Raw genomic sequence first — 57,671 nt, 5'->3', positions numbered from 1 at the left:
TCGTGTCGTTCCTCGGCTCGCTGATGATGCTGATGTCGCTGCTCTATCTGTACAGCCAGACGCACAGCTTCGACCTCGCCGTGTGGCGCGACACGCCGATCGCGATGGTGCCGCAGGCGCTGATCTTCCTCGGCTTCCTCGCCGCGTTCGGCGTGAAGGTGCCGATGTGGCCGCTGCATACGTGGCTGCCCGACGTCCACCTCGACGGCCCGACCGGCGCCGCCGTGATGATCGGCATGCTGAAGATCGGCGGCTATGGTCTGCTGCGTTTCGCCTTGCCGATCGCACCGCAGGCAAGCCACTTCTTCGCGCCGATGATGATTACGCTGTCGCTCGTCGCCGTGATCTATTCGAGCCTGCTCGCACTCGTGCAAACCGATATGCGCCGCCTGCTCGCGTATTCGACGGTCGCGCACATGGGCCTCGTCACGCTCGGCCTGTTCGTCTTCAACCGCTTCGGCCAGTCGGGCGCGATCGTGCAGATGATCTCGTACGGCGTGGTGTCCGGCGCGATGCTGTTGTGCACCGGCATGCTCTACGATCGCACGAAGAGCGCGTCGATTGCCGAATACGGCGGCGTCGCCAACACGATGCCGCGCTTTGCCGCCTTCGTGATGCTGTTCTCGATGGCGAACATCGGCTTACCGGGCACCTCGGGTTTCGTCGGCGAATTCATGGTGCTGATGGGCGCGATCCGCTTCAACTTCTGGATCGGCGCGATCGCCGCGACCACGCTGATCCTGAGCGCGGCCTACACGCTGTGGATGTACAAGCGCGTGATCTTCGGCGCGATCGCCAACGCGCGCGTCGCGAAGCTGAAGGACCTCGGCAAGCGCGAGTTCGTGCTGCTCGGCGCGATGGGGCTGCTCGTGCTCGCGATCGGTCTCGATCCGAAGCCGTTCACCGATGCGATCGACCCGTCGGTCGGCACGCTGCTTGCGCAATCGGAACGCTCCGCACTTCCTTCGGATTCCGTACCGACGGACGGCGGCGAACATCTGCAAGCTGCGGCGCCCGAGCCGGTCGCCGCGACCGCGGTACATACCCCCGGTTAAAAGAACGAAGCGCAGGGCCGTTGCCGCATCCCTACCCGAGGATGCGGCAAACGCACATGCGCTCTTACGCATCGCAACAGATCCCTTAGGCACATGACACACGGCACGCGTGGCGCGATCGCTCGGACTCGCGCCGGGCCACAGGTATTGCCCGTGTTTTTTTCGAGGGACTTTGCGCTGCGTCAACGTTTTCGGTGCTTCGTTCCGGAGCACCGCAAATGACGCTCGCAAATAGGTGTGCGGCAACGTGTCACACAGCGTTACGGCGCAATAGATCGTTGCTAAATCGAGTGTTTATCGACACTCGGCGCGCCCCTATTATGCGAGCGCTTATTTATGGAGAGCCGTCGAATGACGTTCGTTGAAGTCGTAAAAAAGAGGCTGTGGATATGAAAGGGCGCGCTCTGCGAGGATCGGCAAGCTTTCTTTCCGCCGGTCTCATGTTGCTGCTTTCGGGTTGCAGCAACCTCGATATTCTGAATCCGAAGGGGAGTGTGGGCGTGGCGGAGCGCGATCTGATCGCGACTTCCACGTGGGCCATGCTGATCGTGGTGATTCCGGTCATCGCGCTGACGCTGCTGTTCGCATGGCGTTATCGCGCGTCGAACAGGAACGCCGAATACCGTCCGGGTTGGACTCATTCGACGGCTGTCGAAATCGCCGTCTGGACGATTCCGGCGCTGATCATTCTGTTCCTCGCCGTGTTGACGTGGAAGAGCACGCATGAGCTCGATCCGTATCGTCCGCTCGAGTCGCAGGTCAAGCCGATCAACGTCGAAGTCGTCGCGCTCGACTGGAAATGGCTGTTCATCTATCCGGACCTCGGCATCGCGTCGGTGAACCAGCTGGCGTTCCCGGTCGGCACGCCGGTCAACTTCCGTATCACGTCGGACACGGTGATGAACTCGTTCTTCATCCCGCAGCTGGGCGGCCAGATCTATGCGATGGCCGGCATGCAAACGCGCCTGCACCTGATTGCCGACCACGCCGGCGACTACGCGGGCCTCACCGCGAACTTCAGCGGCAAGGGCTTCTCGGACATGAAGTTCCGCGCGCTCGCGACGTCGCCTGAAGACTTCAACGCATGGGTCGCCAAGGTGCGCGCTTCCTCGGACCGCCTCGACATGGACCGCTATCACGCGGTGTCGGAGCCGAGCGAGAAGGACCCGGTGCGCTACTTCTCGACCGTCGATCCGAAGCTCTTCAACAACATCATTGCGCGATACAACAACGGCAACGTCCTCGACGACATGAAGGACGCCAACTGTGCGCCTAAGGGGTAACGCATGTTCGGAAAACTAACGCTCGATGCGATCCCGTATCACGAGCCAATCATCGTCACGGCAGGCGCCGGCATGGTGCTCGCCGCGCTGGCCGTGCTCGGCGCAATCACGTATCTCGGCAAATGGCGCTACCTGTGGAGCGAATGGCTGACGTCCGTCGATCATAAGAAGATCGGTGTGATGTATATCGTCATCGCCTTCATCATGCTGCTGCGCGGTTTCGCCGACGCGATCATGATGCGCATGCAGCTGGCACTGGCCTATCTGAGCCCGGGCTTTCTGCCGCCGCATCACTACGACCAGATCTTCACCGCGCACGGCGTCATCATGATCTTCTTCATGGCGATGACGTTCATGGTCGGCCTGATGAACCTCGTCGTGCCGCTGCAGATCGGCGCGCGCGACGTCGCGTTCCCGTTCATCAACTCGCTGAGCTTCTGGATGACGGCGGTCAGCGCGATCCTGATCAACGTCTCGCTCGTGATCGGCGAATTCGGCCAGACCGGCTGGCTCGCTTATCCGCCGCTGTCCGAATTGCAGTTCAGCCCCGGCGTCGGCGTCGACTATTACCTGTGGAGCCTGCAGCTCTCCGGTATCGGCACCTTGCTGACCGGCGTGAACTTCTTCGTGACGATCGTGAAGATGCGCGCGCCCGGCATGTCGTTCATGAAGATGCCGGTGTTCACGTGGACCGCGCTGTGCACGAACGTGCTGATCATGGCGTCGTTCCCGATCCTGACCGTCACGCTCGCGCTGCTCGGTCTCGACCGCTACCTCGGCATGCACTTCTTCACGAACGAAGCCGGCGGCAACGCGATGCTGTACCTGAACCTGATCTGGGCCTGGGGTCACCCCGAGGTGTACATCCTGATCCTGCCGGCGTTCGGTATCTTCTCGGAAGTCGTCGCGACCTTCGCGAAGAAGCCGCTGTTCGGCTACAAGACGATGGTATGGGCGACCTGCGCGATCATGGTGCTGTCGTTCCTCGTGTGGCTGCACCACTTCTTCACGATGGGTTCGGGCGCCGACGTCAACGCGTTCTTCGGTATCGCGACGATGGTGATTGCGATTCCGACCGGCGTTAAGGTGTTCAACTGGCTGTTCACGATCTACAAGGGCCGCCTGCAGTTCACGACGCCGATTCTGTGGACCCTCGGCTTCATGGTCACGTTCACGATCGGCGGCATGACCGGTGTGATGCTGGCGATTCCGGGTGCGGACTTCATGCTGCACAACAGCCTGTTCCTGATCGCTCACTTCCACAACGTGATTATCGGTGGCGTGCTGTTCGGCTATCTGGCCGGCTTCAACTACTGGTTCCCGAAGGCGTTCGGCTTCAAGCTCAACGAGAAGCTCGGCAAGGCCGCGTTCTGGTTCTGGCAGATCGGCTTCTGGGTCGCGTTCATGCCGCTCTACGTGCTCGGCTTCATGGGCATGACGCGCCGTCTGAATCACTACGACAACCCGGCATGGCATCCGTGGCTGATCGCCGCCGCGTTCGGCGCGGTGCTGATCGCGATCGGTATCGCCTGCCAGTTGCTGCAGTTGTTCGTCAGCATCCGCGATCGCAACCTGCCGCAAAACCGCGACCTCACGGGCGATCCGTGGGACGGTCATACGCTGGAATGGGCGACGAGCTCGCCGCCGCCGGCTTATAACTTCGCGCATATCCCGACGATCCGCTCGCTCGACGCGTTCAGCGAAATGAAGTCGCGCAAGGGCGTCCAGAAGGTGCCGGCGTATCGCGACATTCACATGCCGTCGAATACGTCCGCGGGTCTGCTGGTGGGTCTGTTCTCGCTGGTGCTCGGCTTTGCCGGCGTGTGGCACATCTGGTGGCTGGCGATCATCGGCTTTGTCGGCGCGATCGGCACCGTGATCATCTACAGCTTCCAGGACAACGAGGGCTATTACATTCCGGCCGACACTGTCGCGCTGATTGAAGAGAAACGTAACGGCGGCGGTGCCGCCGTGGCGGCCGGCGTCGGTGCAAACGCCGACAGGCAGGTCGCGCTGGAGGTGGACTGATGCTACAGAAGACTATCGCGGTTGAGCCGCAACTCGCGCCGGACCATGTGCCGTCGCACTCGGTGTTCGGCTTCTGGCTGTACCTGATGACCGACTGCATCATCTTCGCGGCGCTGTTCGCCGTGTTCGCGGTGATGAGCCACCAGTTCGCGGGCGGCCCGAGCGGCAAGGACCTGTTCGAGATTCCGGGCGTCGCGCTCGAAACGGCGATGCTGCTGCTCTCGAGCATCACGTACGGCTTCGCGATGCTCGGCGCGCACAAGAACCGCAAGGGCGCGCTGCTCGGCTGGCTCGCCGTGACGTTCCTGCTCGGCGTCGCGTTTCTGGTGCTGGAAATGCGCGAGTTCTCGCACCTGATTGCCGAAGGCGCGGGTCCGGGCCGCAGCGCGTTCCTGTCGTCGTTCTTCACGCTGGTCGGCACGCACGGCCTGCACGTGACGTTCGGCCTGATCTGGATGATCGTGCTGTCCATCCAGGTGATGCGTCATCGCGACCTGACCGAACGCGACATGATTCGCCTGACGTGCCTGAGCCTTTTCTGGCACTTCCTCGACGTCGTGTGGATCGGCGTCTTCACCTTTGTCTATCTTGCGAGCGTGATCTAATGGACCATAGTCATAACGCCCATGGCGCGCATTCGGACGGAGGCCACGGCAGCTTCGGCAGCTATACGACCGGCTTCGTGCTTTCCGTCATCCTGACCGTCGCGGCATTCGCGCTTGTCATGAACGGCACGCTGACGGGCCAGAGCGCACTGTTCGCAATCTCGGGCCTCGCGCTCGTGCAGATTCTCGTGCATCTGGTTTTCTTCCTGCATATGAACGCGTCGTCGTCGCAGCGCTGGAACGTGGTGGCGTTTGCGTTTACTGTGCTGACCGCGGTTATTGTGGTCGGCGGGACGTTGTGGGTGATGCATAACGTGAGTATGCATATGATGTCGCGGTGAGGTGGTAGAGCTCTGGCGTTAGCCGCGAAAAAAGCCCCGCAAGATTGCGATCTTGCGGGGCTTTTGTTTTGTCTGGCCGGTTTGCCTTACTGGACTCGTGACGCGCGCTTTTGCCGGAGGCGCCATGCGGTGTGGCGGATGGCATTGCGGGTCCAGCGAAAAGCCTTGAGAAGCGGTCGCAGCCGGTTGCCGCGTACTTTTTCCAAAGGCCGTGCCGCTCGCGGTGCCAGTTGTTCGACCACGGCTTCCGGTGTCGTGAAGAGACGCGTTTTCCAGTCGAAGTACAGCGGATAACGCAGCAGCACGCCCGCGCACAGCATATCGAGCGTCAACGTTCGATGACGCCACGGCAGCGGCGCGAGCGCGTCGTGGGTAAGTCCCCAGCCGGCGTAGAACGGCAGGCCGTACGTATGGACCGCTTTGCCGCGCAATAGCGCGTCGAAGCCCGCGAGCGACGACAGCGTGTGAACTTCATCCGCCACATTGACGAGGGACAGCAGGTCCGCTTCGGTGTCGACGACGTCTGCGAGCTGCTGTGCGTCGATCAGGCCCTGGCGATTTCCCGAGAGCACGTCCGGATGCGGTTTGTAGACGACGAATGCATCGGGACGCAATCGGCGTACTTCGCGTAGCAGCGCGTCGGCGGTGCCAATGGCGCGGGTGCCGAGGCGGATCGAGGCATCGTCGGCGACCTGGCCGGGGACCAGGATGATCGGTTTGCCGACCGGTGCGCTCCAGAGCGGGCGGCGTCGACCCAGGTTGTACTTCGTGACGCCGAGCTTGACGACGCGCTCGCGCAGAGCAGCGGCACGCGAGAGTTCGGCCGCGCTGAAATTCGTCTCGTTGAGCAGCACGCTGAGGTCGCTGGGCTGACTCGCGTCGAAATAGAGTCCACGACGATCGATCACCTGACTGCACGGCGCGATCATATCGGAGCCGAGACCCGTCGAATGAAAGAAGCCGTCTTCGATTCTGACGCGGCGAACTTCCGGTGCGAGACCCTCAGCGCTGCGTGCGCCCCACAGTACTGCGCATTCGTGTGTTTGTACGGATTGCGATTCTCGAGTCCAACGCAGCGTGGCATTACCTGCCGTGATGTACGGTGTCGCGAATGGGCGCTTCCACCATTGGAAGTGCAGTGCGGCCACATGGTGCAGGTCGGCGAATCGTTGCTGGACGGCATGCTGTAATTCGATGCTGTCGAGTAAATCGTCGAGCGTGCCGGGCGTGTGTGTGGCTGGATTCAGATAGCGGGTGAACTGGAGAAACACGACGTCAAATAATGTCGTGAGCGTGGGACGGGCGGTGCGGTCTGGAAAATGAAGAGCGTCGTCGGTCAAACCCCAACCCGCGTAATACGGTGCGCCGAATACGTGTACGGGTACGCCGGCCAGAAGTGCATGCATGCCTTCGGACGCGCCTAGCGTATAGACGTGATCGACGTGGGGCAGCGCGGCGCATAGCGATTCGTGTTCGGCGAAGCGGCGAATCGTCAACGGCTGTACGGGTTGAGACAATGCGGAAAGCCAGTGGCCGCGACCCGGATCGTTCGATTGTGCGATCCAGAATTCAGCTTGTGGATGCGTGCGAATCGCGGCTTGCAGCATGCGCTCGAAAGCTCTGGACGAGTGGCGCGTTACCGTTGCGCCCAGTCCTTGCGACTGCGAACGTTCGTCGATCAGTAGTATGCGCTCGCAGTTGCGTGGTTCCAGTAGTGCAATAGGGCAATGGAATTGCAAGTGACGCGTTGCCGGTGCACTACCGCGTGCGAACCGCCGCATCAGCCGTTGCAATTCCGGCGATGCCTCGGCGTTGCGATTCCGTTCGATTGTTTCCGTGAGTGCCTGATGGAGCGCGGTGACGAACGCGGCGGCGCTGGCATCGGTAACGGGTATCGAGAACCACGACAACAATGGCGTACCCGCCGGACCACGTGACCAGACTGGTCCCGGCCACGCTGCGTCGATTTGCCTGCGGAGTAGACGCGCGATGTGTAATACAAGGCGTCCATGCCAACGATCGATCCACGCATGCTCGACGCTTCGCCGGCGGAGTCCGCTCCACAGACGCAAACCACACGTAACACTTCGCAGATCAATGGCAGGGTTTGCAACTGCCTTTTCGCTGGCGACGACAGGGTGCTTCATTTAACGCAGCGTTTCCAGAAAGGCATCGACGCGTTCGAAATGCGCGGTCCACGTCGGTTCGCGAAATCGTTCGATGCGGATTAGCTGCGCGTCGCGCTCGGGGTTATTGGGTTGCGCGTAGGCCTGAATGCGGGATAGCCAGCCGGGGCCATCGAGCGGGTCCAGATAGTCGGGAATGTCGTCGGCGATTTCGTGAAAGACGGCGAGGTCGCTTGCGAGCACCGGTACTTTTAGCGAGAGCGCTTCAGCGAGCGGCATGCCGTAGCCTTCGACGAAGGAAGGGAATAGCAGTGCCTGGCAGTGCTGTAGATAGGCGTGTAGTTTCTCGTCGGAACAGTGAGCCTCTTCTATTAGGGCTCCTTTTAACGATTCGCAACGTTCCAGCATGTCAATGACGTTTTCGCATTCCCAGCCGCGTCGGCCAATTATTACGAGCTTGGGTGCCGCGGTGCCGAGCTGTTCGACCAGGCGGCGCCAGAGGTGAAGCATGAACCAGTGGTTTTTGCGCGGCTCGATGGTGCCGAGCATCACAAAGTAGGGCGCGGCAATGGGGCGCGGCGCTTGCGGACATGGGGTGACGCCCGACGCGAGGTGGGCGACGACCGTCGGTGGCAGCGAAAGATTGGCGCGTGCGGCTTCGGCTGTCATCGAGTCGAGCGTGGCTTGCGAATTCATGATTAGCCCGCTGGCGTGCCTCAACGTGGTGTGCATGCGATTGCGATGCGTAGCATCGACGCCGGGGCGACAGTATTCGGCGTGAGTCAACGGAATTAAATCGTGGACCATCAATACGGGGCGAATTTGACGTTTTGTCAAAGTTTTGTAATAACGACTGAATTCCATGCCGCTGTGACTGGTATGCAACAATATTCCGTTAAGTCTTGATTCCTGCAGGCGATTAAGGCACGCGCGCATGATGAGTGCGCGAATTGCGCTTCTGCTCCAGGTCGATGAAAGAAGTTGTGCAAACGTTTGCTGCGAGTCTCGCTCAGTCAGGACCGTGGAAAAGCCGCGCTCACTGAGAACGGCGCGGGCGTTCCGATGGTATCTCTCTATATAGGCGAGTCCGACGCGATCTATACCGGTGGGCAAGCGGCCTTCGTAAAGGCGTGTCAGGAGGCGCGTGACGTCTAGGAAAATGGTTGACACGTGTGGTGTTGCAGCAGATTTTTATCGATTGTCGTGCAGAACTTGTTTTTGCCCGTCAGAGTGTGGCTTTTTTTTTACAGTGAGCCATTTTACCCGAGTGCATGAGAGAATTCGGCGATGCGTTTTGTAACGACTTTGTAGAGAATTCGTTGGCTAATGGTTCTGTTGGTGCGAACATTGGCGCGAGTGACCCTGCAATGTCCAGCAGACTGCGCAATGGCCGTTGCGCACGCATGTTCAAGCCCCGTGCTTGAATTTCCGAGCGCAGTCTCCCGCCTAAAATATCGAACAGGCATACGACTGTGGATCTTGACCCATAACAAACAAGAAATGATGGAAGCAACTCATAAAGGTCTCCAGGCTTCGACGCCGCCCGTGAGTGCCAGAGGACACCGGGTTTTAATGAGGCAGCCGCGTCCACAGGTCATCTGGTTGACCGGTTTGTCTGGTGCAGGCAAGTCGACATTAGCCAATCTGCTCGATACAGAGTTGCGTGCTCGCGCATTTCACACCTTTATTCTCGACGGTGATCGCCTTCGGTTGGGCCTCAACAGCGATCTGGATTTTTCCGATGCCAGTCGTCACGAAAGCATCAGGAGAGCTTCAGAGGTCGCTCGATTGATGGTCGATGCGGGCGTCACCGTCATCGCTTCGCTTATCTCTCCTTTTCGGGCGGACAGGGATGCCGCGCGGGAATTGTTTGATGACGGCCAGTTTTTTGAAGTACACGTGGATGCGCCGCTCGCAGTCGTGGAAAGCAGGGACGTAAAGGGACTTTACAAGAAAGCTAGAGAAGGCTCCCTGCCTCTATTTACCGGGATTGGTTCGCCTTACGAGTCTCCACTCAATCCGGAGTTGCGGTTGAATACTGCGGAATTAGGGCCGAGCGAAGCTTTACAGCAGCTTTTGATGGTACTCGACGCTCGATAGCCTTCCGAAAGTCTGGCAGAATCTCTGTGGGATGGTATCGATTGGTTATGCTGTGTGCTGCGCCTGCCTCATGAGCGCTCAGGCGGCGTTTTCGCCTATGGTCGGCTGTTGCGCGTAAGAAGACGACAGCGAGACGACAGTGTCGCTAGAGGTCAAGCCATCCTGGACACAACTGCACTAGCGTAGTGTGACGGTATCGTCTATCCGTGACGTGACCGTGTCATCGCGTGTGCCGAATTGCGTTGTATTTTTCTCGTAACGTACGCTATTTCAAGTTGTTGCATGAGACAATTCGCGCCGGCCATATTCCATAATATTATTCAGACACATCCTAAATGTATCGTTTGCTGCGCAGTACTTTCGGGGTTGCATTTATCGGGGGCGTAGTTCTGCTGTCGGGGTGTTCCACTCTCCCAAGTTCCGGTCCTAGCCGGGCGCAGATTACTCGCGAGGCTGACTCCGCTGTTACCAGCGGAATTCAGATCGTTGACGTAACGGATGACGTCGCGCGAAAGCTATTTGCCGAGCGTAGCGTCGGTGATTTTGCCCGTTCGCTCGGTAATAGCACATCTTTCCAGCAGCAACTCGGTGTGGGCGATACGATCGAGGTGTCGATCTGGGAAGCTCCGCCGGCCACCTTGTTTGGCGCGGAGCAACTCGAATCAAAAGGCGGTGCGAGTAATGCTCGCGTAACGGTTCTGCCGGATCAAACCATCGACGGAAGCGGCAAAATCAGTGTGCCCTTCGCGGGCGAAGTGAAGGCTGCAGGCCGGACGCCGTTCGAATTGCAACGCGACATCGCTGCAAAACTCAAGAATATTGCGCACGACCCGCAGGTGTTGGTGAAGCTCTCGCACAATGCGACTTCTTACGTGACCGTCGTGGGCGATGTGGCAAGCAGCAACAGGATGGCATTGAGTGCTCGCGGTGAGCGCGTGCTCGATGCGCTGGCGGCTGCTGGGGGTGTGAAGCAGCCTGTCGATAAGATCACCCTGCAAATTACGCGAGGCGAAACGGTTGCATCGCTGCCGCTGGAAACGGTCATTCGCGATCCTCGGCAGAATGTGCCGCTGCATGCGGGCGACGTTGTCACGGCGCTCTTTCAGCCGCTCAGTTTCATGTCTCTCGGTGCCACGGGGAAAAATCAGGAAGTCAATTTCGAAGCGCAAGGCATTACGCTCGCGCAGGCCATGGCTCGATCGGGTGGTCTGGAAGATTCGCGTTCGGATGCCATGGGTGTGTTCGTTTTCCGTATGGAAAATGCAAACGCGCTTAACTGGCCGAACCAGCCTGTTCGCACTACGGCAGACGGCAAGGTGCCTGTTATCTATCGAGTCAATCTGAAAGACCCGAATTCGTTCTTTGTCGCCCAGAGCTTCATGATGGATAACAAGGACATACTGTATGTGTCCAATGCGCCGGTCGCGGAGCTGCAAAAATTTCTGAACGTGGTCTTTTCTGTCGCCTATCCAATCGTTTACGGCGTTCAGACGTTTAGATAAGAGTAATCGCCTTTTGTGCTGAAAAAACAAAGTTGCGTAGGGCCGGAATTTAGCAACTAAAAATTAATTGGTGACGTGAATTGAGCTTTAATATCATAAAACGCCTTGCGAAGGCGGACAGGTTGTTTCTGGGGGTTGTTGTCGTACCTGTCGCAATTTCAATTCTGTATTTCGGGCTGTTGGCAAGTGATGTGTACATATCGGAATCCAGCTTTGTTATTTATAGTCAGCAGACTCAACAGTCCACGGGATTGAGTTCGTTCTTGCAGACCGCGGGGCTGAGCAATTCTTCTTCAGGGGTATACGCGGTAAGGGACTACATTCTCTCGCGTGATGCATTGGCTACCCTGGAAAAGGATATTGACGTCAGAAAAATTTACACCAATCACGATGCCGATCTGTTCAACAGGTTCGGGGGGATGTTCTGGCCGGACCGGAGCAACGAAAAGTTGCTGGACTATTATCGTCATATGATTGGCGAGGACATCGATTCGACGTCCAACATTACTACACTCAGAACCAAAGCCTATACAGCGGAAGACGCACAGCGGATAAACAGCGAATTGCTGGCTCAAAGCCAGGAGTTGGTCAACCGGTTGAATGAAAGAGCGAACAAGGACGCCGTCCGGTTCTTTGAGCAAAGCGTGACCGATGCGAAGTCAAAGGCCCAGCAGGCATCGGTGAATCTAGCCGAATTCCGGAATAAGAGAGGCGTGTTTAGTCCGGAGCCGCAGGTCACTCTCAAGGCGCAGCTGATCAGTAAATTGCAGGACGATTTAATCGTCAACGAGACGAAGCTGCATCAGCTGGAGTCGATTTCACCGCAAAATCCTCAAATTGCGGCATTGAAAATCGAGAATGCAACTCTTCAAAACCAGATTCAGAAGCAAATGGGCGAAATTACCGGGGGTAATTCGTCACTGGCAAGCAATGCGGTCGAATACGAGAAGCTCTCGCTTGACAAGGACTTCGCCGAAAAAGAATTAGCGGTCTCTCTCAGTTCTTTGGAGCAGGCGCGGATTCAAGCACAGAAGCAGCAGATGTTTCTTGAGTCTATCTCAACGCCAAGTCTGCCGGATGAAGCATTGGAGCCAAGACGAATTCGAGGAGTTCTGTCGACCTTGATGGTTGGGCTTTTGCTCTGGGGTGTGTTTAGTGTGATTTTCGCGGGAATTCGAGAGCATAATGATAGGTGAGCGCGAATTCGATTTCCTGAGAAAGGCACGCATTCAAGGGCGGGTTATATGGGCCCTTACGATGCGCGAGGTGATTACCCGCTTTGGACGAGAGGGGCTGGGAGTATTCTGGCTGCTCGCCGAACCGGCAATGTTTATTGTCGGCGTGATGATTATTTTTAGTCACATCGAGAAAAAAACAGCCTTTCCGATTGCCGAATATTTATCTATCAGTTATCCCACTTTACTGTTCTGGCGGAATGGAACCGGACGCGTAATCAAGGCGCTGGAAGTGAATCGGGCACTCTTGCATCACCAGCCTATCCGGCCAATTGATATCATTTATTCCAGAATTTTGCTGGAATTCTCAGGATCGGCAGGCGCTTTTTTTATCCTGTATATGATCCTGATCCAGTTGAATATATGTCAATGGCCAGATGATATTTTTGCAATGGTCGGTGGCTATATGCTGATCATCTGGTTTTCGTTCTGTTTCGTATTGATTATGGCGGCACTTTCTGAGCTGAGTGAGTCGATCGAGAGGGTTTCCCATATCATTCTGTACCTCATGCTTCCATTTTCAGGTGTATTCATTCCACTGGCCACGCTGCCGTCAGAGTACCGGGAAATGCTTCTCTGGTTTCCGTTGATAGATGCGGTCGAGTATTTTCGGCACGGCTATTATGGCATGAGGATGGCAACGTATTACAACATCCCGTACACGATATTTGCAATTCTTGGCTTAATGTTGTTTGCGTACGGATTAACCCGTCTTTCTATCAGAAAAATCAGCTTGCATTAACAAGAGCGATGCTAGAACTAATTGATATAAGTAAGCACTATCCGGTACACCACGGGCGTGATCGTCGATTGGTTCTCGATAAAATCAATCTGACGGTTCGGCCCGGGCAGAAATGGGGAATACTGGGGCGAAATGGTGCGGGTAAATCGACGTTGATCCGTATTATGAGCGGCTCCGATCTGCCCAATTCCGGGGTACTGAGAAAGTCGATGACAGTTTCATGGCCGTTGGCTTTCGGAGACGCGTTTCAAGGGAGCTTGACGGGCAGGGATAACGCCCGGCTTATTTCCCGGGTGTACGGGATCGATCCTTTGAGAACCATCGAATACGTGAAGCAGTTCGCGGAACTCGGCGACTACCTCAATGAACCAGTAAAAACATATTCCGCGGGTATGCGGTCGCGGTTGGCATTCGCCATTTCGATGTCAATCGAATTCGACTGCTTCCTGATCGATGAGGCGATGGCGGTTGGGGATCACCGATTCGCAAAAAAATGTGACGTCGAGCTTTTCCAGAAGCGCGGCGATAGGGCCATGGTGATTGTCACGCACCAGACAGAATTGATCGAGCAGCATTGCGACCATGCCGCGCTATTGGAAAAAGGGCGGCTCAAGATGTTTGAAAATGTAAGTGACGCGATAACAGCATATAAAGAATTGTAAAATCATGGCTAAAAATATCTACGAACTTCTCGAGTGCACATCGGAAGAATTTCTAAACGGGGCGTACAAGTATATGTTCGGCCGCGAGATTGATCGCGAGGGACGGGAGCATTATCTCGCACAGCTAGTTTCAGGCGCGAATCGTGTCGACGTTCTTTACGATCTTTCCCGTTCGTCCGAAAATAATCTCGATCACGATACTCGCTCGAGGCTCGCCAGGATATTCAAGGCAAACGGTAATATCGGAATGCCGATGCTGCGGCCATTCCGACGTCGCCGGCTTGCTAATAGCCGAGCTAAAGAAAATCTGATTGGCATCTTGTCGGCCATACGTGCGCCTGGCGCTACTGCTTTACCAGCGAAAAGCGACCCGATAGCGACACCCAAAGCTGGCGCTGATCTCAATCATTCCACGCAGGAGCACAAGGCTCCGGTCGTGGTGCGCGCGAAAGAACCGCCGCCTAAAGCACCGGCGAGCACGCCGGTTTCACCGTCTATCAAATATCCGACTCCGGTTGATCTCGGCGCGGCACCGCTGATTTCCATCATCGTTGTGAACTACAACGGCGAAAGGCATCTGCGTGAGCTGGGCGAGTGTCTGGCAAAGCAGACCTATAAGAATTTCGAAGTCATTTTCGTCGACAATAATTCGTCGGATGAATCCATATCGGTAGCGAAAAAGGCGATATCCAAGATCAAGATCATCGCCAGTGAGAAGAATTTTGGATTTGCCGAAGCGAACAATATTGGTCAGGAAGCGGCGGCGGGTGAATTGCTGCTTCTCATGAACAATGACATCAGCTTCGGCCCCAGTTTGATCGAAGACCTTTTGCAGGGTTTCGGAGAGAGCAGCAAGAAAAATGTAGCGGCCATCATTCCAAAAATCCTGTTCTATAAGGATTTTGTGACTGTTAAGGTAACTTCCGATGATTCGTTCCGCTTGAACGAGAAGGAGTTATTCGGGCAATTGAGCGATTACAAAAAACTCATTCCCCTGACGAAGCTGCAAGACACTCATAAAGAACACCGCTTCATGGTGCCCGTTGGAACTGGCAAGCTGAAGATGACGTTGGCTTACGAACAGGCTTCGGATGCCGACATTAGTGTAACGATCTCTGATTCTGAGCAATCGAAGGTCCGCATCGAACTCAAGCCAGAAAATAAAAAAATTGTCACCTTCGACTGCAAGGCTGGCAAAGCGCAGCCGATAATTAATAATGCCGGATCGTACGTTACGCATGAGGGCGAGTGCGGCGATATTGGCATCTATGAGGTGGACGAAGGCCAATACGACACCCCGAATACACGAGATGCGCTATGCGGTTGCGTTGCGCTGATCCGGCGTTCCGCTTTGGGTAATTATCCGCTATTTGCACCGGATTTCTTTGCATACTACGAAGATTCGGAGCTGTCGATTCGTCTTCGCTCGGGTGGCTGGTTGATCTACTATCATCCGACTGCCGTCGTGCGACACAAGCATGCGTCGACTAGCAGCGATAAATCGCTGCTTTTCAAACGGCTGGTCGCAAAAAATCGGCTGGGTTTCATGGCGATTCATTTTCCGCATCTTCTGGAAGCACAACTTGCCGCCGCACAGTCGAACTGGAAGCACCTGGAACATTCCGCCGCAAATGGCGTGAAGTTCGAAGATGTGGATCTCGAATTCATTCGCGGTATCCCGGATCTCAGAGTCGATACGCTAGGATTTATCGGCAGGGTCAAATCGGGGCTGATTTTTTCCCGAGGAACCAGATTGCCGTCCATCGGGATATATAACCTGTATTGGAATACCAAAGGCGGTGGCGAACTTCGAGCACTCTATCTGGCCGAAGCCCTCTCGAAATACGCCCGGGTTGACCTGATTTCAACACATGATTTCGATCTGGACGGTTTGCGCGCGTACTTCAACCTGAAACTGGAAGGCGTCAGAAAAATTATTGTAGGCGGGTTCTCGTCTCAGGATACCAAGCATTATGATGTGTTCGTTAACACGACCCATCATAGCAATCTGATTTCTCGCGCGCACTATTCGGTCTATCTGTTGAGTTTCCCGCATCGGCACGTGACACCTGAATGCCTTGCGAGTTACAACCTCATTCTGGCTAATTCCGACTTTACGGCCGAATGGACGAAGACGTATTGGGGGAACTGGGCTCCGGTCGAAGTGTTGTATCCCCCTATCGACGCCAGAGGTATCCACGCATTCAGCACGGAGCAGCGAGACAGCAATGCACGAGTGAAAAATATCCTGAGCGTCGGGCGCTTCTTCAAGAATGGGCATAACAAGCGCCAGCTTGAAATGATCGAGGTTTTCAAAAAAATCGGCCGTAAGCGGCGGGATTTCGACTGGAAGCTGACGCTCGTCGGCTCGGTGAACCTTAAGGATCCGGATTCCGTAGGCTATCTGGCCGAGCTTTATGCCGCAGCGGAAGGCGAGAATATCGAAATTCTGACAAATTGCTCGCGCAACAGACTGCTGCAATTGCTTTCCGTGACGCCTATTTACTGGCATGCGTCGGGGCTTGGCGTAGCTTCGCTCGATCCGGAATCGATGGAGCATTTCGGAATGGCGATCGCGGAAGCCATCTCGGCGGGCTGTGTCCCGGTTGCATTCTCCGGTGGTGGGATACCGGAGGTTCTTGGCGCGGAACTTTCCTCTCTGTTGTTTGCAGATGAAGACGGATTGGTTGCTAACACGGAAAAACTGATGGATCTCTTCGAGTGCTCGAGCGAGGAATTTTTTGATCTGTCCGCAATTGCCGCAGAGCAAGGGATTCGATTCGACGTGCAGCAACACAATGCAAGAATTGACTCGATATTTGCACCGCTAGTGCGTATGGCGATGGAGCGAAAAGCGAGGTTCTCATCGGTGCGCGAGTTGCAGGCGAACTGAACGGAAACGCAGCGGACTATTGCTAATAAGGGACGGCTCCTGGAAAATCGCTGTCCCTCGTCATGACGACGTGGCGAACCAGCAGGGCCAACCTGTAGCCAAATTGAAGATCGATTTATGAAAACTAACGGTGGTGTTTATCCGGGGCGTATATTTGTCGACCATTTGCCGAAGACCGCTGGTACGGCGCTCGGTGCATGGTTGCAGTCCGCGCTAGGAAAAGGCTGTGTTTCCGATACCGCACTGGGAAACCACCAGGAAGTCATTCGACGTTTCGGGGGGCGATATTCCGTCATCCTTTCGCACACGCATTTTTCCGGCGAAGATCTGGACCCGCGATATGAATATATAACCTGCTTGCGGGAACCGGTCGACCGAGCGGTGAGTTGGCTATTTTTCATTGTGCAGAATCATGTTCCTGACGAGGCACCGGAGATATTCGCGGCCGCGCAACGGATCTTGAATGTCTCGGAGGAGCAATCGGAGATCAACGAGGGCGATCTCTATCTGCTGAGACAACATGTACAGCATTATGTCGATCACTTTTATGAAATTTGCCCGGGGCAAGGTTCGCGAGTAGATGTCGCGATCGGAAATTTTTTGAAATACGCCGTTTGGGGCTTCCAGGAGGAAATGGGCGCACTGGTGAGTGATATCGCACGCCTGATCGGCCTGGAGCCGCCGGCAGCGTTGTCCAAGGTGAACATCACTAAGAGCCGGCCAGATGTCGAAAATATCTCTCCCGCGCTGAGGCGGAAGCTGGAATCGGCTTTTTCCGAAGATATTATTTTTTATAACATCCTGAAGAAGAAATACGCCGAGCGCAGCGTTGTTGCTACGGAGAGCTCGCCGCGCAGGTGGGATAGCTGGGGTGGCCTGAAATCATTCGATGATCGCTGGCGGGAAGATTTTATTCTTGTGAGCAGCGGCTTGCGTGGAAAGCAGGTTTGGGGTGAGTTGCTGACTTTCGATTTGACGTTCTCGGTCGCCAGTGGATTGAGCGCACCCAGATTCAAGTTCTCCATCTATGACGAGAGCGATGGAGAAGCCTTTTCAGAATTCAATGCCATTGAGTTCGATGAAGGCGATCTTTCCGGCGGAGGTGTTTGCGAAATGCATTTCACGTTCTGTGCGAATTTCCCCGAGGGGCGGTATTACGTTAACGCCGAGATTTTCGACCGGAATGTCTGCATCGCCAAGCTGAATCGTATCCGTGGCTTTAGAGTGGGCATTTCCAGGGAACGTGAGCAAGCCGGATACCTTCCTGTTACCCGGAGCGCCAGGTTTTCGAAGAGCCGGAGTCAGCCCTTTTTGTTCGTGAATGACGGAAGCGGGCGAATCGCTACGCACAATGCTCCAGCCAAAGTCAGTGCGAGGCAGCCGTTCGACGTGGCGATCGAGTTGGCCAACGACAGCGCGCAAGATTGGACCGGATTTGAACGGTATCCGATCAGCATATCCTATAGATGGCTGTCTAGCGACAAGTCAGTGGTTGTGCGCGATGGCCTCAGGACGCCGTTCCCTGCATCTCACCTGAACCGGGGATCTTCCGTTCAAACGAATCTCAAGGTACGCGCTCCCGAGAAACCCGGGACCTACATTTTGCAGATAGTCCCAGTGCAAGAGATGATTTGCTGGTTCGATGAACGAGGTTTCATCTGTCAGGATATCGAGGTCGAGGTGATCGGAGAATTGAGCATCAAGCGGGCTTCAGGCCAACCGGTGGGCGTACCGGATTGAGCCGCAATATTAAATTCGTGGATTTTAGATGCCGCTTTCACAGAAGAACGATACGAGCGATCCATTAGTCGTGGTTGATTTGCGGGCAGCGCTGGACGGGTTCTATGGCATTCCGCAGGAGAACCGGTTGCTGTTTAGCGCGCTGCTCGGCTGCAATATGCGTCTGCGTGGATTGATTCAAATGTCCAGGCGCATCACGAAAGGCGGCGTGGTCGCGGGAAAAGCGATTGCTGACGGAGATCGGCTGCACCGGTTTTCGCAGGTGGTCGTGTCGGTGCGTGGCAAAACCTATTTTGACTGGAAGACTGCCGTTATCGACGCCGCGACAGCTTTGCGCATCAAGTTCCGATTGCATGTTGGCGCATTTTTCTTCGGTAAGCCAATAAAACTGAAGTCCTTTGAAACCCGTCATTTTCGCGATTTCGTATGGCAGCATATTTTTTCGAGGAGCGTGCCTGCCAGCGAGCGCGAGAAAGTACTGGGTGCGGACCATTTCATCTGCCCGGTGCCCTGGCGGTGGATGCACGAATCCGGTATCAGCCGGGCATTGTTTTTGAAGAAATCACGCTACCCCGTTATCGATACCTCGGGTATCGACGTCCTGATCGTGCAAACGCCTTACCCGGGGCGTGTCAGAAAGGGTACGGCGCTCGTCGTTCACTATCACGATGCGTTGCCGCTTCTGATGCCGCACACCATCTCGGATCGCGCGTTCCACGAGGCCAGTCATTTTCACGCGTTGGCGGCAAACGTACGTGACGGTGCCTGGTTCGTCTGTGTTTCGGAAGCGACGCGGCAGGATTTGATCACGCTTTTTCCGGAGGCTGAGGCTCGATCGGTCACGATCCATAATATCCTGCCCTCTCACTATTTCCCCAGCAGTCTGGAGAAGGATGGCGTTGGTGGAATAGTTCGCCGCTACCTGCATGGGAACTTCGAAACGAAAGATGGCAAGAATAAGTGGAATCTGGCAAAGCGGTTCAACTCGGAGCCCGAAAAATCAGAGTTCTACTCGAAGAGATTCGGGCAGGGAGCGCGATTCCTGTTAATGGTATCGACTCTGGAGCCGCGCAAGAATCACATGCGATTGCTGGAGGCCTGGCAGTCACTTCGTGAAACACTCGCTCCCGATCTCGGGCTTGTTTTCGTTGGCCATGTCGGTTGGGACTATAGCGCGACGCTGGACGCGTGCGTTCCAGCCGTGGAGCAAGGTGGTCTTGTCATGTTGCAGGGTGTGCCGGCGCCGTATCTGAGAGCGCTGTACCGCGAGGCATTGCTAACGGTATGTCCGAGTGTTGGAGAGGGTTTTGATTTTTCCGGCGTAGAGGCCATGCGCTGTGGTGGCGTGATCGTCGCGTCGGATATCCCGGTACATCGGGAGATCTATGGCGACGCGTCCGAATATTTCGATCCATACGATTCCGAGGCGCTGAAAAATAAGCTTGGCTATCTGATCTGCGATGAAGGCGCTGAAGAGCGTCGCGAACATTTGCGAGCGGTGGGAAGAGAGCAGAGCATGCGTTATCTCAACGAAAACATTCAGCCGCAATGGGCCAGTTTTCTGGATCGTGTGGTGGCCGAGCAGCGGGGCGGATCGAAAGCAGGAGATGCGGTGCGAAGATCTCTGCAACCCGTGATGGACCCGCTCCCGGAAGGCGAGTCTGTCTGAGCGTCGGAAGTTCTGGAGGCGGCCCGCAGTATTCGTCTTGCCGATGCGTGAAGGCTTTGTCTGAGCGCATCGGCGTGTCGTTATGGGTTTGTAGGAATTGGGTCGGTGAGTTGAATGATCTGGCGAAGTGATCTGTGATACTTTAGCCGGATGGATTTCAGCCTTGGGCCAAGGCAAGAGTGATCGTATTCTCTGGGAACATTGAAATCGATCTTCCGGCTAATCCGTCGGGGAGGTTCCGTGACCCCTTGGGTTAAGCTTGCTAAAACGAGTTATATATGAAAGAGCAGTACATCAAACGCCTATATCGCGGCGTTCTCATGAGAGAGGCTGATGCCGACGGGTTGGCAGCGCATCTTCGACACGGTGAAGAGTACCCGTCATTCGAGTTCGCCTCAGAGCTTCTCGATCTGTTTCTCGAATCGAATGAGCGGCAGGAGCTCGAGAGAAAAATTGCTCTGAGATCGTCTCTCGATCTCGCTCTGGACAATGTTCCGGATTATTCCAGCGTCATCTCGATCGGCTCGCATTGCGTCACGGCGGGCGAAATAAAGCGCTTTGGGCTGAAAAAATCATCGTATCCGTTCGATTGGATATTCTCGAACGTCGCAATGGTGGCCGATTGCATTAAGGACGATTTTGAAAAATTTCTGGATCGCCGCTATCACAAGGCTGTTCCGGTCGAGGAGCGGCGTTTCAGGAACGCGAACTATTGCCAGCACACCTATTATCTGGAGAGGTTCGGAATAAATTTTGTCTTCAACCACAGGGACATAACCTCGGACGAGGACTTTGCCTATTACAGCCGTTGTGTCGAGCGGTTTCGCGCCGTCCTGAACGGGAACGAGCCAACGCTTTTTTTGGGGCTGGTTGGAGAGTCCTTCCCGGCGGAGCATTTTGATCATCTGTCATCTGTGCTCGACCGTTATGAACATATTGATCTGGCGTTATTGAGCGTTTCCCCGCGGGGCGGTCTATCGCCTTCGATCCAGCCAAGGCATAGGCGTAAGCGGGACCAGCTCTTCGACTTCCAGTCGCTGGGGCGCATGGGTCCGAATCGTCTGGAGCATGGCGTTGACGAAATGATCTTGCGGGAGTTTCTAAAAAACTTCGCGATTGCGTAACGGACTCGTAGGGTTGGGGAACTATCGGGACTCGCCGGCTCTGTCGGAAGAGGGTGCCTACAGAAACGGTGTTCCTGGAGTCCCCGTGAACCTGGTTTCACGTTGCAGAAGTTATACCGCAACCGACCTGTCCTACGTTCAGATGTCTCCCGTCTGCTGATGTGGCAAAGCAGGCAGCGGCGGGTTATCGCTATCGGATAGAGCGTGCGTCATCCATGTGCGTATGCTTCCAACAACTATCCCTTATTTTTTATCCCGTATTGCTGTATTCTCCGTTCTTGCCTAGACCAGCAACCCACTATTCAAACCATACCAAGGTCCCGGGAGAAGTCCGCGCCGCCAACGCGGTCTTTCAACAAAACCCGGACCGCTTTCGACGCACTTGATATGCACCGTTCCTTTCTTGCCTTGCAAGGCACGGCTTCTCCTTTTTTTAGCCGGCTCGCCGTTGCATTGCGCGAACGTGGTCATACTCTCGGTCGGGTTAATTTCTGCGGCGGTGATTTGGCGTATGCCGGTAATGGCGAAGCGTGGAATTTCGATCGCACCTCGGCGGAATTAAATGACTGGTATGCAAAAAGATTAAAAACTGCAAATTTCACCGACGTAATAATGTTTGGTGACTGCCGCGAGATTCATCGCCCGATCCACCCGATCGCCGAAACTCACGGCCTGCGTGTCCACGTATTCGAAGAAGGCTACGTCCGCCCGCACTGGCTGACATTGGAACAGTACGGCGTCAACGGCCGCTCGCAATTACCGCGCGATCCCGCCTGGTACCTGGCGCAACGCCGTTTCACGCCGCCTAGCCCAGCGGGACGACATACTGGCTACAACCTCTTCGAACGCGCATTCCACGACATCCGCTACCGGGCGGCCAACGCGCTGTTCGCGCCGCGCTTTCCGCACTACCGCAGCCATCGTCCGAGAAACGGCTTCTTCGAATACGCGGGCCTCGCGGCGCGCGCATTGCGTCAGCGTCAGCATCACAAAGTCTCCGATCAGGTTACCCGGGAACTGCTCGACGCGAAGCAGCGGTACTACATCTTTCCGCTGCAACTGAATTCGGATGCGCAGATCGTCGTGCACTCGCCATTCGAGGGCGTGCGCCAAGCTATCAGCAAAGTCCTGACGTCGTTCGCGACGTACGCGCCGGCGGACACCTGCCTTGTCATCAAGAATCATCCGCTCGATACCGGCCTGATCGACCACCGCAGTCACGCGCTGAAACTCGCACGCGACCTCGGCATTGCCGAGCGCCTGCGTTTCATCGACGCCGGCCATCTGCCGACGCTGCTCGACAATGCGCGCGGCGTGGTCGTGGTGAACAGCACGGTGGGTCTGTCGGCGCTGCATCACCGCCGTCCGTTGATGGCGCTGGGCACGGCCATCTACAACATGCCCGGCCTGACCTGGCAAGGTTCGCTCGACGATTTCTGGCGCGACGCCGAGCAACCGGACATGAACTTGTACCAGGCCTTTCTCGACTACGTCGTGCATCACACGCAGATCAACGGCGACTTCTATACGAAGACCGGCATCGCGATGGCCGTAGCCGGCGCGGTGCAACGCCTGGAGGCCACCGAGCATGCATAAAGCCGCGCCGCGCCAGATCGTGATCACCGGCGCGAGTGCCGGTCTCGGCTGCGCGCTCGCGTTGGCTTATGCCGCGCCGGGCGTCGTGCTGGGCCTCGTCGGGCGCGACGCCGAGCGCCTCGAAGCGTCGGCGCAAGCCTGCCGCGCAAAAGGCGCGCAAGTGCAGACCGGCTTGATAGACGTGCGCGATGTCCACGCCATGCAAAGCTGGCTGCATCGATTCGACGACGCACACCCGATCGGCCTGCTCATCGCCAACGCCGGCGCTGCCAGCACGCTTGCATCGCCGGCCGACTGGGAAGATCTGGAGCGCACGGCGGCGATCGTCGACACCAACTTCTACGGCACGATGCACGCAGCACTGCCGGTCATCGCCCGCATGCGTGCGCGCAAACACGGCCAGATCGCGTTGATCAGCTCGCTCGCCGCGTTGCGCGGCATGGCGATTTCTCCGGCCTATTGCGCGAGCAAAGCGGCGCTCAAGGCCTACGGCGATTCGGTCCGTCCGCTGCTGTCGCGAGACGGCATTCGCATGTCGATCGTTCTGCCAGGCTTCGTGAAGACCGCAATGAGCGACGTGTTCCCCGGCGACAAGCCGTTCCTCTGGTCCGCCGACAAAGCAGCCCGGCACATCCAGCACAAACTGGCGGCAGGTCGCACGGAAATCGCGTTTCCGGGCCTGCTCGCATTCGGCATGCGGCTCTTGCCGTTGCTGCCCGCAGCGCTCGCCGACGCGATTCTCGGTGGCCTGTCGTATCTGCCGCGCGAGGAGCATTGAGTGAACGCGATGCTCGCGCTCGACTTCGCTGCCGCGGCCGGCGTCGCGCTTCTGCCTGAAGCGCTTGCGAAGCCGCGCGCGTCGTTGCGCCGCTTGCCGCTCGCGTTCGCGCTGCACGTCGCGGCGATCGGATTCATCTGCACATGTCTCGTGCTGCTTACCGGGCGCGTGCGCTTTGCAGCCTTCGTTGCGATCGCCTTGGTGGCGCTGCTGGCGGGCGTCAGCAACGCGAAATACACGTCGCTGCGCGAGCCTTTCGTGTTTACCGATCTGAGCCTTTTCAGCCAGCTTTTCGCTCATCCGCGTCTTTATCTGCCGTTTCTGAGCGCCGGTACCGTTGCGGCAATCGTGCTCGGCGCCGTCGTGGTGGTCGCGGCGTTTCTGGCGGACGCACCACTGCCGCATCGGCCCACGGGCGCGCTGCTGCTTGCCGCCGGCGCGTGCCTGTCCGCCGCTTACGCGTGCGCCGCGCGTTTGCCGCTTACGCTGCATGCCGCCGACGATCAGCGACGCCACGGATTTTTCGCGGTTTTAATCGCGTATCTGCTGAACGGCATGAGGCCGGCCACCGCACGACAATTGCGCGCCGCGCTCGCCGCCGGCCCGTTCGCCAAGGGCATGCCGATGACGACGCCCGACGTCATCCTGATCCAGAGCGAGTCCTTTTTCGACGCGCGGCGTCTGTCCCTGGCCATCGATCCATCGATCCTGCGCAACTTCGATACGGCGCGCCGCGAGTCGGTGCAGCACGGTGAACTCACGGTGCCCGCGTGGGGCGCGAATACGATGCGCACGGAATTCGCGGTGCTGACGGGCGCCGATCAGGACCGGCTCGGCTACGCGCGCTTCTATCCGTATGCGTTCGTGCGGCGCGCGAGCATGTCGCTTGCGTCATGGTTCAAGCGTGGCGGCTACCAAACCCTGGCGATTCACCCGTATTACGCGGATTTCTTCGGCCGCGCGCGGGCGTTCAGGCATCTTCAGATCGACCGGTTCGTCGACATCGAGGCATTCGTCGACGCGCCGCGCGCGGGCCCTTATGTTGCCGACATGGCGGTTGCCGGCGCGATCATCGACGCACTCGACGAAACACGTGCCGACCCCGCGTTCATCTTTTCGATGACGATGGAAAACCACGGCCCGCTGCATCTGGAAACAGTGCAGGCGGGCGAAAGCACGGCCTTTCACTCGCTTGGCGACGCTGCGCAGTGGCGCGATCTGACCGCTTATCTGCGCCACCTCGCCAACGCCGACGCGATGCTGGGCCGCCTGCTCGCCGCGCTGCGCGCGCGGCGCCGCGAGACGGTGCTGTGTTTTTACGGCGATCACGTGCCGGCGCTTTCGCATGTCTATGCGGCGCTCGGCAAGGAGCCGGCTTGCAGCGACTATTTTATCTGGCGCAACTACGGCGATGCGTCGGCGACCCGGGAAGATCTGAGCGCGGGGCAACTCGGTGTCGCGCTCGTCAAGGCGCTTGCGCCGGCGATACCGGGCGAGACACCAGCGCGTAGCCTGCACACGACAGAAGAACGATGAAGAAACAGATTGCGATTGTGGGGATGGCCTGCCGCTTCCCAGGCCATGTACAAAGTCCGGAAGATTTCTGGGCATTGCTGCGCGATGAAAAAGACGCGGTCACGCAAGTGCCGGCCGACCGTTTCGGCACGGAGTTTTACCGGCATCCGTCGAAGCGCGAGGCGGGCAAGAGCTATACGTTTTCCGCCGGCGTACTCGACGACGTCGCCGGTTTCGATGCGTCGTTCTTCGGTATTTCACCGCGTGAAGCGCAGCAGATGGACCCGCAGCAACGTCTGCTGCTCGAACTCGCCTGGGAAACCTTCGAGGATGCGGGCGTGCGTCCGCGCGAGATGGAAGGCAGCAACTGCGCGGTGTATGTCGGCGTCGCGAGTCCGGACTACGGCAACCGTTTCGTCGACGATCTGAACGCAATTGATCCTTATTCGGCAACGGGCAACACGCTCAGCATCGCGTCGAACCGTCTGTCGTATCTGTTCGATCTGCGCGGGCCGAGCGTGTCGGTCGACACCGCCTGCTCGTCGTCGCTGGTCGCGCTGCACCAGGCGTGTCAGGCGCTGCAGGCGGGCGACGCCGACGTGGCGCTCGCGGGCGGTGTCAATCTGCTGCTGCATCCGTTCGGTTTCGTGACGTTCTCGAAGGCCTCGATGCTGTCGCCGCGTGGCCGCTGCCGCGCGTTCGACGCCACGGGCGACGGTTATGTCCGCTCGGAAGGCGGCGCGCTCGTCATGCTGAAGACGCTGGAGCGCGCCCTGGCCGACGGCGATACGATCCACGCGGTGATTGCCGGTACGGGCGTGAACTCGGATGGCTATTCGCAGGGCGGCATCAGCGTGCCGGGCGCGGCGACCCAGGCGGCGCTGCTGCGCATGGTCTACCAGCGCGCCGGCGTCGATCCGCGTTCGCTCGCTTATGTCGAGGCGCACGGCACCGGCACCGCGGTCGGCGATCCGATCGAGGCGCGTGCGTTGATGGAGGTCGCGTCGGCGGGGCGGCCGGCCGATCGGCCGCTGCTGATCGGTTCCGTGAAAACCAATGTCGGGCACCTTGAAACCGCTTCGGGCATGGCGGGTTTGATCAAGGCGATCCTGTGCCTGAAACATCGCGCGGTGCCGAAAACGCTGCATTTCGAAACCCCCAATCCGGCGATCGATTTCGTCGGCGGCCGGTTGCGCGTGGTCGATCGTTTGACGTCGCTCGAATCGCCCGATGGGGCCGCCGAGCCGCTCGTGGTCGGCGTCAACTCGTTCGGTTTCGGCGGCACGAACGCGCATGTCGTGCTGCGCGAAGCGCCTGCCGCGCCCCCCGCGGCTGCAATCAAAGCGGAAGCCGACGAAGCCGGCGGAACGCCGCTGCCGCTCATTCTGTCGACGCGCGCCGCGGCCGCGTTGCCGCAACTCGCAGCTCGCTATCTGAGCGCGCTCGATAACGGCACGCCGTGGAATCTGCTGGCAGCCAACGCCGCGCACCGGCGTCAATGGCTCAAGCACCGCGCGATCGTCGCGCCGTCGACAGACGCTGAAGCTCGGGCGGCGCTCGCCGCGCTGACCGAGGCGGCATCGGAGCACACGGAAGCGGTGCTCGTGCGCGGTGAAGCACCAGGCGACGACGGCCGCCTCGCGCTCGTGTTTTCCGGCAACGGTTCGCAGTGGGCCGGCATGGGCAAGCAGTTGCTCGACCAGGAGCCCGTATTCGCCGCCGCGCTCGAGGAACTCGACGCACTCTGGCGCGCTGACGGCAGCCCTTCGTTGCTCGACGTGTTGCGCGAAGGTGTGGGCGTCGAATGTCTTGCCGCCACCGAGCATGCGCAGCCGCTGCTGTTCGCGATTCAGGTCGGCGTGGTGCGCGTGCTTGACGCGCGCGGTGTGGTGTATGACGTGTGCGTCGGCCATAGCGTCGGCGAAGTCGCGGCGGCGTGGGCGGCGGGGGCGTTGACGCTGGAGCAGGCCGTGCACGTGATCCGGATTCGCAGTCGCGCGCAGGCGAGCACGCGTGGCGCCGGCAGAATGGCGGCCGCGGGTCTCGGCGAAGCGGCGATGCGTACGCTGATCGAGCAGGCGGGGCTGGACACGACGGTGGAAATCGCCGGCGTCAATAGCCCGCAGGCGGTGACGCTTGCCGGCCCGCTCGATGCGCTGCAAACGCTCGACGCCGCGGTGAAAGCGGGCGGCCGTTTCTTCCAGATGCTCGATCTCGACTACGCGTTCCACAGCCGACAGATGGACCCGATCGAATCGGACGTGCTCACGGGCCTTGCGGACCTCGCGCCGAATGCCGCCACGCGCAGCTTCGTCTCGACGGTGACGGGGGGCGAGCTCGCGGGTAGCGAGCTGGACGCGCGTTACTGGTGGCGCAATATCCGCGAGCCGGTGCGTTTTGGCGAGGCTATCGCGCGAATTGCCGAAAAGGGTGTGCGCCTGTTCCTCGAAATCGGCCCGCATTCGATTCTGCGCACTTACGTGACGCAAACGCTCGACGAGGCGCGCATCGCCGGTCGCTCGCTGCCGACGCTCAAGCGCCAGCACGACGACGCAAAGATGCTGCATAACGCGATCTACGCCATGGTCGCAAACGGCGTACACGTAAGCGTCGACTGTTTCGCTCCATCAGGCAAACGTGTGCGTCTGCCGTCCTATCCCTGGCAGCACGAGCGCCATTGGCTTGGCCCGACCGCCGAGGCTTATAACCTCGTCAACCGGCGCCGCGAACATCCGCTGCTCGGTTATCGTCTGCGTGAACATGCGCTCGCATGGGAAAACCAGCTCGATCCCGCGAGCCTGCCGATGCTTGCCGATCACGTGGTCGACGGCGGCGCGGCGTTTCCCGGCGCGGGCTACGTGGAGATGGCGCTGGCTGCCGCGCGCGTGCATTTCGGCACGACGAGCTGTGCGGTCGAAAATATTGAAATCCGTCTGCCGGTCGTATTTCAGCCGCAGCATGCGAAGCTGTTTCGCTTCACCGTCGACGTGCGCACTGCGGGCTTCACGATCGAAACGCGCGATCGCATGTCCGACGAGGCGTGGTCACTGAACGTCACGGGGCGTCTGCTCGCCAGCGGTTGCGCGCTGGGCGCGGGTAGCGGGCGTGATGGAAATGGCACGGCGCACACTTTGCCTTGCACCGCGATGATCGATCTGCTGGCGCGGCCGGCAATGTCCGGTGACGCGTTGTATGCGAACACCGCCGCGATCGGCCTGAGCTATGGACCCGCGTTCCGCTGGGTGCGCGCGGTGCATGTCGATGCGAACGCCGCTATCGCACTCGCCGAAGTGGAAATGCCGGCCGTGCTCGCACAATCTGCCGAGGCCGCCAATGCGTATGCGCTGCATCCGGCGCTGATGGACAGCGGGTTTCATCCACTATTCGCCCTGCTCGCCTCGGAGCAGGGCGAGGCCGGGCAGGCGGCCTATGTTCCGGTGCAAATGGGCCGCATCGACTATCTGCGCGGCGATGCTGTCCACTACGTGCTTGCGCGCATCGAGCGGCGCAGTCCGCATTCGGTCGTCGCGTCGTTCGAATTGGCCGATGCGCAAGGCGTGATCGTCGCGCGTCTGAGTGCGTGCCGGTTCCGCCGCGTCGATTTGATGGGCCGGCGTCAGCAGGCGCCCGGACACTACACGTATATCGTCGAAGCCAAACCGCTCGCCGGCGATGTCGACGCGCACACCTTGCCCAGGCCGGCCGCATTGCTCGCGGACGCGACCACGGCTCTCGCCGAGCGAGAGGACGAAGCGCGCCGACACCTGCATTTGACGGAGATGCTGCCGTTGCTCGACGTGCTCGCGGGCGCGTACGCATTGCGCGCACTCGATGCGTTGAACGTGTTCGAACAGCCGGCGCTGCCCGACTGCGCGAACCCCGTATTGCTGGCCCGACTCGCGCAGATCGCCGTCGAAGACGGGCTCGCGCGATACGACGGCACGCGTCTCGTACGCGACGACGAGGCCTGCGCGAACCTGCCCGGCATCGACGAGTTGTGGCGGGACATGCTGGCGCAGTCGCCCACGCACGTCGCGGAGCTGACGCTGCTCGCACACTGCGGTGCGGCGTTGCCCGCGGTGTTACGCGGCGAGGTGAGCGGGGCGCAGATTCTGCCGTCCGCGCGCAGCAGCCTCGTCGAGCATTTCTTCGAGGCGTCGCCGACATGGGCGCATGTAAACGCGCTGACCGGCGCATGCCTGCATCGGCTGATCGAAGGCTGGAGCGAGCCGCGCCGCCTGCGTGTGCTCGAACTCGATTCGCCGCTGAGCGACGTGTTGCAACCGCTTGCGGTGCACATGCCCGCTTCGCGTTGCGACTATACGATCGCGGGTACGCGTGAGCAGTTGAGCGGCTTCGATGCCGGCGAGCATCCGTCGCTGCGTATCGCAACCGTCGAGTTCGGCGCGACACCGCAGCTTTCGGGCGTGGACGCAAGCGAACGCTACGACGTCGTCGTGGCAAGCCATGTGCTGGCCGAGCAGAGCGAGCCGCGTGCGTTGCTGGCCGCGTTGCGCGGCTGGCTGGCTCCGGGCGCCCTGGTCATCGTCGCGGAGCCGCGCAACAGCCGTTTCGCCGATATCGTCTTCGACCTCGACGCGCACGCCGCGCTCGCTCACGCGCGGCGCGCGGCATGGCTGTCGCCGCAGGCGCTGACGCAGCTATTCAAGGACGCGGGCTTCGAACAGGTCGCGCGATATGCGGAGCTCGGGCTCGATCTCGAGGGGGCGCCCACACTGCTGGTCGCGCGCGCGCCGCTGGCGGTTGCGGATGCGGTCGAGGCGAGCCAGGTCCGCCCATTGCCCACGCATTGGTCGCTGCTGTGCGCAACGCCGAACGCCGTCGCTGATACCTTGGCCGCGGCGCTGCAAGCGGCCGGTCACACCGCGTCGAGCGCCACGCTGCAAGCGGTGCATCACGATATCAGCAAACTGGCGACGCCGATGGGTGCCGCGTGTCACGTCGTGTTCATCGCGCCGGACGAGCCGTTGTCCGCCGCGGCCGACGGCGCCGAAGTCATGCGCGCGCAGCAGCAGACCACGCTTGCGCTCGCTCGGCTCGTGCGCGATCTGGCCGCGGTGTCGGACGTGATCCGGCCGCAACTCTGGATCATCACGCGCGGCGGTGCGCCCGTCGCGGCGCCATTCACCGATGCCGCAGCGTTGCGTCCCGAGCAGGCCGCGCTGTGGGGGCTCGGCCGCGTGCTGGCCAACGAACATCCCGAACTGGCGTGCCGCCTGATCGACGTATCCCCGGCGAAGGGCGACGCAGCTGCTCTGCTTGCGCGCGAATTGCTGATGTCCGACGGCGAGGAAGAAGTGCTGCTGACGGCGCATGGCCGTTACGTGACGCGGATGTTGCCGGCGGCGAACGCGGCGTTGCGCGGCACGGCAGCCGAACCGCTGCGCGCGCGCAACGAAGCGGCGGTGCTGGGTTTCGCGTCGCCGGGTTCGTTGCGCAATCTCGAATGGTTCGTGCTGCCGCCTCGCGAACTCGCGGCGGATGAAGTGGAAATCGAGCCGGTCGCAACGGGTCTGAATTTCCGCGACGTGATGTACGCGATGGGTCTGCTCTCGGACGAAGCGGTCGAAAACGGCTTCGCGGGCGCGACGATCGGCATGGAACTGTCCGGGCGTGTCACGCGGGTTGGCGCTCGCGTGCAGAACTTCGCGGCGGGCGATGCCGTGCTCGGCTTTGCACCCGCGTCGTTCGCGAGCCGTGTGTACACGAAAGCGGAGGCGATCGCGCACAAGCCTGTGCGTCTCGCGTTCGAAGAGGCGGCGACGGTGCCGACCACATTCTTCACCGCGTACTACGCCTTGTGCGAGCTGGCGCGTTTGCGGCGTGGCGAGCGGGTGCTCGTGCATGGGGCCGCGGGCGGCGTGGGGATCGCGGCGATACAGCTCGCGAAGCATCTGGGCGCGGAGGTGTTTGCCACGGCGGGCAGCCGCGAGAAGCGTGAGTTCGTGCGTCTGCTCGGCGCGGACCACGTGCTCGACTCGCGCAGCCTCGCGTTTGCCGACGAAATCCACGAGCGCACGCAAGGCGCGGGCGTCGACATCGTGCTCAATTCGCTGGCCGGGGAAGCGATGGTGCGCAGTATCGACACGCTGCGTCCGTTTGGCCGTTTCCTTGAACTCGGCAAGCGTGATTTCTATGAAAACAGCCGCATCGGGCTCAGGCCGTTCCGCAACAACATCAGCTATTTCGGCATCGATGCCGACCAGTTGATGAGTGCGCTGCCGGAACTCACCGCGCGTCTGTTCGACGACGTGATGCGGCTGTTCGCGGACGGCACGCTGCATCCGCTGCCCTATCGCGCATTTGCGGCCGAGCGCGTTGAAGAGGCCTTCCGCCACATGCAGCAGGCGCGGCAGATCGGCAAGATTCTCGTCACGTATCCGGCTGGTACGCCGAGCCCCGCGCGGCCCATCGAAGAGGCGCTCGCGCTGCAACTCGATCCGGCCGCCGCGTATCTGATCGTCGGCGGCACGGGCGGGCTCGGTTTCGCCACGGCGCGCTGGATGCTGTCGCGCGGTGCGCGTCATCTCACGCTGGCAAGCCGCTCCGGCGTCCTTGCGCCGGAACTCGCCGGCGAAGTCGCGAGCTGGCAGGCGCAGACCGGCGCCGAAGTGCGCGCGGTGGCGTGCGATGTCACCGACGCGGGCGCGCTCGACGCGTTGCTCGCGGATATCGCGCAACGCGGCACGCCGCTCAAAGGCGTGCTGCACTCGGCGATGGTCATCGACGATGGTCTCGTGCGCAATCTCGACGACGAGCGTTTTACCGCGGTGCTCGCGCCGAAGGTTGCCGGCGCGTGGAATCTGCATCGCGCGACGCTCGGCATGAAACTCGATTGCTTCGTGCTCTATTCGTCGGCGACGACCTTCCTCGGCAATCCGGGACAATCGAGTTACGTGGCGGCGAACAGCTTCCTCGAAGCGCTGGTCGCGCAGCGTCGCGCAGCCGGTTTGCCGGGGACCTGCATGGCGTGGGGGCCGCTCGACGACGTCGGTTTCCTCGCGCGCAATGCGGGGACGCGTGAAGCATTGCAGGCGCGTATTGGCGGCGTGTCGATCACGTCGGCTGAAGCGCTCGCGGCACTCGAACGCGCGCTGGTCGGCATGACCGCGGGCGAGGCCGTGGTGCGGCTCGACTGGCAGGCGCTCGCGCTGGGCATGCCGGCGGCGCGTGCGCATCGCTATGCCGAACTGCACGCGCGCGGCAGCCATGAACCGGCGCGTCAGGGCAGCGTGCAGATGCGTGAACAGATCGCGGGTATGCCGCTCGCCGATGCGTTGCGTCTGGTCGAGGAAACGCTGCAGGCGCAGATTGCACGAATCCTGCACATGTCGCCGGAAAAAATCGAAACCGGTCGCTCGATTCTCGACATGGGCATGGATTCGTTGATGGGCATGGAGCTCGGGATGGCGGTCGAGGAGCGCTTCGAGGTCAAGTTGTCGATCATGACGATGGCCGAAGGCGCGACCGTGCATTCGCTCGCGCAACGGATCGTCGAATCGATCCAGACGCACGGCGAGACCGCCGAGCCGGGAAGCGGCGCGGCGCAGATGGCCGGGCAAGTTGCGGCGGTTGCCGCGCAGCATGCGCTCGACGTTGGCACGCATGCGCTGGCCGACGTGGCCGATGCGTTATCGGCGCAGAGCGCCGTGCCGGAGCTGCTCTGATGCACGCGCCCGCAGGCTGGAGCCACCGGGAGGGAACGCTCGCGCGCGAGCTCGTGCTGAGTGGTCATGGGCTGCACACCGGCCGCCGCGTGAACGTGCGCGTTTTGCCTGGCACGTCGAACAGTCCACGAAGCATCGTGTTTCGACGCGTGCAGCAGGGCAAGGTGCTCGCCGAATTCGCAGTGAGCCCGGCATGGCGGCGCGCTCAGCCGCTGTGCACGATGCTGGAGTCGGCCGGGGGCGTGCGCGTGCGCACGGTCGAGCACCTGCTCGCGTCGTTGCTGGCGTGTGAAATCGATCGCGCGACGGTCGAGCTGGACGCCGAGGAAGTGCCGATTCTCGACGGCAGCGCGCAACCTTGGCTCGACGCCATTCGCGCGTGCGGACGAGTCGAGTTGCCTGAGGCGAAGCGTTTCATTCGCGTACTGCGTCCCGTCGAAATCGTGGACGACGCGGGCACGCGCGACGAACGCAGCCTGTCGGTCGAACCCGCGTCCGCCTATGAAATGACCGTGCGCAATGACCTGAAAGGCTTTGGCGAATTGCGCTGGGATGGCGCGCTAACGCCGGCGAGTTTTGCCGGCGAGATTGCGCCGTCGCGTTCGTATGGGCGCGTCAAATGGGCGATTCCCGCGATTCTCGCCGGTTACGTGCGCGGCATGCCGATTCTGCGCGGCGCGCGGTTGTCCTGTACCGCGGCGATCGTTGGCAATCGCGTGCTGGGCGGCATGCGCGTACCCGACGAATTCGTCCGGCACCGGGTACTCGATCTGGTCGGTGACATGGCAATGGCCGGTGCGCCGTTGCTCGGCCGCGTACGCGCGCTGCGGCCAAGCCATGAAATGAACTACCGGCTCGTTGCCGCGCTGCTCGCCGATTGCGATGCGTGGGAATGGGCCGAATTCGCGAGCTGAACGGGCTCGCACACGGGATGAGCGAAACACTATGGGACTGGGCGATCACCTTCGTCAGCAACTCGCCGCGAAGGCATTGAAGCGGCAACTGGAACGCGTGTCCAAAGAAGCGGATACGCCGGGCGTGCCGCTCCCGGCCGCAGGTGCCGGCGCAGCGCGGGATGCCGCGCGCGCCGAACTGTGCCGCTTCGAAAGCATGCCTGGTTATCAGCAGGTCGAAATATTGCGCCAGATGGGCGACACGCTGCGGGTGCAGTCGCCTTTCTTCCGCGTGCACGAAGGCGTGGCGGGGGCGACGACGCGGATCGGCGGGGTCGAGTATCTGAACTACGCGAACTATAACTACCTCGGAATGGCCGGCGATCCGCGCGTCTGCGAGCGCGCGAAAGAGGCGATCGACCGCTATGGCACGTCGGCATCGGCAAGTCGCATGGTGGCGGGAGAGCGCCCGGTGCAGCGCGAGCTGGAAGCCGCGCTCGCGACGTTTTACGAGGTCGACGACTGTGTCGTGTTCGTCAGCGGTCATGCAACCAACGTGACGGTGATCGGCTCGCTGTTCGGCCCGGGCGATCTGATCGTGCACGATTCTCTCGCGCACAACAGCATCGTGCAGGGCGCGCAGTTGAGCGGCGCGAAACGACTGAGCTTTCCGCACAACGACTGGCAAGCGCTCGATGCGCTGCTCGCGCGCGTGCGGCACGATTACAGGCGCGTCCTGATCGCGATCGAGGGCCTCTACAGCATGGATGGCGATATCCCCGAGCTCGCGCAGTTCGTCGATATCAAGCGCCGGCATGCGGCGTTTCTGATGGTCGATGAAGCGCATTCGCTCGGCGTGCTGGGCGAGCGGGGCAAAGGCGTGCGCGAGCATTGCGATGTCGCAAGCGGCGACGTCGACATCTGGATGGGCACGCTGAGCAAGACGCTGGCCGGCTGCGGCGGGTTCATCGCCGGTTCGCAGGCATTGATCGACATCCTGCGGCATCTCGCGCCGGGCTTTCTGTACAGCGTGGGTCTCGCTCCCGCGTTGGCGGCGGCGGCACTCGCGGCGCTCGAATGCATGGCCGCGGAACCCGAGCGGGTGACGCGACTGCGCGCACGCGGGCAGCAGTTTCTCGACGAAGCGCGCGCTGCGGGATTCGATACCGGCAAGAGCGCGGGATATGCGGTTATTCCGATCATTACCGGCAGCACGCTGAAAGCCGCGCAATGGGCCAACGCGATGTTCGCGGACGGCATCAACGTGCAGCCGATTTTCTATCCGGCGGTCGAGGAAAAAGCGGCGCGTCTGCGATTTTTCATCTGCTCGACGCACGAGCCGGAGCAGATCAGCCGGACCATTGCGGCACTTAAACGTCTGCCTCGCTGACGCCACCACAACAACACTTATCTCACCATGTACGCCGTAGAACCCGCAAGCGCGAGTGCATTTCTTTGCGACAACGAACCGGTCTCGCTGCGCTTTCGCTCCGCGCGCGCGGAAGACGCGAAAGCGTGCGCGCCGTTGATTTTCGCGTCGGGTGTGCGCGAATTCAGCTTCTTTCTCGGCGAACCGGCCGATACGTGCGTCGCATTTCTGGCCTTTGCGTTCGCGTCGAAATCCGGACGCTTTTCGCATCGGCGTCATCGTGTGGCCGTACATTCGGACGATCGGCCGCTCGCGGTGCTGGCGCTGCATGATGGGCGTGGCACGTGGCTCGACGATCCGCATGCCGCACTGATGCTGCTGCGGTTTTTCGGCGTGCGCCGCACGCTCCGGATGCTGTTGCGCGGGCTCGTTCTGGAAAGCGAGTTGCCGGCGCCGAAGTCGTCGCAAACGCTGATCGCGCATTGCGCGACGTTCGAGCCGATGCGTGGTACGGGGGTGTTCAGCGCGCTATTTGCCGATGCCATGCGCACGGAGGCGACGGCCGCGCAAGGACGTGGCGCCGCGAGCAGCGAAAGCCGGCGGCAGATCGTGCTCGACGTGCTGGTCAGCAATACGCGCGCCTACGATTTATACCGGCGCCTCGGCTTTGTCGAGTTGCCGCGCCGTGCTCCGGTTTCGCAGCGCCTGCCACGTGAGCTGGAATCGGTTCGGCTGGAGTGGGCCGGCAAGGATTGATGAGGGTTCCGTGCGAGGCAGACACGGACGTTACGATGCAGTCGATTCACGAAAACATACAAGGAATGAAATCATGCATATCCATCCAGTGATTCTTTGCGGCGGCAGCGGCACGCGGCTGTGGCCGATGTCGCGTGGGGGATATCCGAAGCAGTATCTGAAGCTGACCGGGGAGCATACGCTGGTTCAGCAAACCGCACTGCGATTGGGCGGCATTGCCGATATCGTCACGCCTATCGTCGTCACGAACAACGAGCAACGCTTTCTCGTGGCCGAACAATTGCGTCAGGTCGACGTGACCTCGTCGGCAATCGTGCTCGAACCCGTGAGCCGCAATACCGCGCCGGCGATTGCCGCCGCGGCGCTGCTCGCGCTGCGTGACGGGCCGGACGCGTTGCTGCTCGTGCTACCGTCCGATCATGTGATCGCCGGTGAGGCGGCCTTCGTCAAGGCGGCGGAAGCCGCGGCGCATATCGCGAAAGACGGACGTCTCGTTACGTTCGGTATTACGCCAACCGAGCCGCATACCGGCTATGGCTACATTCGCGCCGGCGCGCCGCTGATCGACGACGCAGCGGTGTTCGCGGTCGACTCGTTCGTCGAAAAGCCCGACGCTGCCACCGCGCAGCGTTTTATCGACGATGGCCGCTATTACTGGAACAGCGGCATGTTCATGCTGAAGGCGTCCACGTATCTGGAAGAACTGCGGCGCTATGAACCCGACATCGCGCGGCAGGCTGAGCTTTCGCTGCAGGCCGCGCAGCAGGATAGCGATTTCGTGCGGCTGGATGCCGGCGCGTTTGCGGCATGCCCGAATATTTCCGTCGACCACGCCGTGATGGAGAAGACCGACCGCGCGGCCGTGGTCGCGGTTGCCGACCTCGGCTGGAACGATATCGGTTCGTGGACCGCGCTGGCCGATATCGCCGCGCTTGACGCGCAGAACAACGCACTGATCGGCGACGTGCTGACAGATTCAGTGAGCAATTCGTATATTCGCGCCGAGCATCGGCTGGTGGCCGCGATCGGTCTGGAGAACATCGTCATCGTCGAGACCGCGGATGCCGTGCTGGTGGCGCATCGCGACAAGGCGCAGGAGGTGAAGAAGATCGTCGCGCAACTGAACGAGATGGGGCGCCACGAGTCGGTCACGCATCGCCGGGTGGTGCGGCCATGGGGTTCCTATGAGGGCATCGACAACGGCGATCGTTTCCAGGTCAAGCGCATTATTGTCAGCCCGGGGGCGCAACTGAGTCTGCAGATGCATCATCATCGCGCGGAACATTGGATCGTCGTCAAGGGTACTGCGCTCGTCACGAATGGCGACAAGGAAATCATCCTGACCGAGAACCAGTCGACCTACATCCCGCTCGGCGTCACGCACCGGCTGATGAACCCCGGCAAGATTCCGCTCGAACTGATCGAGGTGCAGTCGGGCGCTTATCTTGGCGAGGATGATATCGTACGGTTTGAAGATACTTACGGGCGTGTGGCAAAGGCTTGATGCCGGCCCAACGAACTTTGTCGAACTGCCGAGGCGCAAGCCACGCTCGCCGCGTCTGCCAATGGCATTGGAATCGGTGCGCATGCGCTTCGAAACGCGTGAATGATTTCGGGCAGTAGACGTGCCTGAAGTTTCACGGCAGGCAAACGCCGTTGATGCTTTCTTCATGAAGTGAGCGTGGCATATCAGGAAGGGCAGGGTTATGGATATACTGATAAAGAAAATCTGCACGCTTATCCATCGCTCAGCCCCTCGCTCTATCTCCCGGAGAATGCATGTCCCAGTCCAACCCGGTCGACTACACCGACGCATCGCCTGAAGTCAAAGCCGTCTACGACGACATCAAGCAGATGCGCCAGGTCGACGACGTGAACAACTTCTGGAAGTACATCGCTCAACATCCGCCGACGCTCGCGCGCACGTGGGACAGTCTGAAGGAGGTCATGGCGCCCGGCACGCTTGATCCGCTCGTCAAGGAGCTGTTGTACGTCGCGGTCAGTGTGACCAATAACTGTGGCTACTGCGTCGCGAGTCACACGGCGGCAGCGCGTCGCGCAGGCATGACCGACGAGATGTTCGGCGAACTGCTCGCGATCGTCGGCATGGCCAACGAAACCAATCGGCTCGCGGTCGGCTATCGTGTGCCGATCGATCCGGCCTTCGAATAAGCGTGTGAAGCGCACGCGGCGGCCGGTTCACGCGAGACGGGCCGCAGCGATTGCGTTGCTGCGCGCGCCAGTACTACGCGCGGTGTTCGCAGTGGCGCTCACAATGGCACGGTGTGCCCCGGCTGTGGGTAGCAAATCGGAGTACGGACCGGCCCGCAGCCGGGATGTCCTGGCGGGCAGGGGTTCCAGTGCGGCGGGACGCGCATCGGCGGCGGCTCGTTGTGACACCAGTTGGGCTCTGCGCGTTTAAAGCATGCGTTGCCGCCGCGTACGGTTTGCGCGCCGGCGCGGTCGGGTTCGTCGCAGCGCGACAGGTCGCCAGGGATGAGACTCGTCATGAGTCGAACCGCCAACACTTCAACATATCAGCAAACCACCAAACCAGCCGATCACCCGCGGACCCACTCCGCCAGCAATCCGGGCAACTCGGCCATATCCGTGAACACCCGCACGACCCCCGCGCCATGCAACGCGGTTGCGCTGCTATGCGCCAGGTGCGACGGGCAGTAACCAAACACCGTCGCACCCGCCGCGACTCCGGCAGTCGCACCCGTCACCGTATCCTCGATCACCGCGCAGCGTTGCGGGTCCACGCCGAGCGCTGCGGCCGCCGCGAGATACACGTCGGGAAACGGCTTGCTGCGCGGCATCTCGTGACCGCTGAAGATGCGCCCTTCGAAGCAGTCGAGCATGCCGGCCTTTGCGAGCTGCAACTCGACCTTGACGCGGTCCGCACCCGAGGCGACCGCAATGCGTCCATCGAGCGTTTCATGGAGCGAACGCACCACCGCGCCCGCGCCGGCGATCGCCTGTAATTCGTCGTCGAGTGCCGCGTTGCGCCGCGCGCGGAACTGCATGAGCCAGTCGGTGGTGATCGCGAAGCCGGTGCGTGCCTCGATCAGCGGGGCTTCGTCCTTGACGGCCTTGCCGACGAAAATGCGCATCGTCTCTTCGACGCTCAGGTGCCAGCCAAGCTCGCCGAGCATCTCGGTGAGCACGCGGTTCGTGATGGGTTCGGAGTCGACGAGCACGCCGTCGCAATCGAAGAGCACGGCATCGAAGGGGAAATCGGCCATCGGGCAGTGTAGGGAAAAGAGTCGCTGAAGCGGCAAGGATACCGTACCGGCCATTTCCCGCGAATCGGGCGACGGATTTCTCCCGCCACCGCGTTCAAGCAGAAACGGCGCCGTTTTCAGGCTCCGGCTCTTTCTGGTCCTTTGGGGAGAAACCGACATGACCTCGAATCGCATCGCCCGCCTACTGGGCTCCACGCTCGCCGCCGCGTTGTGCTGTGCCGCCACGCTGACGGCCGCGCCCGCCAGCGCCGAAATCATCATCGCGCCGATGGCGCCGCCGCCACCGCGCGTCGAAGTCGTTCCCGCGCCGCGGGCGGGCTATGTATGGGATCAGGGCCACTGGCACTGGCGGTACGGCCGTTACGTGTGGGCGCCGGGGTACTGGCGGCCGGTTCGCGTCGGCTATCACTGGGTGCCCGGGCATTGGGTGCAGCGTGGTCCGAACTGGCGCTGGGTCGAGGGGCATTGGGCCTGAGCATTGGACTTGAGTCTTGCGGCTGTGTCACCGCTTCCCATAACGTGCTGCGCGTTTGTCGACGCGAAGCCTCATTCAGTCACTGAGGCAGGTTTGCCATGAAAATACTCGTGATGATTGTGCTGGCGGTCTCGCTCGCCGGCTGTGTGGTGTACCCGGCGCGGCCGGCTTATTACCGGCCGGGGATCGTCGTATATTGACCGGGTTGACGGAACAGCACGCGGCGCATGAAGCGGTACAAGGCGTGGTACCAGGCGCAGTACAAGGCGCGGCGCAACGAGCGAAGGAGCGGCGGCGAGTGAACGATCTTCATGCAGTGAGACGGTCCGTGCCAACCCGCGTCATGTCGCGCTGGAGCGCCGCGCCTTGAGCGAAGCCCCACCCGATCCCGACGCCGAGCTGATCGCCCAGATCGGCCGCGAGGAGCCCGGCGCGGTTCGCTCGCTCGTCGCGCGCAAGCTGCCGCGGCTGCTTGCGCTCGCCACGCGCATGCTCGGCGATCGCATGGAAGCGGAGGATGTCGCGCAGGAGGTGTTCGTGCGAATCTGGAAGCAGGCGGCGCGCTGGCGCGAGGGCGAAGCGAAATTCGACACATGGATGCATCGCGTCGCGCTCAATCTCTGCTACGACCGTCTGCGCGGCCGGCGCGAAGACCCGAACGACGAACTGCCCGACATGGCCGATCCCGCCGCGCCGCCCGAGGCTCGGCTCGAGGCGCGAGCCGAGAGCGAGCGGGTTCGCGCGGCGCTTGCCGCGTTGCCGGCACGCCAGCGCGAGGCGCTCGTGCTGACCTACTACCAGGAAATGTCGAACCTCGACGCGGCCGCCCTGATGGGCGTCAGCGTCGATGCGCTGGAAAGTCTGCTGGCCCGCGCGCGCCGCAATCTGCGCACTCAACTGGCCGGCGGCAGTGGCCTTGGCAAGGACAAGTCATGACACCCGAAAGATTTCATCAGATCGTCGAAGCCTACGGCGCCGATGCGCGCCGCTGGCCGCCGCACGAACGCGCGGCGGCGCAGGCATGGGCGCGCTCGCATCGCGTTGAGGCCGATGCCGCGCTCGCGCAGGCGGCCGGCATCGACGCGTGGCTTGCCGCCGACAAGGTCGAGCCGCCGAGCCTTGAGCTACAGCGGCGCATCGTCGAGCGCACGCCCGTGCGCCGGCTGTTCGCGCGCGGGCGCTGGTGGTGGTCCGGCGCGGCGGTCGCCGGAGTCGGGCTGCTCGGCGGCGTGGCCGGCGCATTGGCGATGTCGTTCTTCGTGCTGACCGAAAACGCGCCGGCCGTGCACGAATCCTCTTATCTGACTTCGAGCTTCGGCGGCACGTCCGCCGATTGGAGCGGCGAATGAACGGGCGGTCGTGGAAGTTTGCCCTGCTGGGCTCGTTCGTACTCAACGTGTTTCTGCTCGGCGCAATTGCGGGCGGCGCGTATCAATGGTTCGCGACGCACGGCGTCAAGCGGCCGGCGGCCGCGCAGCAGCGCGCGGCGCTGCGTTTTGCCGCCGAGCCGCTGTCGGCAGCGCAGCAGCGGGCCTTTATCGAAGGACTGCAAAACGCGCGCCGCGAAGGGCGGCCTTATGCGCGCGAGGGCCGCGAGGGGCGTCGCGAGGTGCTGCGTCTGCTGGCCGAGCCGCAGTTCGATCGCGCGGCGCTCGATGCCGCGCTCGCGCGTACGCGCGCGGCCGACAGCAAACTGCGCGCGATGGTGGAAGCGAGCGTCGCGGATTTCGCGGAGACGCTGTCGCCCACGGAGCGGATCGAGTTCGCCGATAGCCTCAGGTGGCGTGGCGAGTGGCGCGGAGCGCAGCCTGCGCCGAACGCGAAACAGCAGGCGAATGCGCAGCATCAGGCGAACTCGCCGGCGAGTGTGCCGGCCAATCCCGCGCCTGCCGACGCTGCATCGGACGACTAAAAAACGCGGATGGCCGCGACGGATTGCGGCGCTTCGAGCGTTTAACGGACATGCAAAGCCATCCAATGCCGATGAGGATCGCATGGCCAACTCACCGAACCTCAATGCCGCGGCGCTCGCGCTGAACCGCTTCGGTCTCGGCGCGCGTGCCGACGACACGCCGCCCGCCGATCCGAAAGGCTGGCTGCTCGCCCAGTTCGAGCAGTATCAGCCGAGACCTACTGCGTGGGCGAGCCAGCCCGATTCGTTGGCGCTGTCGGCGGAACTCGTGCAACTGCGCATGCGGATCAATCAGCCGGCAAAGCGCGACGCGGGCGAGGGGCCTCCTGTCGCCGGTCATGCCGGCAATTTCGCGGACAACCGCGCGGCCACTGAGGCAATCGATAACGCGAACAGGCGTGCGGCCAATGCCGGCGGCAGCAACGCAGGCTATCGCGCGCCAACGAACCAGGCCACGAATCAGGCCATGGCCCCAGCCGCCAGCCAGAGCGCAGCCCAAACCACCCGTGCCCAGACCGCGAAAGAAGCCGAACGCAAGGCACTGCGCGTCGAAATACTCGACCTGTACCGCTCATCCGTGAATGCGCGTGTAGCGAGCGCATTGACCACGCCGACGCCCTTCATCGAACGGCTCGTGCATTTCTGGGCGAACCATTTTGCGGTATCGACGGAGAAGCCCGGTGTCGCCGTGCTGGCCGGTTCGTTCGAGGCGGAAGCGATCCGCCCGCATGTGCTCGGCCGTTTCGAGGACATGCTGGTAGCCGTCGAGCGTCATCCGGCGATGCAACTGTTTCTCGACCAGACCCGCTCGGTCGGACCGGACAGCACGGCCGCGCTGCGCGCCGCGCAACGCAACCCGGAAAACCGGCGCGGACTCAACGAGAATCTCGCGCGCGAGGTCATGGAACTGCATACGCTCGGCGTGCGCAGCGGCTACAGCCAGGACGACGTGACCGAGTTCGCCCGCGCGCTGACCGGCTGGAGCCTCGCCGGCAATCCGCCCAAAGCGGGCGCGAATATCGCGGGCAATATCGATGCGGGCCGCCGCGTGCTCGCGCAGAACGCCGAACCCGGCAGCTTCGTGTTTCGTCCGGCGCTGCACGAGCCCGGCACGCGCACGATCATGGGCCGCCGCTACGACGAGCCAGGCGAGCAGCAGGCACTCGCGATCCTGCACGACCTCGCGAATTCGCCGGCCACCGCAAAGCATATCGGCATGAAGCTCGCCCGCCATTTCGTCGCCGACAATCCGCCGTCCGGCGTCAGCGAGCGTCTTGCCGACGCGTTCGAGCGCAGCGGCGGCGATCTGCCAAGCGTCTATCACGCGCTGATCGAGACGCCCGAGGCCTGGGCGCCGCAGGCGGTGAAGTTCAAGACGCCGTGGGAGTGGGCCATTTCGTCGATGCGCGGACTCGGCTGGCAGAACCTCGGCAATCAGCAGAGCGCGCCGATTTTCACCCAGCTCGGCCAACCCGTGTGGCGCCCCGGTTCACCCGCGGGCTACGACGATATCGCCGCAAGCTGGGCCGCGCCCGATGCGCTCGTGCGCCGCGTCGAAGTCGCGCAACGTTTCGCGGCGCGCGTGGGCGACCGGCTCGATGCGCGCGCGCTCGGACAGACGCTGCTGGCCGGCACGCTCAGCGAGCCGACGGCCACGGCCGTATCGCGCGCCGAAAGCGCATCGACGGCGATCGCGCTGTTGCTCGTGTCGCCCGATTTCCAACGGAGATGAATGCCATGCTGTCACGCCGCCAGTTTCTCGGTGTCGCCGCTGCCGGTGCGGGCGCGATGCTCGTCTCGCCGCATATCGCGTTCGCGCACGTCGCGACCGAGCGCCGTTTCGTGTTCGTGATCCAGCGCGGCGCGGCCGACGGCCTGAACATCGTCGTGCCGTACGCCGAGCCTGCCTACGCGACGTTGCGCGGCGCGCTCGCGATCGACACGTCGAATGCGCCGCGTCTGGACGGCACCTTCGCGCTGCATCCGGCGCTCGCGCAGGTGGCGAAAATGTACGCGGACCGCGAGGCGCTGTTCGTGCACGCGGTGGCCTCACCGTATCGCGACCGCTCGCATTTCGACGGACAGAACGTGCTCGAAACCGGCGGCACATCGCCGTATCAGGTGAAGGACGGCTGGCTCAACCGGCTCGCCGCGCAATTGCCGGCGACGCGCGAAACCGCGATCGCGTTCGCGCCGACCGTGCCGATGGCATTGCGCGGCGCGGCGGCGGTCACGTCCTATGCGCCGTCGGCGCTGCCGCAGGCGCCCGACGATCTGCTCATGCGCGTCTCGCAGCTTTACGAGCAGGATGCGCAGTTGCGCCCACTCTGGGAGTCGGCGATGGCCGCGCGCGGTCTTGCCGGCGACGCGGGCGCGCGTCAGGACCCCGCGAGCCTCGGCAAGCTCGCGGCGAGTTTTCTGTCGCGCGACGACGGTCCGCGCATCGCGATGATCGAAACCGGCGGCTGGGACACGCATAGCGCGCAGAACGCGCGCCTCGCGAATCAGTTGAAAGCGCTCGATACGATGCTTGCCGCGCTGCGCGATGGCATGGGGCCGTCATGGAGCAAGACCACGGTGCTGGTCGCGACCGAATTCGGCCGGACCGCCGCCGCGAACGGCACCGGCGGCACCGATCACGGCACGGGCTCGGTCGCGATGCTGCTGGGCGGTTCGGTGGAAGGCGGCCGCGTGATCGCGGACTGGCCGGGGCTCGCGCCGCATCAGTTGTACGAGGCGCGCGATCTGAAGCCGACCGCGTCGCTCGATGCGTTGATTGCCGGCGCGGCGAGCGAGAGTCTTGGGCTCGATGCGCAGCGCACCGCGGCCGCGCTGTTCGGGCGCACGGTTGCGGCGCGGCCGGTGAGCGGCGTGGTGCGGGCCTGATGCATTAATGCTGGATGTTGGGTGCTTGATGCAATACCGGCAGGAGTCGCTGTGCTTATCCGGCCAGAAATCAAGTCGTCCGGAATATCCTGCGTGCCGGCTCTGCAATGAACCCGCAACGAACGAATGGCTTGGCATGTCGATCGCAACCGCGAGCATCCAGTCACAATGGGCTTGCTTCGCCCTGCGAAAAATAAATCAGCGTGCCGGTCTCGCGGCACAGGCACTCGCGGCCACCGCATGCGATGCATGCACCGACCGCTCGCCCACGCGATGATAACGGCGGCCGTAGTAGATCAGCGCATCGCCGTCGGCCCGTGTGTGCGCGGCCTTCACCGCGCAGAAGAACACCGTGTGCGTGCCGACTTCGGTGATCGATTCGATCTCGCAGTCGAGCGACGCGAGCGCGTCCCGCAACACCGGCGCGCCGGTCGCGAGGTGTTCCCATTGCGCGGCGGCGAAGCGTTCTCCGATGGCGAGCGCGCTCGTCGCGAAGTGCGCCGCGAGCGCCTGGTGTTCCGCGCTCAGCACGTTCACGCAGAGCCTGCCGTTCTCGCGAAACGCCGCATTGTTGCGGCTGCCGCGATTGATGCAGACGAGCAGGGTAGGCGGCTCGTCGGTCACGCCGCAGACGGCCGAGGCGGTGCAGCCCGCGAGGCCGGCCGCGCCGTCGCTCGTGATGATGTTGACGGCCGCGCCAAGACCGGCCATGGCGTCGCGGAACGTGCTCTTGTCAAGCATGGGTGCCTCTTCTGAAAATTCTGTAGCTGCACGGGATGTGCCGCTGGCGGTGCGGGTGGTGCGGTTCATGCCGACGGTAGGCGTGCTGCGAGTCGCGCGCCTCATGCGTTCGGCTTGCGCGACACTGGCACCGATGCCAACTCCGTCGCCACAAACCACAAACTTCGCGGACCCGCCCGCATCCCGGTGTCAGCTTCGCGCATCGTCATGCCGGCGCCGCCGCGCATGCCGGCGAACGAAACTGCGCCGCCGTATGGCGCTCCGGCAGACGCGCATGCCCGAACAGCTTGTCGCGCAACGTGCCGTCGCGATACGCGCGCTTGTAGGCGCCGCGCTCCTGCAACAGCGGCACGACCAGCTCGATGAAATCGTCGAAGCATTCGGGCACGACGGTGCGCGACAGGTTGAAACCGTCCACGCCGGTTTCCTCGGTCCATGCAATCAGTTCGTTCGCGATCTTTTCCGCCGAGCCGACGAGCGGCGGCTGGCGGCTGCCGAGCACCATCTGTTCGAGCAGTTTGCGCTTGGTCCATTGCGGGCCGGCCGCGCGCGTCATCGCCTCGACGTTCGAGACGATCGCCTGGCTCTTGCCCGTTTCGATCGGCTCGTCGAGGTCGTAGCGCGTGAAGTCGATGCCGAGCGATGCGGCCGCATGCACGAGCGCGGCCTCGGAACTCACGTAGCGCCGGTACTCCGCGTACTTCTCCTCGGCTTCGCGATCGGTGCGGCCCGCGATCACGGTCTGGCCGAGCAGCACCTTGATGTCGTCGGCGCGGCGGCCGCCCGCGACCGCGTGCGCGCGAATGTCGTCGACGATCGCCTTGACCGCCGGCTTCGCCTGGCCGTTGACGAACACGCATTCCGCGTGCGCCGCCGCGAACTGCTTGCCGCGCGCCGACGAGCCCGCCTGATACAGCACCGGCGTGCGTTGCGGCGACGGCTCGGCGAGATGCATCGCATCGACGCGATACTGCTTGCCGTGGTGATGGATCACGTGGACCTTCGAGGCGTTCGCATAGACGCCGCGCGCCTTGTCGCGCAGCACGGCGTCGTCTTCCCAGCTGCACTCCCAGAGCTTGTAGACGAGCTCCATGTATTCGTCGGCGAGATCGTAGCGGTCGTCGTGCGCCATCTGGCCGGTCAGGCCGATCGCGCGCGAGGCGCTGTCGAGATAGCCGGTCACGATGTTCCAGCCGACCCGGCCGCGCGTCAGATGATCGAGCGTCGACATGCGGCGCGCGAACAGATAGGGCTGCTCGACCGACAGATTCGACGTGACGCCGAACGACAGATGCCGCGTGACGGCGGCCATGGCCGGAATCAGCAGCGTCGGATCGTTGACGGGCACCTGCACCGCGCCGCGGATCGCCGCGTCGGGATTGCCGCCGTAGACGTCGTAGACGCCCGCCACGTCCGCGAAAAAGATGCCGTCGAACAGGCCCGCTTCGAGCTTGCGCGCGTAGTCGGTCCAGTATTGCAGGTCCGTATAGCGCGCGGACTGATCGCGCGGATGGGTCCACAGCCCTTGCTGGATGTGGCCGACGCAGTTCATGTCAAACGCGTTGAGAACGATTTCCTTCAGCATGGCGTGTTCCGGCTGGCAGAGGTGGACGAAGGCGGGCAACGGTTCGAGCGGGGTTCGACGCGTCGATGGTTCCGCGGGGCTGTGCCGGATCGGCGCAGGGCTTCGAATCGTGTTTAACGGTATCCGTTCGTTGAATATAGTGGACGAAAAAATACTATGCAAGACATTCCGCGCGGCGATGTTGCAGGCTTGCCGCGCGATGTCGATATCGCATTGAGAGGGGCGTGGTGTCGTGCCGAGAGTGTGGCTCGCCCGACGCCGTGCCTGCCCGGTCGAGTCAGCGGGCCGCCCGCTGGCCGGCTTCTCGTGGTGCGCTCAGGGAGGATGGCTGTCAGCGCCTGCCGGTCGCGCCTACGCATCGATATAATTTTGCGGAACTCACTTTGCCGCGACGACCCTGCCATGTCCGAATCTTCCGCCATCGATCTGACTCAGGCGATTTCCGCGCGCGTAAAGACCGAGCGCGAGGCGCGCAACTGGTCGCTCAGCGAACTGGCGGAGCGCTCGGGCGTGTCGAAGGCGATGATCAGCAAGATCGAGCGCGGCGAGGCGAGCCCCACGGCGACCGTGCTCGGACGATTGTCGGGCGCGTTTGGTTTGACCCTGTCGACCTTGCTCGCACTCGCCGAGCAGACCGGCGAGCGGCTCGTGCGCCATGCCGATCAGGCGCTCTGGCAAGACCCCGAAACCGGCTATACGCGGCGGCGCGTTTCGCCGCCCACCGGCGGCGTGCTCGAATTGCTCGAGATCGAATTGCCGGCAGGCGTGCGCGTGCCTTATCCATCGGATGCGTTCGTGTTCCAGCATCAGCAGATCTGGGTGACGCAAGGCGTGCTGACGTTTCGCGAGGGTTCGCAGACATACCGGCTCGAAGCGGGCGATTGCCTGCAACTGGGCGCGCCGGTGGAGTGCGAGTTCTTCAATGCCGGCGACGAGACGTGCCGCTATGTGGTGGGGCTCGTGCGGCGCTGAGCGGTCTGGGCAACGGATCGGGAAGCCATAGAGGCGGCTGTGCGGCGAGCCGCTGGCGCCATCTCGACGACGCCAGCGAAATACCTGAATTCCCGTTGCTGCCATCGTCTCGCGAAAATTCGACGGGTGGCGGCAACGGGCGTTGCGAAAGCAACGTCATGCATCCATTCGCACATTGTCCAGGCTGACCGTTTCGCTCTGCTTGACCGGCTTCGGCTGCCCCAGCATGCTCGCCCATCCCTTGGCCAGAAAGTCGGTGGTGTTATTGATCGCGTCGACAATCTTTCTCCCGGCGGGCTGGGTAAGCGCCAGTCTGGGATGCTCGATCGCCCTCAATTCGTCTTCGGTAATTTCGATGCTGCGGCCAGGGTCATCGCTTTTGATGCGCTGGATTGCCTTGTCGACGATCAGGCTAATCATCTGGCGGTTTTTCTCGGTATCGGTCGTCATCCATTTCCCCATTCCCAGATGATTGGCAGTCAATATGTTGGTACCGAGACTCAGGATCTCCGTCGGCGTATTGAGCATGATCGAGGCGATTTTCTGCACGGAATCGCTGACCAGTCCCAGCCGGGCCGGAATGTCGACCGGCAGGAAGCCGGCCGCGAAACTCAGCACGGAGCCGATACCCATCGAGTTCACCGCCATCCCCCAGCCGGGTGCCGCTTCCAGCGCGGACTTCGTCTCGGCCCGGATGTGTGTCCGTAGCGCGGCCTTCGCTTCCGGCGTGCTCGCCGCCTCGGTATGGTTCGCTGCCGGGGCGGGGAAAAAGCCCTCGTTCATCTTTTGCGTCACGCCGGCCGCCATCTCATCGTGTGCGTTGGCAATTTCGAGCGGCACCATGGCACCGGAAGTGGATGCCGCCACCTGGTTCGTCAACGCCTGAACGGGCAACATGGCGATCGAACTGTTCAGCGCGGCCGCGTTGTTCGGAATGGACCCCACCGCCGCAATGCTTCCCGCGCCCGCCGAATCCTTGAGGTCGTCGAGCAATTTCTCGACGGACTCCGGCAGGAGCGGTTCGCCCTGAAACGTGCCGAGCAGTCGTTTGACGATGAGCGAGTCGACCGTCTCCGTGACCAGCGGCGTGACCGAGTTCGTCAACACGTCGACGAATTGCGTGACCGGATGCGTCTCTCCGTACGCGCGGGCCGCAACGGCCACCAGTGCCTTCCACGCCACGGCGTCGAGCGCATAGGTAAGGCCGCCGCTCATCGCCAGGCTGGCAAACATGGCGATGCCGATTTCCTTGGTGAATGCCTTCTGGTTGATGACCGAGTTGATAGATTGAGCCCCGAGGCGCCCACGCAATTCGAGCGTCGCCGGGTCCGCTTCGTTCAGGCAGTGTTCGACCAGTTTCTTCAAGGGCGCGTGATCGGATTCGACCTCGTAACGGATGTCCTGCAGGAACTTGAATGGATGGGGGCCCTCTGCCGGTGCGGTGTCAGCCGACGCCCGATTCCCGTCCAGGGTAGCAAGCGGCAGATCTCCCGGGGATTCTCCACCGTCGTGCGACGCCGCGATGGCCTCGCCGGAGCGGGCCGCCTCGTCCGACGCTTCTGAGGTGGCCGGATTCAGGCGCGCGTCGGCGCCGAAGCCCTGCACGCCTTTCCTGATGGCCTGGCGGGTCGCATAAGCCGTCAGATTGATGTCGGCGTCGACTTGCTTCCCGTCTTCCATCGTCAGCCCGTGCACCTTGCAACCGTGCTCGAATGCGGCTGTCCTGGCAAAAATGGCGGCGTCCAGCGGAAGGCCCAGCCGGCAACCGGCCGCAGGCAATCGCAGCTCATCGAATTGTGCGGAGTGCTTGGCCTGCACGAAGCGCAAAATCGCTTCGACGGCTTTGTCGGTACAGCGCATCTGACCCGCCGCATCGCGGGTCACGGTCCCGGAGAAAGCCGTCGGCAATGGATACTCGCCTTTCGACATCAGCGCCGCGGCCTGCTTGAGGTAATCGGCTTTTGCCGCCTGGTGCTGCTCAAGCAGGCCAGGGACGCCTTCGCGAAGGATCTCCAACAACTCTTGTGTTCGTTGCTTGCGTGCCTGTATTACCTGAAAGCCCTTATGCCACCTCGTGCGGGCCGGCGATGTGCTGCCGGCGACACCGGTCGCTGTGCTTTCATGGGGCGCTGCGCCTTTGACGGATGCACGTTTTTGCAGACCCTCGAAGCGGGAACCCTGATTCGTGGTCGGAGTGCGCGTGGAGGGTTGCTTCGTCGAGTGTGCGGAAGGACGGTCATCCGCTGGCAAATCAACGACAGTGGAGACTTGGGTGGAGTTGCTGCTGGAAACCTTGGACATAGATATCAGCCTTGCCTTAACGTTCGATGCGCTCGTCTTGTTCTCGCCGGGCATCCTGGTTTCGCCGATGTGCCCGGCGAGCACGGAAAAGTAAAGTTTGATGATGTGGCAAATGGTCGAGCGCAAGCGACGAAACACGAAGAAATTGCCTTCGAATGCGAAGCAGTGCTGATCTGCTGGGGGGCGTGCGGTGTCGTCGAGCGAGCGGTCTGGGTAGCCGGATTGGATCGCTACAGACGCGGACGCGCGGCGAGCAACCGGTCCCATATCGATGGCGGTAGCGAAATGCTTGAATTCCCGTCGCTGCCATCGCCCCGCGAAAATTCGACGGATGGCGGCAGAGTGCGGGGCGGCGAATAAGGCGCGAGAGAATATCGCACGCCCGTCGACCAGAAAAGATCGGGAACCGACGTACTGAAAGTGCGCTGTGCCAGCAGCTTGCCGCTTTTCGCATCGAAGAGCCGGCCAGCATATTGCGGGCTTTCGCTACGAGCCGGAACCCATCGCAACAGACAAAGCTCGGCGCATATACGCCCCATCGGGCGGCGCGGATATCCGGCACTCGCGTCCATGCGGAGTAGGGTCGAACAGGCTCAGGTAAAGCCCGGCGCTGATCCCGATCAGCAGCGCAATACGCGTGAATGGGCGAGTCATAGGTCGAGCGCGATGGGTGGGAAAACGGGAACGAAGAAGCGCGTCGCGAGGCATGAGCCGTGATTCCATCAGCGAGAGAAGCGGGCCAACCCGAACGTCGCCTCGCGCGGCCATTCTTCACGAGCAAGGTCGCGGTATGAATTGGAGAATTCCGAAAAGCGATGCCGCTGAAAAGGGCATGCCGCCTATCGAGCGCGGTTCGCGCGCGAATCTCCGTAGGCCGGACCCTGGTGCCGCCCGGCCTGTTTGCTGGACTATAATTCCGCATCCCGGATCAGCCCTTCGATCCATCCCACGGTTCATGCCTCATGCAGCCGCTTCGCGGGAGCCTCGTTCCTCTTGAGCAAAATCGACCACAACCCGGACGATCGTCCCACCGATAACCCCGGCATCGGCGATGCGGCATCGGCGAAGGCACCGGCCACGCTTGCGATGCGTACCGCGCACGAAGCGCACAAGGACGACCGGCACTTCGTCACGGCACTCGCGCGCGGGCTCGAAGTGCTTGCGTGTTTCCGCTCCGGCGACCGGTCGCTCAGCAATCAGGAACTGGCGCAGCGCTGCAGGCTGCCGAAGTCGACGGTCTCGCGCCTGACCCATACGCTCACGCTGCTCGGCTATCTGATCCATCTGAAGGAGAGCGGCAAGTACCGGCTCGGCACGGCATCGCTCGCGCTCGGCAGTGCGATGCTCGCGCGTCTCGACGTGCGCAAGATCGCGCGGCCCATCATGCAGGAACTCGCCGACGTGTCCGGTGCGACCGTTTCGCTTGGCACGCGCGACCGGCTCTCGATGATCTACGTCGAAAATTGCCGCGGCTCGGTCGCGCTCACGCTGACGCTCGAAGTCGGTTCGCGTATTCCGGTCGCGACCTCGGCGATAGGGCGCGCGTGGCTCGCGGCGATTCCCGAGCACGACCGCCTCAGTTTCATGGAGCAGGTGCGCGAGCTCGATCACGTCGCATGGCCGAAGACGCGGCGCGGCATCGAGAAGGCGCTCGACGATTACCGCACGCTCGGCGTGACGACTTCGTTCGGCGACTGGCAGAAGGACGTCAACGGCATTGCGCGCGCGTTCCAGCCGGGCGGCGAGTTGCCGACCATGGCGATCAACGTCGGCGGCCCGGCCTTCAAGCTCTCGAAAGAATTTCTGCTCGAACAGGTCAGGCCGCGTCTGATCGACGTGGTAACGCAGCTCGAAATCGCACTGTCGCATTGAGCGGCGGCGCGTTCCGGTTTTGGTTTCGAGCGGCGTCGAGCGTTTGGGGTTCAGCGTTTAGTGTTAGCGCAGGGCGTTTAGAACCACCGCGGCGACATGCTGAACGTCGTGTCGTCGAGATCGCGCAGCGGTGCCAGCATTGCCGTCACGCGCGGCAATTCCCACCGGAAGAACCACCGGCACGCATGCAGCTTGCCGCGATAGAAGTCCTGATCCGCCGCGTCGTTGGCCTTCGGCAACGCGGCATGCGCGACGAGCGCCTGCCTGAGCCACGTCCACGCCAGCACGATATGGCCGAATGCTTCGAGGAATGCATTGGCGTTCGCAAGCGCACGGTCGGTTTCGCTCGCGAGCGCGGGCAGCAGAGCATCGAGCGTGCCGCTCAGCGCGTGCCACGCGTCGTTGAGCGCTTCGGCGTATGCGTGTAGCGGCGCATGCTCGCTCGCTGCGTCGATCGTGCGTTGCAACTCGCGCGCGAAGAGCTTTAGCGCGGCGCCCTGTTTCATCGTGACCTTGCGGCCGAGCAGGTCGATCGCCTGAATGCCGTGCGTGCCCTCGTGAATCATGTTCAGGCGATTGTCGCGATAGAACTGCTCGACCGAATACTCGCGCGTATAGCCGTAGCCGCCGTGAATCTGGATCGCGAGGCTGTTCGCTTCGAGACACCATTGCGACGGCCACGACTTCACGACCGGCGTCAGCAGGTCGAGCAGCAGTGCCGCTTCGGTGCGCGCGGTGTCGCTCTCGCCGGTGTTCTGTTCGTCGACGAGACGCGCCGCGTACAGGCATAGCGCATACGCACCTTCCACATAGGCCTTTTGCGCAAGCAGCATGCGCCGCACGTCCGCGTGTTCGATCAGCGGCAATGGCGGATCGAGCGGATTCTTGTTGGTCGGATGACGTCCTTGCGGCCGCTCGCGCGCATAGTCGAGCGACGCGAGATAGCCGCGATAGCCGAGCATCACGGCGCCGAGGCCGACGCCGATGCGCGCCTCGTTCATCATATGGAACATATACACGAGCCCGTGATGCGGCTCGCCGACCAGCTCGCCGATGCATTCACCATGCTCGCCGAACGACAGCATGGTCGAGGTCGTGCCGCGCCAGCCCATCTTGTGAATCAGGCCCGCGAGTGCGACGTCGTTGCGCGCGCCGAGGCTGCCGTCGTCGTTGACGCGAAACTTCGGCACTGTGAACAGCGAAATGCCCTTGACGCCGGGCGGCCCGCCCGCAATGCGCGCCAGCACGAGATGCACGATGTTCTCGCTCAGCGCGTGATCGCCGCCCGAAATGAAAATCTTGTTGCCGCGAATCGACCAGGTGCCGTCCGCATTCGGCGTCGCGGTGGTGGCGAGATCGGACAGGCTCGAACCGGCCTGCGGCTCGGTCAGCGCCATCGTGCCGAACGCGCGGCCTTCGAGCAGCGCGCGCAGGTACTTGCGCTTTTGCTGTGCCGAGCCGAAGCGTTCGATCACGTTCGCATTCGCGCTCGTCAGCATGGCGTACGACGAGGTCGCGATGTTGGCGCTCTTGAACAGCGACAGGCACGCAAACGAAATCGTCGCCGGCAGTTGCATGCCGCCCAGTTCGTAGTCTTTGCTTGCGGCGAGAAAGCCGGTGCCGCGCAAGGCGTCGAGCGCATCTTTTACTGCGCCGGGCAGCGTCACGCGTTGGCCGTCGAACTGCGGTTCGTGCTCGTCGGAAAGCCGGTTGTGCGGCGCGAATTTTTCGACGGCTACCGCATGCGCGGTGTCGAGCGCGGCATTGAAGGTCTCGCGGCTGTGGTCCGCATGGCGGGCGCGCCGCGTCAGCGTCCCGGCTTCGAGCACTTCGAACAGCTGGAAATCCAGATCCCGCGTGTTGATGATTTGCGCGTCTTGCATTGCTGAAAACCCATCCTGAGGTAAGCCGCTATGTGGAACGGTTACGAAGCGCGGCGCAAAACACGCGAGCGCACAGCGCGGCCGATGCGGCCTGGATCGTTTGAAGAACGCGGTATGCGGGTAAGTCCCGAGGAACCACGCGGCGGCAATGCGAGTCAGTTTATAACGAAAAAGAATGATCGTGCTTTTATTTACACGGTGAATTTCGACACGTATGATGGTCGGGAAATTATGGAATAGCAATCTGCATTGCAGAACAACTGAAGGAGTGTCGCGATGTCGGTGAAAGACCTGTTTCAACTCGATGGCAAGGTGGCATTGATTACCGGCGGCTCGCGCGGACTCGGTCTGCAAATGGCCGAGGCGCTCGGCGAGATGGGCTGCCGTGTCGCGATCACCGCGCGCAAGGCCGAGGAACTCGCCGAGGCGCGAGAACATCTGCAAGGCCGCGGCATCGAGGCGAGGGCCATCGTCAACGACCTGCAGCGCTTCGAAGGCATTCCGGCCCTCGTCGACGAAGTGATGAGCGCGCATGGCCGCATCGACATTCTCATCAACAACGCGGGGGCGACCTGGGGCGCGCCCGCCGAAGCGTATCCCGACGAAGCGTGGCACAAGGTCATGAACCTGAACGTCAACGCGCCGTTCTTTCTCGCGCGCGAAGTCGGCAAGCGCAGCATGATTCCGCAGCGTGCGGGCAAGATCATCAACGTCGCATCGGTCGCGGGCCTGAAGGGCTCGCCGCCGGGCATGAACACGATTGCCTACAACACCTCGAAGGCCGCGGCGATCAACTTCACGCGCGCGCTCGCGGCGGAATGGGGCAAGTACAACATCAACGTCAACGCGATCTGTCCGGGCTTTTTCCCGTCGAAGATGTCGGCCGGGTTGCTCGACCAGCTCGAAGACTCGATCGTCGCGCGCACGCCGTTGCAGCGCCTCGGCGGTGACGAGGACCTGAAGGGCCCGGTCGTGTTTCTCGCGAGCGAAGCGTCGCGCCATGTCACGGGCCAGTATCTCGCGGTGGATGGCGGCTCGATCATCGTCTGATTCGGGGCAGCGTAGCGGCAGGCAGCGCGGGCGAAGCTTCTCGCGGGAGCAACAACATGGAGACGTTGCATGAACTTCGAGTACCCGGACAAGGTCCGCGATCTGCAAAAGCGTTTGAACGCGTTCATGGACGAATACGTCTATCCGGCTGAAGTGGTTTTCGAAGCGCAGGTGGACGCCGCGCGCGAGTCGGGTTCGCAGAAAGAATAAAACCGGAGACGTGTATGAACGAACGCCATTACCCGCATTGGCCGCCGCAAGTGCCGCGGCATCTGACGTTGCCGCACACCAATCTTTTCTACAACGCCGAAGTATCGGCGGCGCGTTTTCCCGACAAGCCCTTCATCATTTACTACGGCACGCCGGTCACGTTCGCGCAGTTCAAGGACGAAGCCGAGCGCGTCGCGGGCTTTTTGCAGCACGAGTGCCGCGTAAAGGCTGGCGATCGCGTGCTGCTCTATATGCAGAACAGTCCGCAGTGGATCATCGCGTACTACGGCATTCTGCGCGCGAACGCGGTCGTGGTGCCGGTCAATCCGATGAACATGGGCGACGAGCTTGCCCATTACGTCGAGGATAGCGACGCGGCCACGATCATCGTGCCGCAGTGTCTCTTCAGGCACGTCGAACCGCTGATCGGCAAGCAGCCGGGGCAGGGGCTCGAACACGTGATCGTCGCGACGTATGGCGATTATCTGCAGCGTCCGTCGCCGGTCGCGGTACCCGAGTTCGTTGCCGCGCCGCGCGGGAGGTTCGATCGCGACGGCGTCACCGCGTGGTCGGATGTGCTCGCGAGAAACATCGCGCCCGGTCCGCTCACGGCCGGCCCCGACGACCTCTGCGTGATGCCGTATACGTCGGGCACCACCGGCCGGCCGAAGGGCTGCATGCATACGCATCGCAGCGTGATGAGCACGCTGCTCGGCGGCTGCGTGTGGTTTTCGTCGGCGGCCGATGGCGTGCATCTGTCGGTGCTGCCGTTCTTTCACGTGACCGGCATGCAGGGCGGCATGAACAGCGTGGTGTTCGCGGGCGCGACGATCGTCGTGCTGTCGCGCTGGGACCGCGATGCCGCCGCGCTCTGCATGCAGAAATATCGCATCAGCGCCTGGCAGTCGATCTCGACGATGATGGTCGATTTTCTCTCGAATCCGCGGCTCGGCGACTACGATCTCTCGAGCCTGTCCGGCACGCGCGGCGGCGGCGCGGCAATGCCCGACGCGATTGCGAAGAAGCTGAAGATGCTGACCGGGCTCGACTATGTCGAGGGCTACGGCATGTCCGAGACGATTGCCGGCACGCATATCAATCCGCCGCATCGTCCGAAGCCGCAATGTCTCGGCATTCCGGTGTTCGACGTCGATTCGCGCGTGATCGATCCGGCTACGCTGCAGGAGTTGCCGCAAGGCGAGACCGGCGAGATCGTCGTCAACGCGCCGCAAGTGATGCAGGGCTACTGGCGCAATCCGAAGGCGACCGCGGAGGCGTTCGTCGAACTCGACGGCAAGCGTTTTCTGCGTACCGGCGACCTCGGCCATATCGACGAGGACGGCTATTTCTTCATGACCGACCGGCTCAAACGCATGATCAACGCGTCGGGCTACAAGGTTTGGCCGGCCGAGGTCGAAGCGCTGATGTACCGGCATCCGGCGATTCACGAAGTGTGCGTGATCGGCGTGAAGGACGAGAAGCGCGGCGAGACGGTCAAGGCACTCGTCGTGCCCGACTTGGCCCATGCGGGCACGATCAGCGCGCAGGAGATCATCGACTGGGCGCACGGGCAGATGGCGGCCTACAAGGCGCCGCGTATCGTCGAATTCGTCGCATCGCTGCCGAAATCGGGCAGCGGCAAGATTCTGTGGCGCAAGTTGCAGGAAGAGGACGAGGCGCGCACGGCGGCTCAAGCCAATGCGCAAACGAGTGCAGGGGACGTGGCGTAATGAATGGGCTCGAACTGTTCTTTGGTATTGCCGGCATGTCGTACTCGGCAATCCTGTAATCGATAGCAATCCGAACAGGGCGATGTGTGAACCAATTTGCGGACAAGGTTGCGGTCGTCACTGGCGCGGGCTCGGGTTTCGGCCGCGAGTTCGCGCGGCACGACGCTCGGCATGCGGCTTGTGCGCGCGACGTGCAGCAGGACGCGCTCGCTTCGGTCAAAGAGATCGCCGTTCAATCAGATGTGGTGGAGGTCGTGGTAAGCGAGTCACGCTTATTGAGCCACGGCTCGCAGTTTGGCCATGTGGCAATTATTGTCGATAACAAAGTTTATTCTCGGGCACACGAAAAATACTTTACCACTGACCGGAATGACTATCTTTATCGGAACTCGTATCGCAACAGCGTCGGCTATGTAATTCGTGTGTCGTCTGACGAAAAACAAACAATCAAAACTGAATTGGAGCGAAGAGTTAGGATTTTCACGTTAGATCCAAAATCGCACGAATACAGTTTTCTCGATAATAGTTGTTCAAGCAATGTTGCCGACGTACTGGGTACGGTTGGTATTGTCGCTTACGATCCCCGTTGGTCGGCGTTCGAGATGATTAGCCCCGCCGATATCGTGACTGGGTTGAACCACTCAAAAAGAGTGGCCCGAAAAATTGAATACCCGAGAGCGCGATGAAGAGGCTTGCCGTCGCGGCCTTTCTGACTCTCATCGGTTGTGAGAACCATACGGGTGAAACATGGCGTGTTCAGAAAGAAATGCCGGTCTATCGATCTCCGGATGGGGACACGCAAGAGGAGATTTTTCGGCTTGCTCCTGGCGACGTTTGTTATCCAGGGCGAGTAGTCGTTGAAAAGGTCTTCCAATATACGGCTGTTCATTGTCCTCCTAAAGGAGATGGTTGGGTTGCCGACAACTATTTCGACAAGAGTAGGTGATCCACTTATCATCAACACGATGAGTCAGGAACGGGGAGTGTCAGAATTTCCGTGTTCAAGGCGGGTTGAAATTCACACGGATGGTCGAACGAATCGATCCTCATAAAGAATCGCGAACTGGTTCATGGCCGACTTCCAATCATGAGCGGCGCGTCCCCAG

43 protein-coding genes and 1 pseudogene (1 of these 44 running past the window's edge) are annotated in these 57,671 nt (G+C 61.5%); 37 read left to right on the top strand and 7 right to left on the bottom strand.

The window, feature by feature from the left end:
• The 5 genes from F3J19_RS29310 to cyoD form a co-directional block, all read left to right on the top strand.
• Positions 1-1,055 carry the 3' portion of an NADH-quinone oxidoreductase subunit M gene (locus tag F3J19_RS29310; RefSeq protein WP_167049455.1) on the top strand. Its footprint begins 505 nt before the window's first position, so the window shows 1,055 of its 1,560 coding nt (coding positions 506-1,560); its start codon lies off the left edge, out of view; its stop codon occupies positions 1,053-1,055.
• Positions 1,056-1,444: 389 nt separating this feature from the next.
• Entirely contained in the window at positions 1,445-2,338 is an 894-nt protein-coding gene (cyoA, locus tag F3J19_RS29305; protein ID WP_167049453.1) for a ubiquinol oxidase subunit II, read from the top strand.
• 3 nt (positions 2,339-2,341) lie between these two features.
• Positions 2,342-4,366: a cytochrome o ubiquinol oxidase subunit I gene (gene cyoB / locus F3J19_RS29300; RefSeq protein ID WP_167049451.1), complete on the top strand. Its 2,025-nt coding sequence runs from the start codon at positions 2,342-2,344 to the stop codon at positions 4,364-4,366.
• Complete coding sequence (gene cyoC, locus F3J19_RS29295; RefSeq protein ID WP_167049449.1) at positions 4,366-4,971, top strand: cytochrome o ubiquinol oxidase subunit III; 606 nt, start codon at positions 4,366-4,368, stop codon at positions 4,969-4,971. Before cyoB ends, cyoC begins: the two co-directional genes overlap by 1 nt.
• A complete protein-coding gene (gene cyoD / locus F3J19_RS29290) occupies positions 4,971-5,312 on the top strand; it encodes a cytochrome o ubiquinol oxidase subunit IV (protein ID WP_167049447.1) in 342 nt (113 codons plus the stop codon). The genes cyoC and cyoD overlap by 1 nt, the downstream gene beginning before the upstream one ends.
• An 86-nt stretch (positions 5,313-5,398) precedes the next feature.
• Here cyoD and F3J19_RS29285 read toward each other — a convergent pair whose 3' ends face one another.
• Together F3J19_RS29285 and F3J19_RS29280 are read right to left on the bottom strand one after the other, a co-directional pair.
• Positions 5,399-7,459 (bottom strand): capsular biosynthesis protein, encoded by a 2,061-nt coding sequence (locus F3J19_RS29285; protein WP_205193349.1) that lies wholly within the window; start codon positions 7,457-7,459, stop codon positions 5,399-5,401.
• On the bottom strand, positions 7,460-8,608 hold the full coding sequence (locus F3J19_RS29280; RefSeq protein ID WP_167049445.1) for a glycosyltransferase family 1 protein: 1,149 nt from the start codon (positions 8,606-8,608) through the stop codon (positions 7,460-7,462).
• Between the two features lie 309 nt (positions 8,609-8,917).
• On the opposite strand from F3J19_RS29280, the gene cysC reads away from it, so the two are divergent.
• From cysC to F3J19_RS29190, 18 genes are all read left to right on the top strand, one after another.
• Positions 8,918-9,538: an adenylyl-sulfate kinase gene (gene cysC / locus F3J19_RS29275; protein ID WP_240159339.1), complete on the top strand. Its 621-nt coding sequence runs from the start codon at positions 8,918-8,920 to the stop codon at positions 9,536-9,538.
• A 335-nt stretch (positions 9,539-9,873) separates the two neighbouring features.
• Positions 9,874-11,040, top strand: a complete 1,167-nt coding sequence (locus F3J19_RS29270) for a polysaccharide biosynthesis/export family protein (RefSeq protein ID WP_167049443.1) — start codon at positions 9,874-9,876, stop codon at positions 11,038-11,040.
• An 80-nt stretch (positions 11,041-11,120) separates the two neighbouring features.
• Positions 11,121-12,236, top strand: coding sequence for a hypothetical protein (locus tag F3J19_RS29265; RefSeq protein WP_167049441.1), 1,116 nt, complete (start codon positions 11,121-11,123; stop codon positions 12,234-12,236).
• Positions 12,226-13,017 (top strand): ABC transporter permease, encoded by a 792-nt coding sequence (locus tag F3J19_RS29260; protein WP_167049439.1) that lies wholly within the window; start codon positions 12,226-12,228, stop codon positions 13,015-13,017. Before F3J19_RS29265 ends, F3J19_RS29260 begins: the two co-directional genes overlap by 11 nt.
• 8 nt (positions 13,018-13,025) lie before the next feature.
• Positions 13,026-13,679, top strand: a complete 654-nt coding sequence (locus F3J19_RS29255) for an ABC transporter ATP-binding protein (protein WP_167049438.1) — start codon at positions 13,026-13,028, stop codon at positions 13,677-13,679.
• A gap of 4 nt (positions 13,680-13,683) precedes the next feature.
• Positions 13,684-16,572: a glycosyltransferase gene (locus F3J19_RS29250; protein WP_167049436.1), complete on the top strand. Its 2,889-nt coding sequence runs from the start codon at positions 13,684-13,686 to the stop codon at positions 16,570-16,572.
• Positions 16,573-16,689: 117 nt separating this feature from the next.
• A complete protein-coding gene (locus F3J19_RS29245) occupies positions 16,690-18,312 on the top strand; it encodes a Wzt carbohydrate-binding domain-containing protein (RefSeq protein WP_167049434.1) in 1,623 nt (540 codons plus the stop codon).
• Between the two features lie 28 nt (positions 18,313-18,340).
• Positions 18,341-19,981, top strand: a complete 1,641-nt coding sequence (locus tag F3J19_RS29240; protein ID WP_167049432.1) for a glycosyltransferase family 1 protein — start codon at positions 18,341-18,343, stop codon at positions 19,979-19,981.
• A 278-nt stretch (positions 19,982-20,259) separates the two neighbouring features.
• A complete protein-coding gene (locus F3J19_RS29235; protein WP_167049430.1) occupies positions 20,260-21,105 on the top strand; it encodes a DUF1796 family putative cysteine peptidase in 846 nt (281 codons plus the stop codon).
• 387 nt (positions 21,106-21,492) lie between these two features.
• Positions 21,493-22,701, top strand: a complete 1,209-nt coding sequence (locus tag F3J19_RS29230) for a capsular biosynthesis protein (protein ID WP_167049469.1) — start codon at positions 21,493-21,495, stop codon at positions 22,699-22,701.
• The gene (locus F3J19_RS29225; RefSeq protein ID WP_167049428.1) at positions 22,694-23,479 is read left to right on the top strand and encodes an SDR family NAD(P)-dependent oxidoreductase; all 786 of its coding nucleotides are present in this window, start codon (positions 22,694-22,696) and stop codon (positions 23,477-23,479) included. Before F3J19_RS29230 ends, F3J19_RS29225 begins: the two co-directional genes overlap by 8 nt.
• Positions 23,480-23,488: 9 nt before the next feature.
• Positions 23,489-25,015, top strand: coding sequence for an LTA synthase family protein (locus F3J19_RS29220; protein WP_205193351.1), 1,527 nt, complete (start codon positions 23,489-23,491; stop codon positions 25,013-25,015).
• Positions 25,012-32,682 carry a type I polyketide synthase gene (locus F3J19_RS29215; protein WP_167049424.1) on the top strand — a complete coding sequence of 2,557 codons (7,671 nt, stop codon included), beginning with the start codon at positions 25,012-25,014 and terminating at the stop codon, positions 32,680-32,682. Before F3J19_RS29220 ends, F3J19_RS29215 begins: the two co-directional genes overlap by 4 nt.
• Entirely contained in the window at positions 32,682-33,596 is a 915-nt protein-coding gene (locus F3J19_RS29210) for a UDP-3-O-acyl N-acetylglycosamine deacetylase (protein ID WP_167049422.1), read from the top strand. The genes F3J19_RS29215 and F3J19_RS29210 overlap by 1 nt, the downstream gene beginning before the upstream one ends.
• A gap of 31 nt (positions 33,597-33,627) precedes the next feature.
• Complete coding sequence (locus F3J19_RS29205; RefSeq protein ID WP_167049420.1) at positions 33,628-34,965, top strand: aminotransferase class I/II-fold pyridoxal phosphate-dependent enzyme; 1,338 nt, start codon at positions 33,628-33,630, stop codon at positions 34,963-34,965.
• 27 nt (positions 34,966-34,992) lie between these two features.
• A complete protein-coding gene (locus F3J19_RS29200; protein ID WP_205193347.1) occupies positions 34,993-35,700 on the top strand; it encodes an N-acetyltransferase in 708 nt (235 codons plus the stop codon).
• Positions 35,701-35,773: 73 nt separating this feature from the next.
• Positions 35,774-37,204 carry a mannose-1-phosphate guanylyltransferase/mannose-6-phosphate isomerase gene (locus F3J19_RS29195; protein WP_167049418.1) on the top strand — a complete coding sequence of 477 codons (1,431 nt, stop codon included), beginning with the start codon at positions 35,774-35,776 and terminating at the stop codon, positions 37,202-37,204.
• 275 nt (positions 37,205-37,479) lie between these two features.
• Entirely contained in the window at positions 37,480-37,872 is a 393-nt protein-coding gene (locus F3J19_RS29190) for a carboxymuconolactone decarboxylase family protein (RefSeq protein ID WP_167049416.1), read from the top strand.
• Positions 37,873-38,261: 389 nt separating this feature from the next.
• On the opposite strand, the gene F3J19_RS29185 is transcribed toward F3J19_RS29190, so the two are convergent.
• On the bottom strand, positions 38,262-38,948 hold the full coding sequence (locus tag F3J19_RS29185; RefSeq protein WP_167049414.1) for an HAD family phosphatase: 687 nt from the start codon (positions 38,946-38,948) through the stop codon (positions 38,262-38,264).
• 157 nt (positions 38,949-39,105) lie between these two features.
• Between F3J19_RS29185 and F3J19_RS29180 the strand changes: the two genes are divergently transcribed.
• From F3J19_RS29180 to F3J19_RS29150, 6 genes and pseudogenes are all read left to right on the top strand, one after another.
• Positions 39,106-39,423, top strand: a complete 318-nt coding sequence (locus F3J19_RS29180; protein WP_167049412.1) for a YXWGXW repeat-containing protein — start codon at positions 39,106-39,108, stop codon at positions 39,421-39,423.
• 342 nt (positions 39,424-39,765) lie between these two features.
• Positions 39,766-40,359, top strand: a pseudogene (locus tag F3J19_RS29170) (RNA polymerase sigma factor); the annotation flags it as partial.
• The gene (locus tag F3J19_RS29165; RefSeq protein WP_167049410.1) at positions 40,356-40,772 is read left to right on the top strand and encodes a hypothetical protein; all 417 of its coding nucleotides are present in this window, start codon (positions 40,356-40,358) and stop codon (positions 40,770-40,772) included. The pseudogene F3J19_RS29170 and the gene F3J19_RS29165, both read left to right, overlap by 4 nt.
• The gene (locus F3J19_RS29160; protein WP_167049408.1) at positions 40,769-41,335 is read left to right on the top strand and encodes a periplasmic heavy metal sensor; all 567 of its coding nucleotides are present in this window, start codon (positions 40,769-40,771) and stop codon (positions 41,333-41,335) included. Before F3J19_RS29165 ends, F3J19_RS29160 begins: the two co-directional genes overlap by 4 nt.
• 82 nt (positions 41,336-41,417) lie before the next feature.
• Entirely contained in the window at positions 41,418-43,067 is a 1,650-nt protein-coding gene (locus tag F3J19_RS29155) for a DUF1800 domain-containing protein (protein ID WP_167049406.1), read from the top strand.
• Between the two features lie 5 nt (positions 43,068-43,072).
• Positions 43,073-44,221, top strand: coding sequence for a DUF1501 domain-containing protein (locus F3J19_RS29150; RefSeq protein WP_167049404.1), 1,149 nt, complete (start codon positions 43,073-43,075; stop codon positions 44,219-44,221).
• A gap of 198 nt (positions 44,222-44,419) precedes the next feature.
• Here F3J19_RS29150 and F3J19_RS29145 read toward each other — a convergent pair whose 3' ends face one another.
• Both F3J19_RS29145 and F3J19_RS29140 read right to left on the bottom strand, forming a co-directional pair.
• Positions 44,420-44,962 carry a flavin reductase gene (locus F3J19_RS29145; protein WP_167049402.1) on the bottom strand — a complete coding sequence of 181 codons (543 nt, stop codon included), beginning with the start codon at positions 44,960-44,962 and terminating at the stop codon, positions 44,420-44,422.
• 205 nt (positions 44,963-45,167) lie between these two features.
• Entirely contained in the window at positions 45,168-46,547 is a 1,380-nt protein-coding gene (locus F3J19_RS29140; protein WP_167049400.1) for an LLM class flavin-dependent oxidoreductase, read from the bottom strand.
• Between the two features lie 402 nt (positions 46,548-46,949).
• Here F3J19_RS29140 and F3J19_RS29135 point away from each other — a divergent pair, with 402 nt between their 5' ends.
• Positions 46,950-47,519: an XRE family transcriptional regulator gene (locus tag F3J19_RS29135; protein ID WP_167049398.1), complete on the top strand. Its 570-nt coding sequence runs from the start codon at positions 46,950-46,952 to the stop codon at positions 47,517-47,519.
• A 156-nt stretch (positions 47,520-47,675) separates the two neighbouring features.
• Here the strand turns inward: F3J19_RS29135 and F3J19_RS29130 are convergent, their stop codons facing one another.
• Positions 47,676-50,087 carry a hypothetical protein gene (locus F3J19_RS29130; RefSeq protein ID WP_167049396.1) on the bottom strand — a complete coding sequence of 804 codons (2,412 nt, stop codon included), beginning with the start codon at positions 50,085-50,087 and terminating at the stop codon, positions 47,676-47,678.
• 819 nt (positions 50,088-50,906) lie between these two features.
• Between F3J19_RS29130 and F3J19_RS29125 the strand changes: the two genes are divergently transcribed.
• Complete coding sequence (locus tag F3J19_RS29125; protein ID WP_167049463.1) at positions 50,907-51,692, top strand: IclR family transcriptional regulator; 786 nt, start codon at positions 50,907-50,909, stop codon at positions 51,690-51,692.
• Between the two features lie 77 nt (positions 51,693-51,769).
• On the opposite strand, the gene F3J19_RS29120 is transcribed toward F3J19_RS29125, so the two are convergent.
• Complete coding sequence (locus F3J19_RS29120; RefSeq protein ID WP_167049394.1) at positions 51,770-53,575, bottom strand: acyl-CoA dehydrogenase; 1,806 nt, start codon at positions 53,573-53,575, stop codon at positions 51,770-51,772.
• A gap of 30 nt (positions 53,576-53,605) precedes the next feature.
• Between F3J19_RS29120 and F3J19_RS32450 the strand changes: the two genes are divergently transcribed.
• The 6 genes from F3J19_RS32450 to F3J19_RS29095 all read left to right on the top strand — a co-directional run bounded on the left by F3J19_RS32450 (position 53,606) and on the right by F3J19_RS29095 (position 57,511).
• Positions 53,606-53,815 carry a hypothetical protein gene (locus F3J19_RS32450; RefSeq protein ID WP_205193345.1) on the top strand — a complete coding sequence of 70 codons (210 nt, stop codon included), beginning with the start codon at positions 53,606-53,608 and terminating at the stop codon, positions 53,813-53,815.
• A 36-nt stretch (positions 53,816-53,851) separates the two neighbouring features.
• Positions 53,852-54,625, top strand: coding sequence for an SDR family oxidoreductase (locus F3J19_RS29115; RefSeq protein ID WP_167049392.1), 774 nt, complete (start codon positions 53,852-53,854; stop codon positions 54,623-54,625).
• A gap of 69 nt (positions 54,626-54,694) precedes the next feature.
• Positions 54,695-54,835, top strand: a complete 141-nt coding sequence (locus tag F3J19_RS29110; RefSeq protein ID WP_205193343.1) for a hypothetical protein — start codon at positions 54,695-54,697, stop codon at positions 54,833-54,835.
• A gap of 14 nt (positions 54,836-54,849) precedes the next feature.
• Positions 54,850-56,565: a long-chain fatty acid--CoA ligase gene (locus tag F3J19_RS29105; RefSeq protein WP_167049390.1), complete on the top strand. Its 1,716-nt coding sequence runs from the start codon at positions 54,850-54,852 to the stop codon at positions 56,563-56,565.
• Between the two features lie 86 nt (positions 56,566-56,651).
• Positions 56,652-57,251, top strand: coding sequence for a hypothetical protein (locus F3J19_RS29100; RefSeq protein WP_167049388.1), 600 nt, complete (start codon positions 56,652-56,654; stop codon positions 57,249-57,251).
• Positions 57,248-57,511: a hypothetical protein gene (locus F3J19_RS29095; RefSeq protein ID WP_167049386.1), complete on the top strand. Its 264-nt coding sequence runs from the start codon at positions 57,248-57,250 to the stop codon at positions 57,509-57,511. Before F3J19_RS29100 ends, F3J19_RS29095 begins: the two co-directional genes overlap by 4 nt.
• Positions 57,512-57,671: the final 160 nt, after the last annotated feature.

It is taken from the genome of Burkholderia sp. Ax-1724 (assembly GCF_011752995.1).
In the GTDB taxonomy this organism is placed as follows: Bacteria; Pseudomonadota; Gammaproteobacteria; order Burkholderiales; family Burkholderiaceae; genus Paraburkholderia.
Note: the sequence above shows the minus strand (reverse complement) of the source record. Positions and strands in the feature narration are given on the sequence as shown.

Bases quoted from the DNA above. Each gene is read 5' to 3' on its own strand.
- F3J19_RS29250 (WP_167049436.1), top strand. From the start codon at position 13,684: ATGGCTAAAAATATCTACGAACTTCTCGAGTGCACATCGGAAGAATTT.
- F3J19_RS29130 (WP_167049396.1), bottom strand. From the start codon at position 50,087: ATGGGACCGGTTGCTCGCCGCGCGTCCGCGTCTGTAGCGATCCAATCC.
- F3J19_RS29255 (WP_167049438.1), top strand. From the start codon at position 13,026: ATGCTAGAACTAATTGATATAAGTAAGCACTATCCGGTACACCACGGG.
- F3J19_RS29115 (WP_167049392.1), top strand. From the start codon at position 53,852: ATGTCGGTGAAAGACCTGTTTCAACTCGATGGCAAGGTGGCATTGATT.
- F3J19_RS29285 (WP_205193349.1), bottom strand. From the start codon at position 7,459: ATGAAGCACCCTGTCGTCGCCAGCGAAAAGGCAGTTGCAAACCCTGCC.
- cyoB (WP_167049451.1), top strand. From the start codon at position 2,342: ATGTTCGGAAAACTAACGCTCGATGCGATCCCGTATCACGAGCCAATC.
- F3J19_RS29145 (WP_167049402.1), bottom strand. From the start codon at position 44,962: ATGCTTGACAAGAGCACGTTCCGCGACGCCATGGCCGGTCTTGGCGCG.
- F3J19_RS29235 (WP_167049430.1), top strand. From the start codon at position 20,260: ATGAAAGAGCAGTACATCAAACGCCTATATCGCGGCGTTCTCATGAGA.
- cyoA (WP_167049453.1), top strand. From the start codon at position 1,445: ATGAAAGGGCGCGCTCTGCGAGGATCGGCAAGCTTTCTTTCCGCCGGT.
- F3J19_RS29190 (WP_167049416.1), top strand. From the start codon at position 37,480: ATGTCCCAGTCCAACCCGGTCGACTACACCGACGCATCGCCTGAAGTC.
- F3J19_RS29135 (WP_167049398.1), top strand. From the start codon at position 46,950: ATGTCCGAATCTTCCGCCATCGATCTGACTCAGGCGATTTCCGCGCGC.
- F3J19_RS29185 (WP_167049414.1), bottom strand. From the start codon at position 38,948: ATGGCCGATTTCCCCTTCGATGCCGTGCTCTTCGATTGCGACGGCGTG.
- F3J19_RS29195 (WP_167049418.1), top strand. From the start codon at position 35,774: ATGCATATCCATCCAGTGATTCTTTGCGGCGGCAGCGGCACGCGGCTG.
- F3J19_RS29125 (WP_167049463.1), top strand. From the start codon at position 50,907: ATGCGTACCGCGCACGAAGCGCACAAGGACGACCGGCACTTCGTCACG.
- F3J19_RS29110 (WP_205193343.1), top strand. From the start codon at position 54,695: ATGAACTTCGAGTACCCGGACAAGGTCCGCGATCTGCAAAAGCGTTTG.
- F3J19_RS29165 (WP_167049410.1), top strand. From the start codon at position 40,356: ATGACACCCGAAAGATTTCATCAGATCGTCGAAGCCTACGGCGCCGAT.
- F3J19_RS29140 (WP_167049400.1), bottom strand. From the start codon at position 46,547: ATGCTGAAGGAAATCGTTCTCAACGCGTTTGACATGAACTGCGTCGGC.
- cyoD (WP_167049447.1), top strand. From the start codon at position 4,971: ATGGACCATAGTCATAACGCCCATGGCGCGCATTCGGACGGAGGCCAC.
- F3J19_RS29205 (WP_167049420.1), top strand. From the start codon at position 33,628: ATGGGACTGGGCGATCACCTTCGTCAGCAACTCGCCGCGAAGGCATTG.
- F3J19_RS29180 (WP_167049412.1), top strand. From the start codon at position 39,106: ATGACCTCGAATCGCATCGCCCGCCTACTGGGCTCCACGCTCGCCGCC.
- F3J19_RS29270 (WP_167049443.1), top strand. From the start codon at position 9,874: ATGTATCGTTTGCTGCGCAGTACTTTCGGGGTTGCATTTATCGGGGGC.
- F3J19_RS29220 (WP_205193351.1), top strand. From the start codon at position 23,489: ATGCTCGCGCTCGACTTCGCTGCCGCGGCCGGCGTCGCGCTTCTGCCT.
- cyoC (WP_167049449.1), top strand. From the start codon at position 4,366: ATGCTACAGAAGACTATCGCGGTTGAGCCGCAACTCGCGCCGGACCAT.
- F3J19_RS29120 (WP_167049394.1), bottom strand. From the start codon at position 53,575: ATGCAAGACGCGCAAATCATCAACACGCGGGATCTGGATTTCCAGCTG.
- F3J19_RS29245 (WP_167049434.1), top strand. From the start codon at position 16,690: ATGAAAACTAACGGTGGTGTTTATCCGGGGCGTATATTTGTCGACCAT.
- F3J19_RS29105 (WP_167049390.1), top strand. From the start codon at position 54,850: ATGAACGAACGCCATTACCCGCATTGGCCGCCGCAAGTGCCGCGGCAT.
- F3J19_RS29260 (WP_167049439.1), top strand. From the start codon at position 12,226: ATGATAGGTGAGCGCGAATTCGATTTCCTGAGAAAGGCACGCATTCAA.
- F3J19_RS29160 (WP_167049408.1), top strand. From the start codon at position 40,769: ATGAACGGGCGGTCGTGGAAGTTTGCCCTGCTGGGCTCGTTCGTACTC.
- F3J19_RS29150 (WP_167049404.1), top strand. From the start codon at position 43,073: ATGCTGTCACGCCGCCAGTTTCTCGGTGTCGCCGCTGCCGGTGCGGGC.
- F3J19_RS29230 (WP_167049469.1), top strand. From the start codon at position 21,493: ATGCACCGTTCCTTTCTTGCCTTGCAAGGCACGGCTTCTCCTTTTTTT.
- F3J19_RS29210 (WP_167049422.1), top strand. From the start codon at position 32,682: ATGCACGCGCCCGCAGGCTGGAGCCACCGGGAGGGAACGCTCGCGCGC.
- F3J19_RS29095 (WP_167049386.1), top strand. From the start codon at position 57,248: ATGAAGAGGCTTGCCGTCGCGGCCTTTCTGACTCTCATCGGTTGTGAG.
- F3J19_RS29225 (WP_167049428.1), top strand. From the start codon at position 22,694: ATGCATAAAGCCGCGCCGCGCCAGATCGTGATCACCGGCGCGAGTGCC.
- F3J19_RS29215 (WP_167049424.1), top strand. From the start codon at position 25,012: ATGAAGAAACAGATTGCGATTGTGGGGATGGCCTGCCGCTTCCCAGGC.
- F3J19_RS29200 (WP_205193347.1), top strand. From the start codon at position 34,993: ATGTACGCCGTAGAACCCGCAAGCGCGAGTGCATTTCTTTGCGACAAC.
- F3J19_RS29240 (WP_167049432.1), top strand. From the start codon at position 18,341: ATGCCGCTTTCACAGAAGAACGATACGAGCGATCCATTAGTCGTGGTT.
- F3J19_RS29155 (WP_167049406.1), top strand. From the start codon at position 41,418: ATGGCCAACTCACCGAACCTCAATGCCGCGGCGCTCGCGCTGAACCGC.
- F3J19_RS32450 (WP_205193345.1), top strand. From the start codon at position 53,606: ATGTGGAACGGTTACGAAGCGCGGCGCAAAACACGCGAGCGCACAGCG.